The sequence below is a fragment of the Arthrobacter sp. ZGTC131 genome (assembly GCF_002929275.1).
Taxonomy (GTDB): domain Bacteria; phylum Actinomycetota; class Actinomycetes; order Actinomycetales; family Micrococcaceae; genus Arthrobacter.
Genome location: NZ_PJIK01000001.1, coordinates 56,178 through 113,848, shown reverse-complemented (window position 1 = coordinate 113,848; position 57,671 = coordinate 56,178). Strand labels below are relative to the sequence as shown.

43 protein-coding genes and 4 tRNA genes (2 of these 47 cut by a window edge) are annotated in these 57,671 nt (G+C 66.4%); 30 read left to right on the top strand and 17 right to left on the bottom strand.

All coding sequences use genetic code 11. The annotated features are described in order from the left end of the window. The 5 genes in view from CXQ90_RS00510 to CXQ90_RS00490 are tightly spaced (at most 22 nt apart) and all read left to right on the top strand, a layout consistent with a single transcriptional unit that may run on beyond the window. Positions 1-612 carry the 3' portion of an NUDIX domain-containing protein gene (locus CXQ90_RS00510; RefSeq protein ID WP_104136836.1) on the top strand. It extends 108 nt beyond the left edge of the window, so the window shows 612 of its 720 coding nt (coding positions 109-720); its start codon lies beyond the left edge, outside the window; it ends in the stop codon at positions 610-612. Continuing rightward, a complete protein-coding gene (gene nadA / locus CXQ90_RS00505; protein ID WP_104136156.1) occupies positions 609-1,919 on the top strand; it encodes a quinolinate synthase NadA in 1,311 nt (436 codons plus the stop codon). Before CXQ90_RS00510 ends, nadA begins: the two co-directional genes overlap by 4 nt. Before the next feature lie 22 nt (positions 1,920-1,941). Beyond that, the gene (nadB, locus tag CXQ90_RS00500; protein WP_104136834.1) at positions 1,942-3,663 is read left to right on the top strand and encodes an L-aspartate oxidase; all 1,722 of its coding nucleotides are present in this window, start codon (positions 1,942-1,944) and stop codon (positions 3,661-3,663) included. After that, a complete protein-coding gene (nadC, locus tag CXQ90_RS00495; RefSeq protein ID WP_104136155.1) occupies positions 3,656-4,528 on the top strand; it encodes a carboxylating nicotinate-nucleotide diphosphorylase in 873 nt (290 codons plus the stop codon). The genes nadB and nadC overlap by 8 nt, the downstream gene beginning before the upstream one ends. Positions 4,529-4,535: 7 nt before the next feature. Further along, positions 4,536-5,699, top strand: coding sequence for a cysteine desulfurase family protein (locus tag CXQ90_RS00490; protein WP_104136153.1), 1,164 nt, complete (start codon positions 4,536-4,538; stop codon positions 5,697-5,699). Between the two features lie 21 nt (positions 5,700-5,720). On the opposite strand, the gene CXQ90_RS00485 is transcribed toward CXQ90_RS00490, so the two are convergent. From CXQ90_RS00485 to CXQ90_RS00475, 3 genes are read right to left on the bottom strand one after another with little or no spacing between them, the layout of a single operon-like run. Then, a complete protein-coding gene (locus tag CXQ90_RS00485) occupies positions 5,721-6,248 on the bottom strand; it encodes a GtrA family protein (RefSeq protein WP_104136151.1) in 528 nt (175 codons plus the stop codon). A gap of 34 nt (positions 6,249-6,282) precedes the next feature. Next, a complete protein-coding gene (locus CXQ90_RS00480; protein WP_104136149.1) occupies positions 6,283-7,152 on the bottom strand; it encodes a fumarylacetoacetate hydrolase family protein in 870 nt (289 codons plus the stop codon). Positions 7,153-7,198: 46 nt separating this feature from the next. Then, positions 7,199-7,861, bottom strand: a complete 663-nt coding sequence (locus CXQ90_RS00475) for a DUF1684 domain-containing protein (protein ID WP_104136147.1) — start codon at positions 7,859-7,861, stop codon at positions 7,199-7,201. A 103-nt stretch (positions 7,862-7,964) separates the two neighbouring features. Here CXQ90_RS00475 and CXQ90_RS00470 point away from each other — a divergent pair, with 103 nt between their 5' ends. Continuing rightward, a complete protein-coding gene (locus CXQ90_RS00470; protein WP_104136146.1) occupies positions 7,965-8,753 on the top strand; it encodes a hypothetical protein in 789 nt (262 codons plus the stop codon). A gap of 73 nt (positions 8,754-8,826) precedes the next feature. Further along, positions 8,827-9,633 (top strand): transglutaminase family protein, encoded by an 807-nt coding sequence (locus tag CXQ90_RS00465; RefSeq protein WP_104136144.1) that lies wholly within the window; start codon positions 8,827-8,829, stop codon positions 9,631-9,633. 56 nt (positions 9,634-9,689) lie between these two features. Here the strand turns inward: CXQ90_RS00465 and CXQ90_RS00460 are convergent, their stop codons facing one another. The 9 genes from CXQ90_RS00460 to bcp form a co-directional block, all read right to left on the bottom strand. Continuing rightward, positions 9,690-10,157 (bottom strand): MarR family winged helix-turn-helix transcriptional regulator, encoded by a 468-nt coding sequence (locus tag CXQ90_RS00460; protein ID WP_104136143.1) that lies wholly within the window; start codon positions 10,155-10,157, stop codon positions 9,690-9,692. Next, positions 10,157-11,305: an LLM class flavin-dependent oxidoreductase gene (locus CXQ90_RS00455; protein WP_104136141.1), complete on the bottom strand. Its 1,149-nt coding sequence runs from the start codon at positions 11,303-11,305 to the stop codon at positions 10,157-10,159. The genes CXQ90_RS00460 and CXQ90_RS00455 overlap by 1 nt, the downstream gene beginning before the upstream one ends. 199 nt (positions 11,306-11,504) lie before the next feature. Continuing rightward, the gene (locus CXQ90_RS00450; protein ID WP_219816627.1) at positions 11,505-17,564 is read right to left on the bottom strand and encodes an Ig-like domain-containing protein; all 6,060 of its coding nucleotides are present in this window, start codon (positions 17,562-17,564) and stop codon (positions 11,505-11,507) included. Positions 17,565-17,668: 104 nt separating this feature from the next. Beyond that, complete coding sequence (locus CXQ90_RS00445; RefSeq protein ID WP_104136138.1) at positions 17,669-20,887, bottom strand: efflux RND transporter permease subunit; 3,219 nt, start codon at positions 20,885-20,887, stop codon at positions 17,669-17,671. Between the two features lie 69 nt (positions 20,888-20,956). After that, positions 20,957-22,462 (bottom strand): malate:quinone oxidoreductase, encoded by a 1,506-nt coding sequence (locus CXQ90_RS00440; protein WP_104136136.1) that lies wholly within the window; start codon positions 22,460-22,462, stop codon positions 20,957-20,959. Between the two features lie 79 nt (positions 22,463-22,541). Continuing rightward, on the bottom strand, positions 22,542-24,203 hold the full coding sequence (locus CXQ90_RS00435; protein ID WP_104136134.1) for an ABC transporter substrate-binding protein: 1,662 nt from the start codon (positions 24,201-24,203) through the stop codon (positions 22,542-22,544). Between the two features lie 232 nt (positions 24,204-24,435). Then, complete coding sequence (locus tag CXQ90_RS00430) at positions 24,436-25,107, bottom strand: fasciclin domain-containing protein (protein WP_104136133.1); 672 nt, start codon at positions 25,105-25,107, stop codon at positions 24,436-24,438. 260 nt (positions 25,108-25,367) lie between these two features. Then, a tRNA-Leu gene (locus tag CXQ90_RS00425) sits at positions 25,368-25,449 on the bottom strand. 144 nt (positions 25,450-25,593) lie between these two features. Continuing rightward, a complete protein-coding gene (gene bcp, locus CXQ90_RS00420) occupies positions 25,594-26,076 on the bottom strand; it encodes a thioredoxin-dependent thiol peroxidase (RefSeq protein ID WP_104136131.1) in 483 nt (160 codons plus the stop codon). 96 nt (positions 26,077-26,172) lie between these two features. Here bcp and CXQ90_RS00415 point away from each other — a divergent pair, with 96 nt between their 5' ends. Continuing rightward, on the top strand, positions 26,173-26,655 hold the full coding sequence (locus CXQ90_RS00415) for a MarR family winged helix-turn-helix transcriptional regulator (RefSeq protein WP_258064335.1): 483 nt from the start codon (positions 26,173-26,175) through the stop codon (positions 26,653-26,655). A 106-nt stretch (positions 26,656-26,761) separates the two neighbouring features. Continuing rightward, positions 26,762-27,304: a hypothetical protein gene (locus CXQ90_RS00410; protein WP_104136128.1), complete on the top strand. Its 543-nt coding sequence runs from the start codon at positions 26,762-26,764 to the stop codon at positions 27,302-27,304. A gap of 86 nt (positions 27,305-27,390) precedes the next feature. On the opposite strand, the gene CXQ90_RS00405 is transcribed toward CXQ90_RS00410, so the two are convergent. The 5 genes from CXQ90_RS00405 to CXQ90_RS00385 form a co-directional block, all read right to left on the bottom strand. Then, entirely contained in the window at positions 27,391-29,073 is a 1,683-nt protein-coding gene (locus tag CXQ90_RS00405) for a phosphodiester glycosidase family protein (RefSeq protein ID WP_104136127.1), read from the bottom strand. 256 nt (positions 29,074-29,329) lie between these two features. Beyond that, on the bottom strand, positions 29,330-29,665 hold the full coding sequence (locus CXQ90_RS00400) for a hypothetical protein (protein ID WP_104136125.1): 336 nt from the start codon (positions 29,663-29,665) through the stop codon (positions 29,330-29,332). Positions 29,666-29,878: 213 nt separating this feature from the next. Further along, positions 29,879-29,951 (bottom strand) — tRNA-Lys (locus tag CXQ90_RS00395). A gap of 117 nt (positions 29,952-30,068) precedes the next feature. After that, entirely contained in the window at positions 30,069-31,175 is a 1,107-nt protein-coding gene (locus CXQ90_RS00390) for a sorbosone dehydrogenase family protein (protein ID WP_104136124.1), read from the bottom strand. Positions 31,176-31,415: 240 nt separating this feature from the next. After that, the gene (locus CXQ90_RS00385; RefSeq protein ID WP_104136122.1) at positions 31,416-32,468 is read right to left on the bottom strand and encodes a hypothetical protein; all 1,053 of its coding nucleotides are present in this window, start codon (positions 32,466-32,468) and stop codon (positions 31,416-31,418) included. A 155-nt stretch (positions 32,469-32,623) separates the two neighbouring features. Here CXQ90_RS00385 and CXQ90_RS00380 point away from each other — a divergent pair, with 155 nt between their 5' ends. The 21 genes from CXQ90_RS00380 to CXQ90_RS00280 form a co-directional block, all read left to right on the top strand. Further along, a complete protein-coding gene (locus CXQ90_RS00380) occupies positions 32,624-33,544 on the top strand; it encodes a LysR family transcriptional regulator (protein ID WP_104136120.1) in 921 nt (306 codons plus the stop codon). Positions 33,545-33,690: 146 nt separating this feature from the next. Next, positions 33,691-35,412, top strand: coding sequence for a dihydroxy-acid dehydratase (gene ilvD / locus CXQ90_RS00375; protein WP_104136118.1), 1,722 nt, complete (start codon positions 33,691-33,693; stop codon positions 35,410-35,412). 387 nt (positions 35,413-35,799) lie between these two features. Next, positions 35,800-37,707: an acetolactate synthase large subunit gene (locus CXQ90_RS00370; protein WP_104136117.1), complete on the top strand. Its 1,908-nt coding sequence runs from the start codon at positions 35,800-35,802 to the stop codon at positions 37,705-37,707. Positions 37,708-37,709: 2 nt separating this feature from the next. Further along, a complete protein-coding gene (gene ilvN, locus CXQ90_RS00365) occupies positions 37,710-38,222 on the top strand; it encodes an acetolactate synthase small subunit (RefSeq protein ID WP_055796055.1) in 513 nt (170 codons plus the stop codon). An 85-nt stretch (positions 38,223-38,307) separates the two neighbouring features. Next, entirely contained in the window at positions 38,308-39,333 is a 1,026-nt protein-coding gene (ilvC, locus tag CXQ90_RS00360) for a ketol-acid reductoisomerase (RefSeq protein ID WP_078026640.1), read from the top strand. A gap of 141 nt (positions 39,334-39,474) precedes the next feature. Then, on the top strand, positions 39,475-41,064 hold the full coding sequence (gene serA / locus CXQ90_RS00355; protein WP_104136115.1) for a phosphoglycerate dehydrogenase: 1,590 nt from the start codon (positions 39,475-39,477) through the stop codon (positions 41,062-41,064). 202 nt (positions 41,065-41,266) lie between these two features. Next, on the top strand, positions 41,267-44,062 hold the full coding sequence (locus CXQ90_RS00350) for an ABC transporter permease (protein WP_104136113.1): 2,796 nt from the start codon (positions 41,267-41,269) through the stop codon (positions 44,060-44,062). Continuing rightward, entirely contained in the window at positions 44,059-44,814 is a 756-nt protein-coding gene (locus CXQ90_RS00345) for an ABC transporter ATP-binding protein (RefSeq protein WP_104136112.1), read from the top strand. The genes CXQ90_RS00350 and CXQ90_RS00345 overlap by 4 nt, the downstream gene beginning before the upstream one ends. Before the next feature lie 35 nt (positions 44,815-44,849). Then, positions 44,850-46,409, top strand: a complete 1,560-nt coding sequence (metG, locus tag CXQ90_RS00340) for a methionine--tRNA ligase (protein ID WP_104136110.1) — start codon at positions 44,850-44,852, stop codon at positions 46,407-46,409. Between the two features lie 400 nt (positions 46,410-46,809). Further along, the gene (locus tag CXQ90_RS22245) at positions 46,810-47,571 is read left to right on the top strand and encodes a hypothetical protein (protein ID WP_181038380.1); all 762 of its coding nucleotides are present in this window, start codon (positions 46,810-46,812) and stop codon (positions 47,569-47,571) included. 165 nt (positions 47,572-47,736) lie between these two features. Next, complete coding sequence (locus CXQ90_RS00330) at positions 47,737-48,501, top strand: class F sortase (RefSeq protein ID WP_258064240.1); 765 nt, start codon at positions 47,737-47,739, stop codon at positions 48,499-48,501. A gap of 85 nt (positions 48,502-48,586) precedes the next feature. Further along, complete coding sequence (locus CXQ90_RS00325) at positions 48,587-49,639, top strand: 3-isopropylmalate dehydrogenase (RefSeq protein WP_104136107.1); 1,053 nt, start codon at positions 48,587-48,589, stop codon at positions 49,637-49,639. A 100-nt stretch (positions 49,640-49,739) separates the two neighbouring features. Continuing rightward, on the top strand, positions 49,740-50,852 hold the full coding sequence (locus CXQ90_RS00320; protein ID WP_104136106.1) for a branched-chain amino acid aminotransferase: 1,113 nt from the start codon (positions 49,740-49,742) through the stop codon (positions 50,850-50,852). Between the two features lie 112 nt (positions 50,853-50,964). Continuing rightward, positions 50,965-51,762, top strand: a complete 798-nt coding sequence (locus CXQ90_RS00315; RefSeq protein WP_104136104.1) for an MBL fold metallo-hydrolase — start codon at positions 50,965-50,967, stop codon at positions 51,760-51,762. Between the two features lie 45 nt (positions 51,763-51,807). After that, positions 51,808-52,584, top strand: coding sequence for a fumarylacetoacetate hydrolase family protein (locus CXQ90_RS00310; RefSeq protein WP_104136103.1), 777 nt, complete (start codon positions 51,808-51,810; stop codon positions 52,582-52,584). A 115-nt stretch (positions 52,585-52,699) separates the two neighbouring features. Next, complete coding sequence (gltX, locus tag CXQ90_RS00305; protein ID WP_104136101.1) at positions 52,700-54,235, top strand: glutamate--tRNA ligase; 1,536 nt, start codon at positions 52,700-52,702, stop codon at positions 54,233-54,235. Beyond that, the gene (locus CXQ90_RS00300; RefSeq protein ID WP_104136100.1) at positions 54,235-54,993 is read left to right on the top strand and encodes an HAD family hydrolase; all 759 of its coding nucleotides are present in this window, start codon (positions 54,235-54,237) and stop codon (positions 54,991-54,993) included. The genes gltX and CXQ90_RS00300 overlap by 1 nt, the downstream gene beginning before the upstream one ends. A gap of 374 nt (positions 54,994-55,367) precedes the next feature. After that, positions 55,368-55,439: transfer RNA gene (locus tag CXQ90_RS00295), tRNA-Gln, on the top strand. Between the two features lie 128 nt (positions 55,440-55,567). Continuing rightward, a tRNA-Glu gene (locus CXQ90_RS00290) sits at positions 55,568-55,643 on the top strand. A gap of 100 nt (positions 55,644-55,743) precedes the next feature. After that, on the top strand, positions 55,744-57,525 hold the full coding sequence (locus tag CXQ90_RS00285) for a dynamin family protein (RefSeq protein WP_104136833.1): 1,782 nt from the start codon (positions 55,744-55,746) through the stop codon (positions 57,523-57,525). Continuing rightward, positions 57,522-57,671, top strand: partial view of a GTPase gene (locus CXQ90_RS00280; RefSeq protein WP_104136098.1) — the 5' end (the start) only. Its footprint extends 1,467 nt past the window's final position; only the first 150 of its 1,617 coding nucleotides appear in the window; its start codon is at positions 57,522-57,524; the stop codon falls past the right edge of the window. The genes CXQ90_RS00285 and CXQ90_RS00280 overlap by 4 nt, the downstream gene beginning before the upstream one ends.

The following is a 57,671-nucleotide window of genomic DNA, read 5'->3' as shown; positions in this document are numbered from 1 at the left end:
GGCCGTCCCACACTCTGGCTGCCGCTGGTCCGCCGGATCCGCGAGCCGTTCAAAGGCCTCTGGGCGCTCCCGGGCGGCCCGCTGACCCACTCGGAGTCGCTGCAGGACGCCGCCTCCCGGAACCTGCGGGAAACCACGGGCCTGGCCCCCAGCTACCTCGAACAGCTCTATGCCTTCGGCGGCCTGCACCGGTCGCCCACCCAGCGGGTGGTCTCGATTGTGTACTGGGCGCTGGTGCAGCCCACCGAGGCCGCGCTCGCCGACGAATCGGCGAACGTCCGGTGGTTCCGGGCGGACAAGGTGGGGGAGCTGGCCTTCGACCACAACGCGATCGTCGACTACGCGCTGTGGCGGCTCAGGAACAAGCTCGCCTACGGCTCGATCGCGTACCACCTGCTGGGCGAGTACTTCACGCTGGCCCAGGTCCGGGAAGTCTACGAAGCCGTCCTGGACACCCGGCTGGACCCGGCCAACTTCCGCCGCCAGGTCAAAGCCACACCGGAAATCGAAGAAACCGGTGAATACCTCCAGGGCGGCAAGCACCGCCCGCCACGCCTCTACCGATTTACCGGCCGTCCCGGCCTTGATCCAGATAACAGGAGTACCCCATGAGCAGCGTCAATACGGCAATTCAGCTGATCACGCGTGAACAGGCCGAGAAGGGCCGCGCCGCCGCTGCCGGCAGCACCTGCAGCCCGGCCCTGGCCAAGGGCCCCTGGGACTATGACCTCGCGGAAGCGCTGGCCGGCATCCCGGCGTACGGTCCTGGAGCCTCCAGCGCCGACGTTGCCCCGCCGTCCACGCCGCGCCAGGGCCAGCTCCCCGAGGAGTACAAGCTGGCCGGCGACGCCGAGCTCGACGCCCGGATCCGCGCCGCCAAGGCCACGCTCGGCGACCGCGCCGTGATTCTGGGCCATTTCTACCAGCGCGACGAAGTGGTGCAGTACGCCGATTTCGTCGGGGACTCCTTCCAGCTGGCCAACGCCGCCCTGACCCGCCCGGACGCCGAGGCGATCGTGTTCTGCGGCGTGCATTTCATGGCGGAAACCGCCGACACCCTCTCGACGCCGGAACAGGCCGTCATCCTGCCCAACCTGGCCGCCGGGTGCTCCATGGCGGACATGGCGGACGCGGATTCCGTGGAGGACTGCTGGGAGCAGCTGGAGGAAATCTTCGGCACCGAGCCCGACGCCGAGGGCCGGGTTCCGGTCATCCCCGTCACCTACATGAATTCTTCAGCCGCGCTGAAGGCCTTCTGCGGGCGGCACGGCGGCATCGTCTGCACCTCATCGAACGCCAAGACGGTCCTGGAATGGGCCTTCGAGCGCGGCCAGCGCGTCCTGTTCTTCCCGGACCAGCACCTGGGTCGCAACACGGCCAAGGCGCTGGGCGTCCCGCTGGAGCAGATGCCCATGTGGAACCCGCGCAAGGAACTCGGCGGGAACGACGAGCAGGCCCTGCTGGACTCCCAGGTGATCCTCTGGCACGGCTTCTGCTCGGTGCACAAGCGCTTCTCGGTGGCGCAGATCGAGAAGGCCCGTGCCGACTTCCCGGGCGTCCAGGTGATCGTGCACCCCGAATGCCCCATGGAAGTGGTGGACGCAGCGGACTCCGCCGGATCCACGGACTTCATCCAGAAGGCAATAGCCGCTGCGGAGGAGCCCACGGTGTTCGCGATCGGCACCGAGATCAACATGGTCAACCGCCTCGCGGCCCAGTATCCGCAGCACACCATCTTCTGCCTGGACCCCGTGATCTGCCCGTGCTCCACCATGTACCGGATCCATCCGGGCTACCTGGCCTGGGTGCTCGAGGAACTCGTAGCGGGCCGCGTGGTTAACCGCATCACCGTGGACGACGCCGTGCAGCAGGACGCCAGAACCGCCTTGGAGCGCATGCTGGCCGCAAAGCCGCAATGAGACCCGAAATGAGCCCCGCATGATGACCTCCAGCGGAACCGGGAGCCCCGGGCGGGCGCGGCTGATCGTCGTCGGCAGCGGCATCGCCGGCCTCTACGGTGCACTGCTCGCCGCGGACGCCGGCGCTGACGTGGTGCTGCTGACCAAGGGCGCGCTCGCGGACAGCAACACGTACTATGCCCAGGGCGGCATTTCGGCGGTTTTGGACGAGCCGGCGCCGGGGGACACCGTGGCCGCGCACATCGCCGATACTCTCCAGGCCGGGGCCGGCCACTGCAACCCGGACGCTGTCCGGGTGCTGTGCACCGAAGCGCGCCGGGACATCGCCGGACTTGGGCGCTTCGGCGTGCGTTTTGACCTGGACGACGACGGCGATCCCGCCTTGGGGCTCGAAGCCGCCCACTCGGCGCCGCGCATCCTGCACGCCGGCGGCGATGCCACCGGCGCGGGGATAGCAAATGCCCTCATCTGCGCCGTGCTGTCGGCCCAGGCGTCCGGACGGATCCGGCTGCTGGGCCATGCGCGTGTCACTGCGCTGGTCCAGTCCGGACGGCGCGTGACGGGAGTTGAATGTTTCCATGACGGCCAGCCGAAGACGATGCAGGCCGACGCTGTCCTGCTGGCCACCGGCGGAGCGGGACAGTTGTTTGCCCAGACCACCAACCCGTCCGTCGCCACCGCCGACGGACTGGCCCTGGCGTGGCGCGCCGGAGCGGCGGTTGCGGATCTTGAGTTCTTCCAGTTCCACCCCACCTGCATGGTCCGCACGGTCGGGGCCGCCGAGGCAGCCGAGGCGGAAGCCAACCAGGACCCGCTGCTGATCTCCGAGGCGGTCCGCGGCGAGGGTGCAATCCTCGTGGATGCGGAGGGCCGCCGGTTCATGCAGGACTACCACGCGGACGCCGAACTCGCCCCGCGGGACGTCGTCTCGCGCAGCGTTGCCCTGCACCTCGCTGCACTCGGCAATCCCACCGGCCACGTCTACCTCGACGCCCGCGTCATCGAGGCCGCGAAAGGTCCGGGATTCCTGGAGAAGCGCTTCCCGACGATCACGCGGCGCACCCGGGAGGCCGGCATCGACTGGACGCGGGAACTGGTTCCCGTGGCGCCGGCCGCGCACTACTGGATGGGCGGTGTGTCCACCGACCTGCACGGCCGCACCACCGTGCCCGGGCTCTTCGCCGCCGGCGAGGTGGCATGCACCGGGGTTCAGGGCGCCAACCGCTTGGCCAGCAATTCCCTGCTGGAGGGACTGGTCTTCGGGCGGCGGGCTGTTGAGGCTTTCCTTGCCGAGCAGCGTGAGTCTTCGGCTGACGGTGGTTGCGTCGGGGCGTCGCCTGACGGCGATTTTCCTGCTTGGGAGTTCGAGGCTGCACCTGCTCCTGGGCCTTTCGAGGCTTCCTTTGCCCGGCCTGGGGCGTTTTCGCGGGGAGAGCTGCGGCGGCTGATGACGGCGAACGCCGGGGTGCTTCGCACCGGTGGGCAGCTGCGCGAGGCGGGGGCCGCGCTTGCGGCGTGGGCCGCCGTCGTACGTCCCCACAACGTGCCGGACGCCGAGGACCCGCGGGAGCACGAGGACGCCAACCTGTTGCTGGCTGCCCAGTTGCTGGTACACGCCGCCAGGGAGCGGAGGACCTCGCTCGGGGCGCACTACCGCGACGACGGCAGGCCGGAGGCCGCAACGGCCGAAGACATTGACAAACGTTACAGAATGACCCGGAAAGCGAGCCTCGTCCATGACTAGCCTGACCCTTCCCGCAGCACCCGTCCGGGAGATCCTGGAGCGGGCCTTCGCGGAGGATGCCCCCAGCGGTGACATCACCTCGCAGCTGCTCATTCCGGCCGAGGCCCGGGCCACCGCGGTGCTGAATGCCCGTGTTCCGGGAGTCTTCAGCGGTGGCACCGTGTTCAGGGACGCCATGCAGCTGATCGACCCGGACACCCAGGTGGAACTGCTCGTCGCCGACGGCCAGCCGTTCGACGCCGGGACCAAGCTCGCGCGGGTCAGCGGACGGGCGCGCAGCGTGCTGCTCGCCGAACGGGTGGGCCTCAACCTGGCGCAGCGGATGAGCGCCATTGCCACCCGGACCGCGGAGTTCGTGGCGCTGGTGGGCGGCACCAAGGCCCGGATCACGGACACCCGGAAGACCACGCCCGGCCTGCGCGTCCTCGAACGCTATGCGGTGCGGTGCGGCGGCGGAGCCAACCACCGGTACAGCCTTTCCGACGCCGTGCTGGCGAAGGACAACCACCTCGCCGTGATGACCGGGGGCGATCCGGGCAGGCTGACCGCGCTGCTGGCGGAAGCGAAGGCCCAGCTCGGGCACACCACGCACTTCGAAGTGGAAGTGGACAGCGCCGACCAGATCGAACCCGTCCTCGCCGCCGGGGTGGACACCATCATGCTGGACAACTTCACGCTCGAAGAACTGCGGGCCGGTGTCCGGCAGGTCGGCGGCCGGGCCGTGGTGGAGGCCAGCGGCAACGTCAACCTGGGAACCGTTGCGGACATTGCAGCCGCCGGGGTGGACGTCATCTCCATCGGAGCACTCACCCACAGCGTCACGGCACTGGACCTCGGCCTGGACGTCGAGCTGACGGTCAGCTGAGCCTGCCATGATCTTCCTCGACGCAGCTGCCACCACACCCGTCCGCCGCGAGGTGCTGGAGGCCATGTGGCCCTTCCTTACCGGTGAGTTCGGCAATCCGTCGAGCCACCATTCGCTGGGCGACGCCGCCGCCCGGGCGCTCGAGGAGGCGCGCAAATCGGTGGCGAAGGTGCTGGGCTGCCGCGCCGCGGAGGTGACGTTCACTTCGGGCGGCACGGAGGCTGACAACATGGCGGTCAAGGGAATCGCGCTGGCACGGCAGGCCGCGGACCCCGCGCTGAACCGCGTGGTGATCAGCGCCGTCGAACACCCGGCAGTGGAAGAGTCAGCGCGCTATCTCGAACGTTTTCACGGGTTCACGGTGGACGTGGCGCCCGTGGACACCTACGGTACGGTGACCGCCGGGGCACTGGCCGCGGTGCTCCGGCCCGAAACCGCGCTGGTCAGCATCATGTACGCCAACAACGAGGTGGGGACGGTCCAGCCGGTCGCGGCGCTCGCAGCCTTGACCCGGGCGCGTGGCATTCCCTTCCATACCGACGCCGTGCAGGCCGCCGGGTGGCTCCCGGTTGACGTGAAGGCGCTGGGCGTGGACGCCCTGAGCATTTCCGGGCACAAGCTCGGCGCGCCCAAAGGCTCCGGCGTGCTGTTCGTCCGCGGCCGGACGAAGGCGGAGCCCCTGGTGCACGGCGGCGGGCAGGAGCGCGGCCGGCGTTCCGGAACGGAGAATGTGGCGGGGGCCGTGGGCCTTGCCGCCGCGCTCACGCTGGCGCACGCCGGCCAGGCCGCGCTCGCGGAACGGGTCACGGGGTTGCGGGACAAATTCATCAGCGCCGTGCTGGACCGTGTTCCCGGCGCCGTGCTGACAGGCCATCCGTCCGAACGGCTGCCGTCCGTGGCATCGTTCTGCTTCCCCGGAACCAGCGGCGAGTCGGTGCTCCTGGAGCTGGAACGCCAAGGCGTGGTCTGCTCCAGCGGTTCGGCCTGCGCTGCCGGATCGGATGCGCCGTCGCCCGTGCTCGTGGCCCTGGGGATCCCGGCCGAGGTTGCCCAGACGGCGGTCCGGTTCAGTTTTGATTCCTCGGTGACCGCAGCGGACCTGGAGACCGCCGCCGCCGCGGTGACGGCCGCCGTCGGAAGCGTGCGGAACCTGGGCCACGTTCCCAACTAGGTAGCAGCGTTCGGTGCGCGACTAGCGGTGCCGGGCGCGCCGGAAGATCCAGTGCCGGAGCAGCGTGAACCGGACCGCGGTGGCGAGGAACCCGGACAGCGTGGTGGTCAGTAGTTCGTCGGCCACGCTGGCGTCCGGCCGGAGCCAGTGGAGTATGCCGAGGCTGCCGCCGGTGATGACCAGGGCCACGAGGATCAGGACCAGGCCGTTGAGATGGTCCCGGCCCGCCCTGCGCTGATCGGTGATCTTGAACGTGAGCCGCCGGTTGAGCGCCGTGTTCATGACGGACGTGATGACCAGCGCGGCGGCATTGGCAAGCTGCGGCCCGAGCCACGGCCGGAGCAGCGCGTAGAGCGCCAGCGAGGTGGCCGTGCACACGATGCCCACTCCGGTGAACCGGATGAGCTGGCGGATGACCGGAAAGCGCAGAATCCCGCGGTGGTGCCGGGTGGCGGGGAATCTCGCGCTGGCTGGTGCGGAGGCCGCCGGGGAGTCCGTCTGTTGCGTCCGCTGTGTGGGCTCGGCAACGGGCGCGGCGGGCGATTCCATTGCCCCAGCCTTTCACATGCGGGGTCGGATCCAGCTACGGCGCCGCCGCGACCGGATTGGTGAGTTCGCCGATTCCGCCCACGCGGCACGTGACAGTGTCCCCCGGCCGTAGGGGTGCCGTGGCCGCCGGGAAGCCCGTGAGGACCAGGTCTCCGGGGTGCAGGGTCATGAACGTGCTCAGGTAGACCAGGATCTCGTCCACCTTCCAGCCCAGGTCCGCCGTGCTCGCAGTGGCCAGTTCGGAACCGTTGTGGACGACGCCAATGGGCAGGTCGGCGTCATCCAGGCCGGTGACGATCCAGGGGCCGGCAGGCGTAAACGTGTCCTGGCTCTTGGCGCTCAGCCACAGTTCGTCCGACTTCTGCAGGTCCCGGGCCGTGACATCGTTGGCGATCGTGTAGCCCAGCACCGCGGTCCGTGCGTCGTCGAGGGTCAGGCGCCTCGCAGTCCGGCCGACGACGACGGCCAGTTCCGCTTCCGGCTCCACCAGCCCGACGTCGGCAGTCAGTTCGATCGCATCGCCGGGGCCGATGACGCTGGTGGCGGCCTTGTGGAATGCCTGCGCGGGCAGGTCGCGGCCGGCCTGTCCCGTGTTGTGGGCCATGCCGAGGACGTTGGCCGGCGCGCTGGGGGCCAGGAACGTGAAGTCTTCCTGGCTCACGGTGCAGCCTGGTTCCCAGCCGCTGCGGGCCGCGCTGTTCGCGTTGGCGGGCGAGCCCGGAAACGGTGAGTCGACGACGGTCCAGAGCCGGCCGGCGTCGCTGCCGAAATCAGGCGCGCTGTTGGCGACGAAGAACTGCTCAGCGGTGGTGCTCGGCTTGGTGGCGGGGGAGAGCTCGGCGGCGGGGGAGAGCTCGGCGAGCGGGCGTACGCGGGCGATCCGCCGCGGGGCAACTGGGGTCATTCAGCCATCGTATGCGCCCGCCGGGAACGCTTGGGAAAGCGTGAGGTCAGTAGAGCTCGCCCACCGGGATTTCGACGGCCAGCCTGTTGGCGGGGCCGGCGAGCGGGCACGCCCAGGCCTCGTTGTAGGCGCACGACGGGTTGTAGGCGAAGTTGAAGTCGAGCACGAACTGGGCGTCGGGCCCGGAGCCGCGCACGCCGTGGAAGGCGCCCTTGATGGTATCCAGCAGGTACCGGCCTGCGCCGTAGCTGCCCCCGGGCTGGCCTGCCGTCGCGTCGCGGAACGGCACGAAGATTCCGCCGCCGTAGCCGTGGACTTTCCAGACAGCCAGCTGTCCCATCTCCGGCAGGTCGAATGTTCCGAGCCGGACGAACCTGACCAGCCCGTCCGTGCCGGTTTCGACGGTCATTTCGCGCCCCGCGCCTTCCTTGGTCAGGGGCACGTGGAAACGGTAGATGGGATCGTAGTCGGCCGTCTTGAGCCCGTAGAAGCTGGCCTTGGCCTCGGGGGTGAGGGCGGATGCCGGATGGGTGGCGAACATGCGGTCCCGTTCCTGGCGCCAGTAGGCATGGGCTTCGTCCGGGCTGTCGGCGGCGATTTTGCGGACGGTGTCATAGAGGGCAAATGTTCGCAGCCGCCAGTCCGCGATGTCGACGGCGGACATGCCCGCCAGGGTTTTCTCCGCCGTGTCCAGCTCATCATTGGCCATATCCCCCAGCCTAGCCCTCTTTCCGGTTCCGAAAGCCCGGGTCCGGATGCGAAACGCGGAGACGGTCAGCGGGGGATCACGGCGTCGCGGCTAGGCTGGAGGCATGACAGGGATCACTTCTTCCCGCGGGGCAATCATCGCCACCATCACGTTGCTGGCGGCGGGACTCATGGCCGGCTGCAGCAGCGAGGGCAAGGGTGCGCCGGCATGGACTGCCGAGCCCGGCACCAGCAGCCCGACGCCCGGCGCCACGGGCGGAACCTCAACTCCGTCAGCCACCGCTACCGGGCCGTCCGAATCGCCCGGGGCAACGGCGTCGGCATGGAAAGACTTTTCCGACTCCGCCAAGACGGTCAGCTTCGAATTACCGCAAGGCTGGATCGCACAGTCGGTGGATCCGGACAAGGGAACTCTGCCCGGCGCCGTGAAGGTCGAAGTCAAGGACGCGGAGGGGACTTACCTGGCCACGCTGCAGACCGGCCTGCCGGACGCCGTCGCGGGCACATGCGCCACCGCCGCCAGGAAGCCCTACGTTGTGGTCAGCAGCGTGCCGGTTGAGCTGCCCCATAGCGGCGGCGAAGGGACCATCGCCCCGCACGTGGTGTTCAGGGTCATCCAGGGCTACCGCTTCTTCGGCTCCTACGGGATCACCAACCTGGTGGGCGGCGCCGACTCCAAGGCGTGCCAGCTGCAGAACGTGGTCCGCGGACTCCCGGGCAAGGGGAACTACTCCTTCAGCGATGTGCGCTCGCTGAAGCCATTCGCACCGGACGAAAAAGTTGCGCCCGCGAAGGCCTTCGACACGTTGGACCAGGCTGCCGGCTACGTCAACAAGGGCTCCGAGTTCGCGAATGTCCAGCGGATGCTAATGTCTCTGGAGATCAAGAACTAGTCCCGCTGCCTCGGCACACCCCCCGGGTCCGCAGCCGTGACTGGCTGACGCTACCTCACACCCCGGAGTTACATTGGAACGCACTGTCGCTGCCCGCCTGGTCTTCAAGACCGTGGCCGATACGAAGGTGGCACTGGCCATTTCCGTGGCCAGGAACCGCGGCTACGCCTCCCTCGACGAGACTCTTTCGGTGACCGCCGCGGACGGCACGGTTCCGTTGACGGAGCTTTCCGACCACCACGGGGGCAGGTTCCACTACATGGAGTTTGCCGATCCCACAGAGGTCACCGTCGACTACACGGCCACAGTTGCCGGCTTTGCCGAGCCGGAGGAGGCTTCCCTCATGGAGCTCATCCGCTATGTCCGGCCGAGCCGCTACGCGGAATCCGACCGGCTGCTCCCCACGTCCTATGCGGAGTTCGGCGGGTTCCAGGGCGAGGAACTCCTGCAAGCGGTGCGCAACTGGGTATTCAATGAACTCCGCTACGTCAGCGGTTCTTCGCGCGGCATTGACGGCGCCGTGGAAACACTGTTGAACCGGCGAGGAGTGTGCCGGGACTATGCCCACCTGGCCATTTCCCTGCTGCGCGCAAAGAACGTTCCTGCACGGCTGGCCGCGGTGTACGCCCCGGGCCTGTCGCCGATGGACTTCCACGCCGTGGCCGAGGCCCACATCAATGGGGCCTGGCACGTGATCGACCCCACCGGCCTGGCACCGCGGGAGTCGATGGTGCGGATCACGGCCGGACGCGATTCCTCCGACACGGCGTTCCTGTCCACCGTTGGCGGCAGCCTGTCCCTCCGGGAGATGCGCGTCACCGCGGTGGTCAACGGTGAGCTGCCGGGCGAGGATCCCGACAAACTGACCGTGATTCACTAGCGGAAGGCGCGCCGGCGCGGCCACCGGCGGCCCGCCGCCAGAGGCGGTCAGCCCGCCTACCGCGGCGGAAGTGAAGTGCGCAGCTTCTCCGTCAGCCTCAGGAGCTCCCTCTGCTCCGCCGCTGTCAGCGCCGGGCCGACCAGTTCAGCTATGTCCCGGACGTGCTCGCGGCCTATCTGCTTTTGCAGCTCGGCGCCCGCGCCCGTCAGCTTCAGCAGTACCCCGCGGCCGTCGTTCGGCGCAGGCGACCGTTCCACCAGGCCGCGCTTCTCCAGCCGGTCAACCAGCCTGCTGAGGCTGGACTGGCTCAGGAGCACGTGGTCGTTGAGCTCATTCAGGCGCAGCCGTCCGGACGGGCACCGGGACAGAGTGAACAGGACGTCGTACTCGTTCACGGCCAGGTCCTTGAAGGCCGGTCCGGACTGCAGCCGGCGCATCACGGCAACCTGCGCCCGGAACAGTGACTCCCAGGTCTCGGCGGCCAGGCGCACCGGAGACGCCGCCGGTGCCGTCCGGGCGGTCATTACGCCTCCCGTGCGGCGGGAGCGGCGGAGGCTGCATCCTGACCGGATTGAGTGTCCGCGGCGGCGTTCTCCGCGGCGATCCTTGCCGCCACGCGCCCGGCGTGCGTGGGCGGATCCGGCACGTGGGCCGGCTTGAGCGCGGCATACTCCTTGCGCAGCACGGGCAGGACCTCTTCGCCAAACAGGTCCAGCTGCTCCAGGACGGTCTTCAGCGGCAGGCCTGCATGGTCGATGAGGAACAGCTGGCGCTGGTAGTCACCGAAGAATTCGCGGAACGAGAGCGTCTTTTCGATGACCTCCTGCGGGCTGCCGACCGTCAGCGGGGTCTGCGAGGTGAAGTCCTCGAGCGAGGGGCCGTGGCCGTAGACGGGGGCGTTGTCGAAGTAGGGGCGGAATTCCTTGACGGCATCCTGCGAGTTCTTGCGCATGAAGAACTGCCCGCCCAGGCCCACAATCGCCTGGTCCGCCTTGCCGTGCCCGTAGTGCTCGTAGCGCTCGCGGTACAGGCCGATCAGCTGCTGGTAGTGCTCCTTCGGCCAGAAGATGTTGTTCGCGAAGAAGCCGTCGCCGTAGTACGCCGCCACTTCCGCAATCTGCGGCGTACGGATGGAGCCGTGCCAGACGAAGGGGGCGACGCCGTCGAGCGGGCGCGGCGTGGAGGTGAAGTTCTGCAGCGGTGTGCGGAATTTCCCGGACCAGTTGACGGTGTCCTCGTCCCACAGACGGCGCAGCAGGCTGTAGTTCTCGATCGCCAGCTCGATCCCGTCCTGGATGTTCTTGCCGAACCAGGGGTAGACCGGAGCCGTGTTGCCGCGCCCCAGAACCAGGTCCACGCGGCCGTCGGCGAGGTGCTGCAGCATGGCAAAGTCCTCGGCGATCTTCACGGGATCGTTCGTGGTGATCAGCGTGGTGGCCGTGGAGAGCGTGATGCGCTCCGTCTGGGCGGCGATGTACGCCAGTGTGGTGGTCGGCGAGGAGGAGAAGAATGGGCGGTTGTGGTGCTCGCCGAGGGCGTAGACATCCATGCCGATTTCTTCGACCTTCTTGGCGATCGCCACCGACGCCTTGATGCGCTCGTGCTCGCTGGGTGTGCGGCCCGTGGTGGGGTCGGTGGTGATGTCGCTGACGCTGAATACGCCGATCTGCATGATGAGCCTTTCGTTTGCCGGGGTGTCCGTGCCTGTTACCACTATATGCGATTTACATGCATTTGCATCTATCGCTAGGTGTAACGTTCAGCGCGGGAGGTTATTCCCTCGCCAGCAGGATCGGAATCCCGTCACCCTGTTCGACATAAGCATCGGGATTTCTCGGGCTTTGGACTCCCCAGCGTCAGCGAGAGCTCCATCAGCAGGCCGGAACCCCCGAATCCACGGGTCCGTCAGTCGGGCGGATCCAGAGGTCGTTGATCACCTTGTACCAAACGTTGCTGGTGTTCCCGGTGGGACGGCCGGTCGCGCCGTCGTAGATGGTGTAGGCCGCACCGGTGGTCACGCACTGGACCTGCACCCGGGTGCCCTGCGCAACGAAAGTTCCGCCGCCCGCGGCGCAGTTCGCCGCCGTGTCCGGTGCGGATGTCCCGTTTGTGGGCCATTCGCAGGTACCTGGACTCGCCGTGCCGTTGTCCACCACGAGATACTTTGCCGGAGCTGTCCTTCCGGTTGCCGAGACGGCCGTGCGCTGGCCGAGGTCATCCACGACCGTAACGGTGATGGAGATCGACTGGTCGTACCCATTGCCGGTAGTGACCGATCCTCCTCCTGCGCCCAAGCTGCCTGACTTCCCGTCCGATGACTGGTACTCCAGTGCCACGACCTGGCGTCCGTTGTTGACCACGGCGCCGACGTCGAACCTTACTGTCGTGGTGACAGTAACGGGGTTAATGCTCGCCGCGTGCGGTTTGCCGTACGGCGTCACCTGGTTGGAGTTGCCGACAGGCCCTTCGTAGGTTGCGCCATCCATGCTGTTCACGGCGCGCACTCCGATGGTGTAGTTGCCGTTGTTGGGCACACCGGTCCGGATGACCTTGTCGGACGGCACGGCCATGAAGCTGCTTCCGTTGACCTGGTACTGGTAGCTCGGCGTCGCACCGTTGCCCGCGGCCGCACCAAAGGAAAGCTGCACGGCGTTATCGAGAGGATCGGCGCGGATGCCGGGGACGGCACCGGGCGTGCCGAAAGCACGGCGGGGGTCCGACGGGGGACTGGCCGCCGAAGTACCTGCCTTGTTTTTGGCCACCACGGTGAAGGTGTAATCCGTGGCCGAGTTGCCGACGGTCACAGGCAGGCTCAGCTGGCTGCCGGACACCGTGTTGCTCGCTACCGTGGATCCTCCCTGAATTGCGTTGACGGTGTACGTGTCGATGGAGGCGCCGTTGTTCGCCGCCGGAGCCCATGACACCATCATGATCGATTCCGATCCGCCCGAGGTGGACCGGGTGGTGCTGGGCTTGCCCGGGGCGCCCGGAACGCCGGCCGGAATGCCGCTGGCGGAGTAGGCGCTCCATTCCGAGGGGTCCGGCGCCTTGTTGGATGCCTGGATCCTGACCTGGTAGGGCGTCCCGTTCTGCAGGCCCACCCATCGGTAGGACGTTCCCGTGATGTTGCTTGCCCGGATGTTCCCGGCCGGAGGTGCCGGTGAGATCTCCAGGTTGTAGCTCTCCACCGGTGAGCCGTTGCTCTTCGGAGGTACCCAGTTCACCGTGAGGGACTTGTCGCCGAAAACCAGCGCTGGCGCAGCCGGGGTGTCCGGCTTCGCGTCGGGCCGGGCCGGGGCGGAACCAGGGGACGGTGCCGAGTCGCCCACTTCGTTCGTGGCTACCACGGTGAATGTGTATTCCACGTTGTTGGTCAGTCCGGTGAGCGTGCAGGTGGTGGCAGGGCACTGCTGCGAGAACCCTCCGCTGCCGCTGACCTTGTAGCCGGTGATCGCGGCCCCGTTGTTGGCGGGAGGCGACCAGTTGAGGACAACGGTGCGGTCACGCACCTCCCCGACCGTCGGCGTGGACGGAGCATCCGGTTTGTCCTTGACGGTGAGCCGGATGCGGCCGTCAATTTCGCGTTCCCCGTCCTGGGTTTTGTCCTGGACCCGGTAGCGGACCACCATGGTGCCCACGAACTTCTCGGAGGGCGTCACCACGACGACGTCGCCCTCCACAGCGGCCGTGCCCGTTCCAGTCTCGACGGCGGCGCTCAGGATTTTCAGTGGGGATTCCGGGAAGGGGTTAATGTCGTTGTCCAGCACCGGTACGCGCTCGGATTGCCCGGCCCGGGCGCTGGCGATGATGTCGTCGTTCGCTGCGGCGAGCGGACGCTTCGACGCGACCACGCGGACCTCCACGGCGCCTGCAACGGGTGCGCTGCGCCCGTCGGAGACGGTGACGCGCACGGTCAGCGTGCTCCCCTTGGCCGCGCCGCCTACGGTGGCCCTAAAGAGGCTGCCGTCCAGGGCCACCTTGATCCCGGCGGGCGGCGTCCCCTGCAGCGCAAAGGTGAGTTTGTCCTTGTCTGCTTCGTCGACGTCGGTAGCCACCTGGCGCAGGTCCAGGGTGGCTTCCTCGCCCACCGCGGCGTCCACGGTGCTCGAGGGGAAAGTCGGCGGATGGTTGCGGGCCTGATCGGGCAGGACCGTGATGCCGATGGTCAGTACCGCCGTCCGCCCGTCCGGATCGTCAACGCTCACGCCGTCGGTGACCTCGAGGGAAACTGCTGCGGGGCCTGCGTAGTCGTCGGCGGATGTGAACACGATGGTGGTGGCGTCCTTCACCAGCGGCGCTCCATTGGAAGCGACCGCCTGGACCTTGGAGTCCTGGGTGATGCGGGGGCTCTTGCCGGGACGGACGACCACCAGGTCCCGCAGGTTCATGGTCAGTTGCTGGCCGCTGACCACTTCCAACGGCGGGGTGCTCCGCAATGCGGGCCCCTGCCCTTCAAGGCCGGGTACCAGGATGAACGCCGTTGAGCTGAGCTTGTCAACGTCGGTGACGGTGTACGCGATGATCTGCGGCTGGCTTTCCAGCCGCACCGCGACCTTGCCGGGAGCCGAGATGCTGGCAGTGGGTGCCGCCTCCGGGAAGGTTATCTTCAGTTCGGCGGCCACGCCGTCCGGGTCTTCGTCGTTCTTCAGGACGGGAACTTCGACGACGGCCTTGCCGAGGGTCTCGGCGAACGTCACCCGGTCGTCCCGGGCGATCGGCGCCAACGTGGCGGCGTCGCTGCGCACCTGGACTTTGAGCGTTCCGACGGCGGTGCCACCGCGGCCGTCGCTGATCTCGTACCGGACAACGGCCGTGGCGGATCCGGAGGCCGGCGGGGCGGTGAGCTGCACGCGTCCGTCAACGACCCCGGCCTTCAGTTCCGGGGCGGCTTCCAGTCGGTTGGCTGCGAGGGTGAGATTGTCGCCGTCGGGGTCGGAGTCGTTGGCCAGCACGTCCACTGCCACGTGCCGCCCCGGGAGAACGGTGATGCTGTCCTCCACAGCCAAGGGACGCTGGTTGGAACCGAGCGCGGGTGCGATGCCCACGGACACGCGGGCGGTGGACCGTGCCCCGAACCGGTCCTCCACCACGTAGGAAAAGGTATCTTGTCCGGCGGCGTTCGTCGGTGCCGTGTACTCCACATAGTGGGCACCCACCACCGCTGTACCCTTGCGCGGTGCTTGCTCCAGCCCCACCAGGGTGACAGAGTCGCCGTCGGGATCAATGCCGTCCAAGGGGATGGCGATCCTCGTGGTGTTGCCGGCTACCACCCGGCCGGTGACATGCTGGGGCAGCGGCCTGGAGTTTGTGCCCTCGCCGCGGATGTGGATGGTCACCTGGGCCGAGTCTTCCTGCCCGTCCGGGCCGGCAACAGCGTAGATCGCGTGGACCGTTCCTCCTGCTGCGCCTGCCTTGAAGCGCAGCACGTCCCCGGATACGGCGAGGAGGCCTTGGGCGGGGCCGATTCCCTGCACCAGGACTGGCTTGAGCCTCAGCTTGGCGGCATTGGGGTGGGAGTCGTTGGCGAGGACGGCGATGGTGGCGACGTCGTTCGCCCGGACGGTGATTTCGTCCGGGGCCGCGACGGGCGGGAGCAGTTTGGCGGGCGCCGGAATGGGCAGGATGGTCACCTGCCCGGTTGCGCTGGCCACGCCGTTGGACATTGTGTAGGTCAGGCTGGTGGGGGCAGTCAGGCCACGGACGTCGGTTATGCGCAGGATTTGGTGATTGACGACGGCGACGGCTACTGCTGAGTTCCGGGGAAGCCCCACGGACTGGATGACGAGGACGCCTCCGTCTGGATCCGAGTCGTTGGCGAGCGCGTCCAGCAGCACCTCTCCGCCCACCGGCAGCAGCGCCAAGTCTGCGACGGCGACCGGATCACCCCGCTTGGCCCCGGCGGCATTGACGTCGATCCGCACGAGTCCCTCGGAGCTTTCCGGCCCGTTGGTCACCAGATACGTCACGTAGTACGTTCCGGGGTTGACCGCGCGGAACGTGAAGGTACCCGCCTGGTAGTCGGGGGTGATTGCCTGCTCGGGGGCGCCTGCCACGCGGGTCAAGCGAAGTCCTTCGCCGGTGGGGTCGCTGTCGTTCTTCAACGGAGAAACCAGAATGTCCTGCCCGGCGGTTCCCGAGACGTGGTCTGCGTTGGCTTTCGGCGGAAGGTCGCCTTTCGCGCGGACGTCCACGACCACCGTGCCCTCGACCTGGTCCCGCCCGTCGGAGACCGTGATCGCAACTTGCTTTTTGCCCAGGGCGGATCCCACGTCCTGAAACGTCAAAAGGCCGTCCGCCCGGGTACGCACTTGGTCGCGTTCGCCGGTAGGGCGGGCTCCCAGAAGCAGCAGGTCGTCCCCGTCGGGGTCGGTCCAGTCGGTGAGGACGTTCTGGGAGATGCTCTTGCCCTGCTCCAGGATGATGGTGGGCACACGTTTCTGTTTCGGCGGCTCGTTGCTGGCGGGGTCCTTGACAGTCAGGGTGACCTTGGCTCCGGCGGTGCCGCCGCGGCCGTCACTGGCCAGGTACTGGAACTGTGACGTTCCGGTCGCATTGTCCGGCACCTTCACTTGGAGGCCGGTTCCGTCGTAGACGGCCTGGACGCTGCCGACGGCGGGGTTGTCGCCCTGCAGCTGGACGGTGAGGACGTCCCCGTCCGGGTCCGAGTCGTTGTCCAGGACTGGCAGGAGCGTGGTCCGGCCGGGCCGCACTCCGAATTGGTCATCGGCGGCTGACGGCGGACGGTTCTCCTTGGTGCGGTCCGGGAGGGTCTCCACCGGGTTGTCGTCCGCGGCAGGGTCGTCCTGGGCCTCGGTCTTGTCCGGCGGAGGAATGATCTCGTCCCAGTTGGCGACAAGCCTCATGTTCTCAGTGACCAACCAGACATTGCCGGACGTGATGTCGTTAAGGACGACGACATCCCGGTTCACCCGAAAGACCAGGTTGGACCGGGCGCTTGCACCGGGGATGTCGGCGTTGCTGCTGTCGGCGGCGTTCGTGCATTCGCGCAGGTATTTGCCGGCCCCGGACCACGCTGCATAGACGCAGCCGTTGACATTAACCGGAGTGGCGGGGGTTCCGGAAGTTCCCAGCTCTACAGCCGTCGCGGCCGAACCGTCCAGGGGTTGTTTGATCAGGGCTTTTTTGGTGGCGATGGCGACAAAGTCCGAGGCAGGGCCACTTTGCTGCAGTTTGGCGTCCGCCGCGTCCGGCAACTGCGCCACCCGGCCGGCGGGAAGGTGAAGTGTTCCGGCTTCTGCGTCGAATAGAACTGGTTTGTCCCCGACGGCGGCGATCTGGACGTTTTCCTTGTTGCGGATCGGCTCGTATTGAACGGTGTTGCGGTCTTCCACTCCGCCGGCCCCATTCACCCGAAGGGAGGTCACCTCGCTGCGCGCCGGATCGACGGCGTGAACGACGTCGTCGGCTCCCACCGCTGCGACGATTCCTTGGGCGTTGCTCACGGCGGGCTCCTGAGCATCGAAGTCGATGGAGCCCAGCATGCTGCTTTGCGTCACCCAGAGACGGCCCGAGCCCGGATCAGCCAGGGCCACCGTTTTTTCCCCGAAAGCCGGGACCGCGCCTCCCGGAAGCTGCTGGGGTGGTTCAAGGGTGACGTCGGCGACCTTGACCCTGCCCAAGGAGGCATTGCCGCGGTCCGACACGAGCACACTGCTGCTGTGTTGGAGGACATCGAAGTCGGCACTGGCTGCCATGAGGCCGCCGTCCAGGGTTTTCGACTGGAAGTTCAGGTGGCCCACAAGGTTCATGTCGGAATTGGTGACCCACACACCGCCGTCGTTCAGGTCGATGTGCGCCGTGGTGAACCCTGGGTGAATAACTGCCGCTGCAATAAGCAGTCCGACCGCCGAAAACGTTGTTGCGGACGCCAGTGCCTGTTTTTTTGCGCGCGCCCATGAACGAAGCCGCATCCGTCCCCCAAGTCTCATGTTTTAAAAGCTGATGCTAAATATACGCGGGCCCGAGGGCAGTTCCGGACCTGAGCACGCGGCTGCGGGCATCGGCCCGCCGCGCGCTACTCGGGGGCGCCCGGTGCGGCCCGCCTGCCGGTGACTTTGGGAACCATGCCGGTGGTCCAGTCCGCGAACTCGTCGTCGACGTCGTCTGCCGGGGCAAAGCCGGGGCGTTCCTTCAGCTGCCGGAGCAGTGACCGCTTCTCTTTGCGCCCCTCCACCAGCCGGTACAGCACGGGGACAAGCACCAGGGTCAACGCGGTGGAGGACACCAGGCCGCCGACCACCACGATGGCCAGCGGCTGCGAAATGAACCCGCCGCCACCCGTCATGCCGAGGGCCATGGGCGTGAGGGCAAAGACCGTTGCCAGCGCCGTCATGAGGATGGGGCGGAGGCGCTGCCGTGCGCCGTGGGTGATGGCATCGGCCACACTCATGCCGGGCCTGCCCCCGCGCGGCTGGCGGTACTGGTTGATCAGGTCGATCAGCACGATCGCGTTGGTCACCACAATCCCCACGAGCATCAGCATGCCGATCAGGGACGGCAGTCCCAGCGGCACCTTGGTGATCAGCAGCAGGGCCACGGCACCCGTGGCCGCGAACGGCACCGAGACGAGGAGGATCAGCGGCTGGATGAGCGACTTGAAGGCGGCCACCATGATCACGTACACGATGGCGATGGCGGCGAGCAGCGCGAGTCCGAGCTGCCGGAAGGACTCAGCCTGCTGTGTGGTGGCCCCGCCGATCTGCGCGGTGACGCCGGCCGGAAGCTGAACGGACTTGAGGCGGTTCTGCACCTCGGTGCTGACGGCGCCCAGGTTGGCGCCCGACGGCGTGATGGAGACTTGCGCGGTCCGCTGGCCGTTGCTTGAGGTGATGGAAACGGGGACGTCCACTTGTTCGACGGCGGCTATCTTGCCCAGTGTTACGGCACCGGAGGCGGCTGGCAGCGGGATGCTGCGGACGGCCGCGACGCTGGTGAAGCGGGTCCCCTCACCGATCCGGACGGGAAAGTCGTCCGTGTCGATGCGCACGGTGCCCGCCGGAACGGGGCTGATGGTTGAGGCCAGCACGCCGGCCACCTGCTCTTCCGTCAGGCCGGCCGCCACCGCCTTGGCACGGTCCACTTTGATCTGCACCACGGGCTGGCTTGCCGCCAGGTTGGTGGTCACCTCGGTGCTTCCGGGGACCCCCGTCATGGCGCCGACCATCGCGTCGCTGGCCTTTGTGAGGTCGGCCGTGGTGGCGGCTTTGAGCGTGATGTCCACCGTGGACGAGGTTCCGAAGCCGCCCTGCTGGGACCCGGCGGAAATCTTGCCGGCGCCGCCGACCTTGGCCAGCTCCGTGCGGACAGTGTCCTGCAGTTTCGCCTGGTTGGCCTTCTCCTCCGTGACCACGGTGAAGGAGGAGTTGGAGGACCCCGTGGAGGTCAGGGCCGTAAAGCCCGCCTGCGCGTTGCCCGACGTCACCTGGACGTCCTTGATGCCGTCGATACCGAGCAGCACGTCCTCGAGTTTTTCCGCGGCCGCGCTGGTGTCTTCGAGGCTGGTGCCCGCCGGCAGTTCCTGTTTGACGGTCATGCTGTTTTCGCCGGACCGGCCCAGCAGGTCGGTGGCGAGCAGGGGCGTCATGGCCGCGGTTCCGCCCAGCACCAGGACGGCCGCAATCAACGTCACCACGGGGTGCTTCTGGGTCTTGGTGAGGACGGGGAGATATCCGCGCTGCAGCAGGCTGCGTTGCTCCGCCTCATGGGCCTTGGTTTCTATGGCGCGCGGTGATTCGGGGGCAGCTCCGGCGTCGCCCGCATCGGCGGGTGACTTGAGGAACCAGTACGCCAGGACGGGAACGATGGTCAGCGATACCAGGAGTGATGACAGCAGCGCAATGGTGACCGTCAGGGCGAAAGGGCGGAACAGTTCGCCCGCGAGGTCGCCAACGAACGCGATGGGCAGGAAGACGGCCACGGTGGTGAGCGTCGAGGCGGTGATGGCGCCGGCCACCTCCCGGATGGACGTCAGGATGGCGGTCAGCTTGGGCTCGCCGTAGCTGAGGTGCCGCTTGATGTTTTCGATCACCACGATCGAGTCATCCACTACCCGGCCGATCGCGATGGTGAGCGCGCCCAGCGTCAGGATGTTCAGTGAATATCCGGTGCCGGCGAGGCCGATGAAGGTGATCAGGAGCGACAGCGGGATGGAGACGGCGGTAACGAGGGTGGAGCGGACCGACATGAGGAAGACGAGGATGACTGCCACGGCAAAGCCCAGCCCGAGCAGGCCCTCGGTGGTGAGGTCCTTGATGGATTTCTCGATGAACGGCGCCTGGTCGAACACCGGCGTGAACTTCGCGTTGGAGCCGAGCTCGGCCTCGAGCTGCGCCAGCGAGTCCTTGACGGCGTGGGAGATGGCCACGGTGTCGCCCTCGGGCTTCTTGGTGACGGACACGGCCAGGGTTTCCTTGCCGTTGGTCCGCGTGATGGACGTCCGGGCGTCGTCCTTGATGCTGACGTCAGCCACCGAACCGATCGTGGCGCCGCCCTTCGCTCCGCTGAGAGGCAGGGCCTTCACAGCGGCGATAGAGTCCACCGGGCTGCCGATCTGCAGGGACAGGCTCTTGCCTTTGTCCTCGATCGTGCCGGCCGGGACAAGTTCGCCATTGTTGGTCAGGGCGTTCCGGACCGACTGGATGGTCGCGCCGCTGGCGGCCATCTTGGCCGGACTCGGCAGGACCAGGATGTGCTGGCTGGCTCCGCCGGTCACGTCGGCGCCGCGGACACCGTCGAGCTTTTGCAGCCGCGGGACGGTCAGCCGCTGGAGGTCGGTGTTCAGCTCGCTGAGCGACTTGTCGGAGGAAACGGCGAGGAAAACGATCGGAAAATCGCTGATGCTGCCGGCGATGGCCTGCGGCTGGACGTCCTCCGGAAGGGTCCGCTTCGCGTTGGAAATCGCGCGGTCGATCTGGTTCCGGGCGCGGTCCAGATTGGACCCGTACGTGAACACCATGCTGATCTGGGACACGCCGTTGCGCGAGGTGGACGTCGTCGATTCCAGCCCTTCGACGCCGTTCAAGGCCGTTTCCAGCGGGCGGCCGACCTGCTTGTCCACCACCTCGGGAGACGCCCCGGGCATCGACGTGATGACGGTGATCCGGGGAAACTCGATGGACGGAATGAGCTCCTGTTTAAGCGAGGACATGGTGATCACGCCGAACACCGAGGCAAAGATGGTGATCAGCGCGATCAGCGCACGGTTCCCGAGGGAAAGACTGGCCAACCGGAACATCGCTTGGTCTCCTGGTGGGTTGACGGACAATTGCCTGTGGTGGAGCCTGCCGCAACCCGGGGCAGGGTATTAGCGATTGACGGCCGGCGAGGCTTCCAGCTGGAGGGCCTTGGCAGTGGCCTTTTCAAGCTCCGACGCCAGCTCGGGATTGTCGTTGAGCTTGACGCCGTAGCCGGGCATCATTTCCTTGAGCTTGGACTGCCAGCCCTTGAAGTTCTTGGGGAAGGACTTCTTCAGCACCTCGATCATGATGGGCACGGCGGTGGAAGCGCCCGGCGACGCACCGAGCAGGGCGCCGATGGAGCCGTCGCGGGCGGCGATCACCTCGGTGCCGAACTGCAGGACACCGCCCTTCTTCGGATCCTTCTTGATGATCTGCACACGCTGTCCGGCGGTGATAAGTTCCCAGTCGCCGTCCTTGGCTTCGGGGTAGTACTCGCGCAGCGCCTCAACCTTGTCCCCGTGGCGCTTGGCCACTTCCTTGACCAGGTACGCCGTGAGGTCCATGTTGTCCTTGGCCACGGCCAGCATGGGAATGATGTTGCCGGGCCGGATGGACAGCGGGAGGTCGAGATAGCTGCTGGTCTTCAGGAAGTTCGTGGAGAAGCCGGCGTACGGGCCGAACAGGAGCGAGCGCTTGCCGCCGACGTAGCGGGTGTCCAGGTGCGGAACGGACATGGGCGGCGCGCCGACTGAGGCCTGGCCGTAGACCTTGGCGTTGTGCTGGGACGCGAGGGACGGGTCCGTGCACCGGAAGAACTGGCCTGAGACGGGGAAGCCGCCATATCCCTTGCTCTCCGGGATGCCGGAAGCCTGCAGCAGGCGGAGTGCGCCGCCGCCCGCCCCGACGAACACGAACTTGGCGCGGATGCTGCCGCGTTCCCCGGAAGCCGGGTGCTTGAGCGAAAGGTCCCAGCCGCCGTCGGACGCCCGCTTGACGTCGGTGACGTCGTGGCCGTAGTTGATCTCGACGCCGTTGTTGCCAAGGTAGGTGGTCAGCTCACGGGTCAGTGCCCCGAAATCGACGTCGGTTCCCTCGGCGGCGCGCGTCGCGGCGATGCGCTCCTTCGGGTCGCGGCCCTTGACGATGAGGGGGGCCCACTTGCCGATCTGGGCGAAATCCTCCGAGTACTCCATGCTGTGGAACAGCGGGTGCTGCTTCAACGCGTCATAGCGCGTCTTGAGGAAGTTGGAGTTGTCCTGCCCGATGACGAAACTCATGTGCGGGACCGTGTTGATGAAGCCCTTGGGCGATCCGATCAGGGAGTTGGTCACCAGGTGGGACCAGAACTGGCGGGACAGCTGGAACTGCTCGTTGATGTGCAGTGCCTTGGTGGGGTCCACCGAGCCGTCTTTGGCTGCGGGGGAGTAATTAAGCTCACACAGGGCGGCATGTCCTGTGCCGGCGTTGTTCCAAGGGCCCGAGCTTTCGAGGCCGGCTTCGTCGAGGCGCTCAAACAGGGAAACGGTCCAGTTGGGTTCGAGCTGCTTGATGAACGCACCCAGCGTGGCGCTCATGATGCCGCCGCCAATCAGGACGACGTCGGCATGTTGGGTCTTGGAAATGAAGGTCACAATCAGTCTCCGATAGCAGCGGCTCTGGCTGTCACAGAATATCCCTGCACCGCCCACTAACTGAAATTGGTCCCGCCCGTCAAGGCCTTAGCTGGACCTTGGTGAAAACTTCATTTAATACCGGCGAGGCGGGGTAGCTGATGACACGGTCGGACAGTGCCAGCGCCGAAATGGGGAACGCGACGGGAACGGCCGGAACGGTCTCGGCGATCTGCGCATTGATGGTCTGGTACTGCTCGGTGCGTTCCTGGCCGTCGGGAAGGCCGCGCGCCCGGTCGATCTTGGAGAAGACCTGGGCGTCCTGGTATCCGAACTCGCCGTTCTTCTCGCCGAACAGCGGCGCCAGGAAGTTGTCCGCGTCCGAGTAGGAGCCGTTCCAGCCGAGCAGGTGGAAGGCGTGGTCGCCGGGGGCCTGAACTTTCTGCAGGTAGCCGTCGGACCAGTCGACGGGGACCGGCCTGATGTTGAAGCCCACGGCCGTGAGCTGCCGGCTGATCTCGGCAAAGACCTTCTCGGGTGTGGGCAGATAGGGCCGGGTGACGTTCATGGGGTAGTAGAACTTGAGCGGCTGGCCCTTGTAGCCTGCCTCCGTCAGCAGTTCCTTGGCCTTGGCCGGGTCGTGGCCCAGGGCGGGCGCATTGTTGTTGAACCCGCTCAGCTTCGGCGGCACGAACTGCGAAGCCTGTGCTGTGTTGTCGATGAAGAAGCGCCGGATGAGGGTGTCTTTGTCGATGGCCAGCTCGACTGCCTGCCTGACCTTGAGGTCCGCCAGGACCGGAACCTCCTGGTTCATGCCCAGGTACATCACCGAAAACGGGTCACGCTGGATGATCTGCTTTCCGCGCTTGACTAGCTGGTCGAAGTTCCCCACCGTCACGGCGTCATAGCCATCGATCTTGCCGTCGAGCAGGGCCTGGAGCCGGGTCTGCGGATGGTCGTAAGTGACGAACCTGATGGTTCCGATCTGCCCCCTGTCGCCCCAGTAATCCTCATTGGTAACCAGCGTGACGCTCGTGCCGTCCCAGGCGGAGAAACGGTACGGTCCTGTCCCCACCGGGTGCGTGGCGTAAGCGGAGAGGACCTGGCCGCCACGGGTGAGGTTGAGGACGTCGGCCCGTCCGGCGGCCAGCGCCTTGGGGGAGGAGATGGCGAACGCCGGCAGCGTCAGGGCCTGAAGGAATCCCGTGAACCGTTCGGTGAGGTCGATCCGCACCAGCAACGGCGACAGCGCGGTGCAGGCCTTGAAGGCGGAGAGGCCTGCTTGATCTGCGTGTTCCTTGAATACACCCTTGAAGGTGGTGCCTGGAGCCTTTTTCCGGATCGCTTCGGAGAAGTTGAACCAGCGCTCGAAGTTGGAGCAGACGGCCTCGGCGTTGAACGGGGAACCGTCGTGGAAAGTGATACCGGAGCGCAGCGTAAAGGTGTAGGACCGGCCGTCCGCGGACGCAGTCCACTCGGTGGCGAGCAGGGGCGTCGGTTCGCCGGTGGTCTGGTTGACGCCGACGAGTCCTTCCAGGACCTGGCGGGTGACGCGCTGGGACTCGACGTCGTTTGCCAGGGCCGGGTCCAGGCCCAGGGGCTGGGAAGCGGTACCGAACGCGAAGCTGGCCGAGGGGCTGGTGGGCGTGGGGGTGGCGCTCACGGCCGCGGAGGAGGGCGCGGGGTCCGGCTCGCCGGTGCAGGAGGTGAGCGTCAAGCCCAGGAGAACGGCACCGGATTTTATGGCCGTACGGCGCGTCATACTGCTGGGCACTGAATTATCACCTCTGGGCTGCTGGACTGCTGGGCTGCGCGTGGGCGGATGCGGTCTGCTGGCCCCGACCCCATTCTAGTTGACCGGCACGCTCCCCTTGACGGACCGGGAAGTTCGGACACGGAAAAACCGTGGCCGGCACCTCACGGTGCGGACCACGGCTTCCCCTCCGCCGGGCGGAGTCCCAGTTCTCTCCTCCGGACGGGAATAGCAGCAGGGACTACTTGGGCATGAGCACCGAGTCGACCAGGTAAACGGTGGCGTTGGCCGTCTGGACGCCGCCGCAGATTACGTTGGCGCCGTCAGCCTTGAGTGCATCCTTGCTGCCGGTCACGGTCACCGAACCGCCCTGGACCGTCTTATGGGTGCCGACGATCTTGTCGGGAGTGATCTGGCCCGGGACAACGTGGTAGGTGAGGATCTTGCTCAGCAGGGCGTCGTCCTTCTTGAGGGTTTCGATCGTGGCGGCGTCGATCTTGGCGAAAGCGTCGTCGACCGGTGCGAAGACAGTGAACTCGCTGCCGTTCAGCGTGTCGACCAGGTCAACCTTGGGGTTGAGCTTGCCGGATACAGCGGCGGTGAGCGTCTTCAGGAGCGGGTTGTTCGAGGCGGCGACGGCCACCGGGTCTAGTGCCATGCCCGAGACCGAACCTGCACCGCTGGGGACCTTCTCCGCGTATCCGGCGCAGCCGGGACCAACGAGGTTGGCTGCGGGGTCCATGGCGGCCGCGGACGTTTCCGATGGCGACGGCGCCATGCTGGAGGCGGACGGCTCAGCTGCGGCGGAGGAGCCGGGAGCCGTCGTGGCCGAACCGCCGCAAGCGGTCAGGCTAAGCAGGGCTGCCGCGGCGACACCTGCAACGGTGAAAGTTGTGCGCTTGAATGACTGCATTTCGATTCTCCTTGTTCGTGCCGATCATTGCCTGCGGAGAACGGATTTCGTCCCCGACTATTGGCCCTATTCCGACTGTGGGCACCGACCCTAGGTTGGTGTCTCAATGGGTATTCGGCCGATGGGCGGCAACGGATGGGTGAACCTCAAGAAGTTTTTTCAGCGGGCTTGTTTTCGCTTCCGCCGCGCTGGAGGATTCGCTGCTTAAACGGCGGAATCCCGGGCCGACCGGCCCGGGATTCCGTACTGTTTTGCTGTTGTGCGCAAGGGGGGACTTGAACCCCCACGCCCGAAGGCACAGGAACCTAAATCCTGCGTGTCTGCCAATTTCACCACTCGCGCGCGGTTCCGCCTGGCGCCTTCTGCCCTGTTGTCAGCGGCAAAAAACGTACGACGGCGGATGCCAGCCTCCATTGTACCGTCAGCCGCGTAGACCTTCAGCAGGCCGGACCTTTAGCAGGCCGATTTTGGTCAGCCGCCCGTCAGTCAGCCGCCGGCTTCTGCCAGCTTGAGGTCCTTGCGCAGCTTCGCAACGTGTCCTGTCGCCCGGACGTTGTACTGGGCCACGGCGACCTTGCCTTCCGGGTCCACCACAACGGTCGATCGGATCAGGCCTTCGTAGGTGCGCCCGTAGTTCTTCTTCTCGCCCCATGCAGCGTACGCCTCGGCAACGGCGTGGCTTTCGTCGGACAGGAGCGGGAACGTCAGGCCTTCGGACTCAGCGAAGGCTGCCAGTTTACTGACGGGGTCGGGCGAGATTCCGAGTACGTCGTAGCCCGCGGACTGCAGCGAGGCGAGGCTGTCCCGGAAGTCGCACGCCTGTTTGGTGCACCCCGGGGTAGCGGCGGCAGGATAGAAGTAAATGATGGTGTTCCGGCCCCGGTAGTCGCCGAGGCTGACGTCCGCTCCGGCCGAGTCCTTCAAGGTAAACCCAGGTGCGGCGTCGCCCGGGATGAGTCTTTCAGCCAAAGTATTCTCCTTGTTTGCGTGCGGGACATTTAAGCTTAGTAAGGCTGGCGCACGGGCACTAATCAACACTTGGCTATACTTGTTCGTATGCCTGATATGGAACGCTGGCCCACTGGGCGCCTCTTGTCCACTGCGGCACGTCTCGTTGAGCACTCCTGGAACGAAAAGCTGGGTGCAATTGGCCTGACTCACGCCGGTGTGATTGCTATCGAGGTTCTCTACAACAACGGTCCCATGACGCAGGCGCAGCTGGCTCAGCTGGTGCGCGTCCAGGCCCAGACCATGGGCAAAACGCTCAGCCGGCTCGAAGCGCACGGGCACATTGTGCGCCAGCGCAGCACGTCCGACCGCCGCAGCCACGTCGTTTCGCTCACTGAGCGGGGCACCGAGGCGGTGGCTGCCGCAGCGGACATGGAGCGGTCCGTGCTCGCCGCAGCGTCCATCGATCCGGATGTCCTCCGGCAGGAACTCCAGGCAGTGGTCCGCGAGCTCGCCACCCGTTTTGCATCCCCCGAGACCACCGCCATCGTGGCGAGCGGCGACTCCGGGCTGGCCGTCGAGGCCCGCTCCTTCGACTGACCGAAGCAACGTTTCTCCGGACCCCCTTTCGCCCGGGTTGACGGCGCGTCTGGGGAGGGGCACACTAACCACATATTTGTGAGTCCTGGAGATGGGCGGATAAGGCATGCCTGAAGACCCAACCGCTGGCCGCGGCCCCACCTCCGGACGAAGCCGGAGCCCCCTCGTACGCCGCGTCATCCTCCCCGATTTCATTATCGTGTCGCTTGCTCCGATCGCTGAGAACGTGACCTACAAACTCGCTACCCAGGGCAGGCAGACATGGCTCTTTCCGGATCTGGGCTACATGCTCGGCGCCGGTCTTTTCATTGTCATCACCTTCTATGGCATCTGGATCCACCAGCGGGACGACCGGAAGCTTCCTCCGGCTGAGGCCATGCGGGACGCCATCGCTGCCACGGTGGTTCTTCTGTACCTCGTGCTGGTCTCGTGGGCGACCTTTTTCACGCCGGGTCCCAACCGGGCACTCCTCCCGGACCAGCTCCTTGCATCGCTGACGATTGTCACCGCCGTCGTCATGGCGTTTTACTTCATCTCCACTGCTGCGGCCAGCAAGTGGTCACCCAGGCCGCCGTGGGCCGGGGAGCCCGCCGAACAAGCGCAGGCTGAAACAGAAAACGAGCAGCGCAGCTCTCGACCGGGCATCTAGTCAACGGCGCCACCTGAACCTGTCAGGGACGCGAGGGGCGCCGGATATGGCCGACGACCCTCGCGTTCTTCATCTTCGCTGACGGTTCAATTCTTGCGGCGAGGAAGCACCAGAAGGGCGTCGCCGACGGGCCGTTGGCCGGCCGCGTCGGAAGGTGAGTTGACCACCTGGCCATTGACCACCATGGTGGTGGAGCCGCCGCCGTCCAGATTGATGGCGTCCACCATCCCCAGGGAGCGGGCCACGTCGGCTGATTCCGTAATGCTCAGTCCGAGCGCTGTCGTCTGGCGTCCGTCAGCGGTGACCAGAAGCGTGCGGCCCTGCGCATCGACGCCGGCGATGGTACGCGGGTTGCGCTTGTGGACCCAGCCGTAATAGAAGCTGTTGCCGTCGCCCTGGCGGACCATGCCGTCGCGTTTTACGGTGACGTTCTCGGCGCCGTCGGACACCAGCACAGGACCTCCGTTGACGACGTCCGTCGAGGAGCCTGCCTTCAGGCTCCTGCCGTCCTCGTTGAGGAGTCCTGCATCGATCTTCAGCCGCGCGCCGACCCGGGCCAGGTTACCGAGTTTCTGGGCGTCCGCACCGATGGCCTGCACGGTGCGTCCGCGGGCAGGAACCGGGACGCCCCGCGAGGTGTTGACGGCTGTGACCGTGCCGCGTTCATCCAGGACGACTTCCAGGCCAAGGCCAGCTGGTGTGGAAGGCCCGAAGTCTTGGGTAAAGGCGACGGTCTCATCGGGATCGGTGCAGGTGACGTCGTGGAGCGGCAGCGACGTGGGCGTGTCGTCGATGCCGCCGCAGTTGCGGATAAGCCCCGGAACCCGGTTAAGGCCGTCGAGACGCACTTGTCCGGTTTTTCCGATGGCGGAAAGAGTCCCGTTCCATCGCAACCGCTGCACTGTGGTTTGGTTCTTTTCACCGTCCATCACCAGCGACGGCCGGTCCCCGACAGGCTCGCTGAGGATCAGCCCGTCGCTGACGGCGGCGCCCGTCGGGTCACCCGGGGCGCCGGCTTTGGGGTCCAGCACGAAGTAGCCGCCGTTGGTGGCGGCCAGGGCTCCGGCGCCGACGGCCAGCTGGCTGGTGGTTTCCCTGTCCTGCAGGTTCGGACCGAAGCCGGAAGTGAGCTGGCCTTGGAACTGTTTCGGATCAATGGTGAGGACTTCCAGCTTCCAGGGGCCCCGGGACTGTGAGCTGGTCCCGGCGTCGCCGTCCCAGCCGGTGTAGAGAACGGACGATGCGTAGCCGGCGGCCTTTATCTGCTCGACGACGGCTGCACCGTCGGCCTTCGAAGCGAATTGTCCGGCACGGACCCGGTATCCCAGGTCGCCGCCAGCCCCGCGGAGCTGAGGGGACTGGACGTGTTCAACGCGGGCCTGGATACCCCCGGACTGAAGCTTGGCGGCCACGGCCCGGGCGCGGGTTTCGTCGGAAAGCGCGGAGGCTGGAGCGTCCGGATCGGGCGAGGCGGACGGGATAACGGCCTCGGCCGTCCACACCAGTGAGGGGTCTGCAGTTCCCCGGGTGATCGAGGTCCGGGTCAGCCCCGGAGCCAACTCGGTGACGGTCCGGACCTCGGGAAGGTCCGGCGCACCGAGTTGCAGTGTTTCGGCACGGTCTGCCGCACCCGGGGTTGCCGAGGACGCGGTTGCCGGGAGGGAAGGGGCTGCGGCGGTGGGGCCGGCCGGGGTGAGGAAAGCCGCGGGGAGGCCGAGGACCAGGGCTGCGATGGCAGCCCTGGTGAGGCGCCTGTGGGGGATTTTCATGCTGCGACCCTAGCCGCGAACAAACCCGCTGGACGGGTCCAAACGCCGGTGTTCAGGATGTCTTGGCGGAGTGTTCACAGGGCGTTTCCAGTCAGGGAGATCAGCCCCGTCGGGGGCTACCCGGACGGGGCTGATCACGGGACAGCGATGCATCCCGTGCTGGCGGCTGGCCGCTCCGCGTCACACCAACGTCGCAACGGGGGGGGTGGGGATCCGCGCCGTCGGAGGTTGCTTTCCGTGGGCGCCGCCGCGGTCCTTAGCTGCAGAACTCGGTGTACGTGCTGCCGGCCTGTTCGTAGTCGGCCTTCAGGGTGTTGAGCTTTTCGGCATCCGGGCTGTCCTTGACCGACTCGTCCGTGTAATCCAGGATCGCCCGCAGGGCCGGCTTCAGGTCCTCCGAGGACACGGCCTCAATCGGACGGATCTGGTTGGCTAGGCGCGTCATGCCGGTCTTGCCCAGGCTGTTCGTGGGGTTCGACACCACGATCTTGATCCGGTCGCAGGTTTCTGCGGTGGTCAGTTGGGGTGACGCGCAGGCCGAGGCGGAGAGGACGAATCCGGCGGCGAGCAGGGCGGTGGTGAGTTTCTTCATGGGTTCCCTCAGTAGTTGATGACGTTCGATTGTAAGCAGACGCTCATGAGCACCGGGTGCCGGCGGCATGCGCTCAACGGAGGTGGACTCGGGAACGTGCTGTACGGCGGTCGACGGTCTGGCGCGTAGGGTCTGGCGCATCGCGGCATTCGCGGGCAAAACGAAACCCCGCCTTCATGGCTTGTGGCCGATGAAGACGGGGTTTCTCACCTGTGCACCCCCCGGGACTTGAACCCGGAACCCATTGATTAAGAGTCAATTGCTCTGCCAATTGAGCTAGAGGTGCATCTGCTGTTTCGTTCAATCGTGGGCTTTTCTTTCCCTCGTTGATCTCCGCAACGACATGAAACTCTACACGAACTTTTGGCCTGTGTGAAATCGGGCCGGCAGGAGATCCCGCGCGCTATTTCGGAAGGCCTAAAATCAGCACGAAATCAGGGTTTTGGTTATTGCTCAGAGCCCACAACTCCCCGTTCGGGGCCAGCGAAACGCTCCGGATGCGGCCGTACTGCCGTGTGAAATAGCCCACAGGGGCGCCGGCGTTTTCGCCCCGGAGCGGAACGGCCCAGATTCGCTGGCCCCTGAGCGCGCCCAGATAGGCCGTGGTGCCCACGATCTCCAGGCCGCTGGGGGATGACTCGGCCGTCGACGGCCAGACAACCTTCGCATCGATGAATCCCTCACGGTGGGGTGCGCCGGTGACTTCCGGCCAGCCGTAGTTTCCTCCGGCCTGGATGAGGTTGAGTTCATCGTTGACATCAGGACCGAACTCGCTGGCCCACAGCCTGCCGTCGCTATCCCATGCGAGGCCCTGCACATTCCGGTGCCCGAGGCTGTAAACGGGATTCCCTGGGAACGGGTTGCCCGGCGCCGGCTCGCCGTCGCGGGTAAGTCGCAGGATCTTTCCGCCCAGCGCATTCCGGTCCTGGGGCTGCTCGCGTCGCTGCGAGTCACCCGTCCCGACATAGAGGAAGCCGTCCGGGCCGAAGCGGAGCCTGCCGCCGTTATGCGTGGACGCCTTCGGGATGCCGGAGAAGATAACTTCAGGGGCGCCCAACCTGAAGCCTGTTTCCGTTCCGGCTTCGTCAAGCCGCACGCGGGCGATCCGGTTGTCGTCGGCCGCGGTGAAGTAGACATAGAGGAGCCGGTCCGCCGCGAAGTCGGGCGATAAAGCCAGGCCCATCAGCCCGCCTTCGCCACCGGGCACCACGTCCGGGACCTGGCCGATGGTGCGGATTTGCCCGCCCTCCACGGATTTAAGGAGGGCGGTATCGCGTTCTGATATCACCGCGGACCCGTCCGGCAGGAACACCGTTGACCAGGGCAGTTGCAGGCCGTCAATCCTGGTTCGGACCACCGGTGCGGGGGGCTCGCTGGAGACGGTCCCGCCGGGGCTGGCCGATGCACTGCCGCCTGTCCCTGTCCCGCTGCCCGGGGTGCTTGAGGACGGCGTGCCGGTGTTGCCCGCGGTCGGTGCGGTGCCGCCGTCGCCGGTGCATCCGGCAAGCATGAGGGCCAAAGCCAAAGCCGCGACGGCGGCACGCGCGGGGGTCCCCGGGCGCAGCGAACCGGGTGCGCGGCCGCCGGGCACAGCAGAAGCCTGCGCGCCGGCTCGGCCTGCTCCGGTCCTTCTCACTCTCTCGCCGCCGTCACTCTTATTCCGCCGTCACTCTTATTCCGCTGTGGCGGTGCCCGTTATCACTGTCCCTCAAGCCTTCACTCCCTCTGACCGCCGGCAGCCGCAGCTTCCTCAGCGGCGTGACCTGCGCGGTGCGCGGAAGCCGGCAGCCTCAGCATGCGCCGCCGTCAGGAACCACACTTCGGCCCGGGCTTCCGCATAGCCGGAGCTGTCCTCGTCGTAGTAGGTCATTGAGCTGGCGTCGCCCTTGACTACGTAGCCATCCGGGCCGCTGCCGTCCGCCGCCGCTGCCGCTGAGCCCTCGCCGTAGGGCTGGCCCGGCTCCTGATCCGGAGCTGAGGCACCGCCCGGGCGTTGGGCCTCGTGGCCCGAAGGCGCGGCTTCATGGCTAGCGCCGGCTTCGGTGGCGGCGGAGGATTCGATCCGCTGCCGGGTTTCTGCCTCGGCATCGAACGCCTCGGCCGCAGCGGATTCAGCTCCCGGCAGGGTGGGGGCGTGCGGTTCCGTGTACTCGGCGTGGTGCAGAGGGGTGGCCGGCTGGGCCGCGGCCGGCGGCGCGCCGCCGGTTCGGGGCGCTGCAGCAGCCGCCGTGCCGCCCGCGTCGGACCACTGCGCGTCCCATTCCGCCTTGTCCTCGTCATCATCCCAGTCATCGACGTCTCCGCCCGCGGGGGAGTGGCCCGCAGCCGAGGACGGGCTTTCCCATGTGCCGGCTGCCGCGGGTGCCTGCCCCGTCGCCGAAGAACCGGATGCTCCGGCGGGCGGCTCTTCAGCCGAGGGGCGCGGCGTGGCGGCATCCCACGACTCGATGTCCGGCTCAAGGTCCTCAGGCTCGGGCCGGGCGGCCGCGGAGGAGCCCTGCCGTGCCGGAGCTTCGGCCGCTGCCGGGCCGGCGTCGGGCTCTGCAGTCCGGCCGGTGCCGGTGGCGAGACCGGTCGTGGTAGCGGCAGACGACGCTGCAGCGGCGGACGCGGCGTCGCCGGCCGCCTCCGGCCGCTCTGAAGCCGGCACGTCACGCTTGGTGCCCGGGGAAGCCGCGGGAGTTCCCTGGTCAGCGCGGGCCGAGTCCTGGGTTGCCGCCGTATTGCCCGAATTGCGGTTCAGCAGCCACCAAACGATGGCGATGATCAATACGATGACGATGACCCAGATAATCCACTCCATAGCAAAGCCCTTCTTTCCACGAGGCAAGGTTGCCGTTGCTTGACGGTACGTCGCTGTCAATATGGCTGTCTAGGTTTGTCATTGCCCCGACACCCCCCGATCTGTATGGATAAGGAGCAATCAACAGTCCTCCCTCCGTGGCGTAGCCTCGCTTCATGGACTTCAAGCGGCTCCGGATACTCAGGGAACTGGCCGACCGTGGATCGGTGGGGGCCACGGCCGAGGCGCTGGGCGTCACGCCTTCCGCCGTTTCGCAGCAGCTCAAGACGCTGCAGGACGAACTCGGCGTCGTGCTGATGGAGAAGTCCGGCCGGGGCGTGAGGCTCACGGAGGCCGGCTCGGCGATGGCGCGCGCGGCAGCGGAAGTCGCCGTCGCGATGGCCCGGGCGGAGGCAACGGTTGATACGTACCGCCGCGGCTGGCAGACCCGGGTCAAGGCAGCCTTCTTCCCCAGCGCCGCGGAGATGCTGCTGCCCGGGCTCCTGCACCGGGTAAAGGCGGTCGACGGGCTGCACTTCGAGGCGCATCTGGAGGATCCCATGGTGGCCGGATTCGCAAGCCTCGCCGCGGACTACGACATCGTCCTGGCCCACAGCGTCGACGGGCCGGACGTCTTTGCGCGGCGTGGCCTGGTGGTGGTCCCGCTGTTGAACGAACCGTTGGACGTGGCCGTTCCCGCAGGCCACGTCCTGGCAGCCAAGGCGAGCCTGACCGCCCAGGACGTTGTCGGTTTTCCCTGGATGGGCGTACCCGAAGGATTCCCTTTCGACACCGTCCTGCAGCAGATCGAAGTCCAGGCTGGCGCCACCGCCGTACGTGCCCAGCTCTTTGCCGACCTGCGCGTACTGGAGGCCCTCGTCAGCTCCGGCCACGGGCTGTCACTGCTCCCTCGATACACGTCACTGGGAAACCAGGGGCACGGCTTCGTCCTCCGTCCGCTGACGGGAGTAACCGCACGCCGCAGTATTGTGGCGCTGGCACGGCCGGAGGTGGCGGCGCGGTCCACTATCCAGCAGGTCCTGGGGATGCTGAGCGAGGAGGCCAGATCCCTGACGGACAGCCTGGAGCGGACGTGATCCCGGCCACGAAAGCGCGCCATCCGACTGCGGCATTCCATTATGTGAGACAAGAGTCCACTATCTGATCGAAATATTCCCGGATTTCCGCTTAACGGGCCGCCGCCGGTCGTTGGCTCCCTTGCCGGAGTCATAGACTTTGACCCATGAGTGAGGACACCCAGATAGCAACCGACAACAAGCCTGACATCAAACCCCGGAGCCGGGTTGTCACAGACGGCATCCATGCGGCTCCGGCGCGCGGGATGTTCCGGGCCGTCGGCATGGGTGATGACGACTTCGCCAAGCCGCAGATCGGCGTCGCGAGCTCCTGGAACGAAATCACCCCCTGCAACCTTTCCCTGAACCGGCTGGCCCAGGGCGCCAAGGAAGGCGTCCACGCCGGCGGCGGATTCCCCATGCAGTTCGGCACCATCTCCGTTTCGGACGGCATTTCCATGGGCCACGAGGGCATGCACTTTTCCCTGGTCTCCCGCGAAGTCATCGCCGACTCCGTGGAAACGGTGATGCAGGCCGAGCGCATTGACGGCTCCGTGCTGCTGGCCGGCTGCGACAAGTCCCTTCCGGGCATGCTCATGGCCGCGGCCCGCCTGGACCTTGCCAGCGTGTTCCTCTACGCGGGCTCGATCATGCCGGGCTGGGTCAAGCTCGAGGACGGCTCCGAAAAGGAAGTCACTCTGATTGACGCGTTCGAGGCTGTGGGCGCGTGCGCGGCAGGCAAGATGAGCCGCGAAGACCTGGACCGCATCGAAAAGGCCATCTGCCCGGGCGAAGGAGCCTGCGGCGGCATGTACACCGCCAACACCATGGCCTGCATCGGCGAGGCCCTGGGCATGTCCCTGCCCGGTTCGGCCGCTCCGCCGTCCGCTGACCGCCGTCGTGACGAGTTCGCCCGCAAGTCCGGCGAAGCGGTGGTCAACCTGCTCCGCCTCGGCATCACTGCCCGCGACATCATGACCAAGAAGGCCTTCGAGAACGCCATCGCCGTCACCATGGCATTCGGCGGCTCCACGAACGCCGTGCTGCACCTGCTGGCCATCGCCCGCGAGGCCGAGGTCGAGCTGACCCTCGATGACTTCAACCGCATTGGCGACAAGATCCCGCACCTCGGTGACCTCAAGCCTTTCGGCCGCTACGTGATGACCGACGTCGACAAGATCGGCGGCGTGCCGGTCATCATGAAGGCACTGCTCGACGCCGGACTGCTGCACGGCGACTGCCTCACCGTCACAGGCAAGACCCTTGCCGAGAACCTCGCGTCCATCAACCCGCCGGACCTCGACGGCAAGATCCTGCGCGCCCTGGACAACCCGATCCACAAGACCGGCGGCATCACCATCCTGCACGGTTCGATGGCTCCGGAAGGCGCCGTCGTGAAGAGCGCCGGCTTCGACGCCGACGTCTTCGAAGGGACTGCCCGCGTCTTCGAACGCGAGCAGGGCGCCCTGGACGCGCTGGACAACGGTGAAATCAAAGCCGGCGACGTCGTGGTGATCCGTTACGAAGGACCCAAGGGCGGCCCCGGCATGCGCGAGATGCTCGCGATCACCGGCGCCATCAAGGGCGCCGGCCTGGGCAAGGACGTGCTGCTGCTGACCGACGGCCGCTTCTCCGGCGGAACCACGGGCCTGTGCATCGGCCATGTCGCTCCCGAAGCCGTTGACGGCGGGCCTATCGCCTTCGTCAAGGACGGCGACCGGATCCGCGTGGACATCGCGGCCCGCAGCTTCGACCTGCTGGTGGACGACGCCGAACTCGAGTCCCGCAAGATCGGCTGGGAACCGCTGCCGGCCAAGTTCACCAAGGGTGTCCTGGCCAAGTACGCCAAGCTGGTGCACAGCGCCTCCACGGGCGCATACTGCGGGTGATGCCTTCCCTGACGGTGCGGCGCTGCCGCCGCACCGTCAGGGGCCCTCGGGATCACCCGTATTAAACCCTGCCGCCGGCGCGGCCGGGTCGTGATGGACTGATGAGGGCCAGTTCGTGGACAAAGATGTCCAAATGGTGAGATGGCCGGTCGCTTCGTTGACACGGTTCTCACCAGAGGGAAAACTGAACGCATGATCGCATTCGTTACCGTCGGCGCCGTCGTCGTCCTTACCAAGCGCGTGGCTCCATAGCCCGACTGGTAACGAACCGTCACGCGCAACCCCTCGAAGAGCCGCCAGGCTGAGGGGTTTTTTTATTTTCCAGCGTGGCAACGTTCAGCGTCACCCAGCACCGCCCCAATTCAAGATCGACTAAGGAAGAGTCCGATGAGCAAAGGATCGCCGATCAGCCCCTCGCTGATGGCTACTAAGTCCGCTGGAGCCCCCAAGGCTCCGGAACGCGCCGACCGGACGGCTGAAACCGCCGTCGGCGTCGACACTGCTGCAACCGCCTCTCCCGTACTTGGGCCGAACAACGTCGTACCCCCGACGGTGATGACCGGCTCGCAAGCAATTGTCCGTTCGCTCGAAGAACTCGGCGTCGACGATATTTTCGGTTTGCCCGGTGGCGCGATCCTGCCCACCTATGACCCTCTGATGGCCTCCAAAATGAACCACGTTCTGGTCCGTCACGAGCAGGGAGCCGGCCACGCCGCGCAAGGCTACGCCATGGTTACCGGGCGGGTGGGCGTCTGCATCGCCACCTCGGGCCCCGGTGCCACCAACCTCGTCACGGCCATCATGGATGCGCACATGGACTCCGTTCCGCTGGTTGCCATCACCGGCCAGGTTTCCAGCGGAGTGATCGGCACCGACGCATTCCAGGAAGCCGACATCGTGGGCATCACCATGCCTATCACCAAGCATTCATTCCTGGTGACGGACCCCAACGACATCCCCCACGTCATGGCCGAGGCGTTCCACCTCGCCTCGACGGGCCGGCCGGGACCCGTCCTCGTTGATGTTGCCAAGGACGCCCAGCAGGGACAAATGACGTTCTCCTGGCCCCCGAAGATCGACCTCCCCGGCTACCGCCCGGTGGTCCGCGGCCACAACAAGCAGGTCCGCGAGGCGGCCAAGCTGATCGCCGCCGCCAGCAAGCCCGTGCTGTACGTCGGCGGCGGTGTGGTCAAGGCGCATGCCGCGGCCGAGCTCCGTGAGCTGGCAGAAATCACCGGCGCGCCCGTGGTCACTACCCTGATGGCCCGCGGCGTCTTCCCGGACTCGCACCCGCAGCACGTCGGCATGCCGGGCATGCACGGCACGGTCTCCGCCGTGACCGCGCTGCAGCAGTCGGACCTCCTCATCACCCTCGGGGCCAGGTTTGATGACCGCGTCACCGGCATCCTGAAGACCTTCGCGCCCAACGCCAAGGTGATCCACGCCGACATCGACCCCGCCGAGATCTCCAAGAACCGCACGGCGGACGTTCCGATTGTCGGGTCGGTCAAGGAAATCATTCCGGAACTGACGGAAGCCGTCCGCACGCAGTTCGCTTCCGCGGGCACTCCGGACCTCACCAGCTGGTGGGCCTTCCTGAACAACCTGAAGGAAACGTATCCGCTGGGGTGGACCGAGCCCGAGGACGGACTCAGCGCACCGCAGCGTGTCATCGAGCGCATCGGCGCACTGACAGGCCCCGAAGGCATCTACGTCGCCGGCGTGGGCCAGCACCAGATGTGGGCCGCGCAGTTCATCAAGTACGAGCGCCCGCACGCCTGGCTGAACTCCGGCGGCGCCGGCACCATGGGCTACGCTGTGCCTGCCGCCATGGGCGCCAAGGTGGGGGAGCCGGACCGCGTGGTCTGGGCCATCGACGGTGACGGCTGCTTCCAGATGACCAACCAGGAACTGGCCACCTGCGCCATCAACAACATCCCCATCAAGGTCGCCGTCATCAACAACTCCTCGCTGGGCATGGTGCGGCAGTGGCAGACGCTCTTCTACGAAGGGCGCTACTCAAACACGGACCTCAACACCGGCCACGACACCGTCCGCATCCCGGACTTCGTCAAACTGGGCGAGGCCTACGGCTGCGCCTCCTTCCGCTGCGAACGCGATGAGGACATCGACGCCACTATCCAGAAGGCCCTGGAAATCAACGACCGCCCCGTGGTCATTGACTTCGTTGTCAGCCCCAACTCCATGGTGTGGCCGATGGTGCCCGCAGGGGTCAGCAACGACCAGATCCAGGTTGCCCGCAACATGACCCCGGAATGGGAAGAGGAGGACTGATCATGAGCCGCCATACACTGTCCGTTCTGGTCGAAGACAAGCCCGGTGTGCTGACCCGAGTGGCGAGCCTTTTCGCCCGCCGGGCCTTCAACATCAATTCCCTGGCCGTTGGCCCGACCGAAGTTCCGGGCATGTCCCGGATGACCGTCGTCGTCGACGCCGACGGTGACCTGATCGAACAGGTCACCAAGCAGTTGAACAAGCTGGTCAACGTGATCAAGATTGTTGAACTGACTTCCGAATCTTCCGTACAGCGCGACCACATCCTGGTCAAGGTACGTGCGGATGCCGCAACTCGTCTGCAGGTGACCCAGGCTGCAGACCTGTTCCGCGCTTCAGTGGTCGACGTCTCCACCGACTCCGTGGTTATTGAAGCAACAGGCCATCCCGAAAAGCTCACGGCACTGCTTTCAGTGTTGGAGCCCTTCGGTATCCGCGAAATTGTGCAGTCCGGCACCTTGGCCGTTGGACGGGGATCCCGCTCCATGAGTGACCGGGCGCTGCGCTCCGCTTAGGCATTGCCCAAGCAGCACGCTCCGCCCGTAACCGCAGCACCAGAGACACCTAACTACAAAGAATCCACTCAAAGGAGACACCCAAGTGACTGAAATGTTCTACGACGACGACGCCGACCTGTCGATCATCCAGGGTCGCAAGGTGGCCATTGTCGGCTACGGCTCCCAGGGCCACGCCCACGCGCTGAACCTGCGCGATTCCGGCGTCGAGGTTGCCATCGCCCTCAAGGAAGGCTCGAAGTCGATCGCCAAGGCCGAGGAAGCAGGCTTCACGGTCAAGAACGTTGCCGACGCCGCCGAATGGGCCGACGTCATCATGATCCTGGCACCGGACCAGCACCAGCGCTCGATCTACAACGACTCCATCAAGGACAAGCTGACCCCCGGCAAGGCCCTCGCCTTCGCCCACGGCTTCAATATCCGCTTCGGCTACATCCAGGCTCCGGAGGGCGTTGACGTCATCCTGATCGCTCCGAAGGCCCCGGGCCACACGGTACGCCGCGAGTTCGAAGCCGGGCGCGGCATCCCCGACATCATTGCCGTGGAGCAGGACGCCTCCGGTTCCGCCTGGGAACTCGCCAAGTCCTACGCCAAGGCCATTGGCGGCACCCGCGCCGGTGTCATCAAGACCACCTTCACCGAAGAGACCGAAACGGACCTCTTCGGCGAGCAGTCCGTCCTGTGCGGCGGTGTCTCCCAGCTGGTCCAGTACGGCTTCGAGACCCTGACCGAGGCCGGCTACCAGCCGCAGATCGCCTACTTCGAGGTGCTCCACGAGCTGAAGCTCATCGTTGACCTCATGTGGGAAGGTGGCATTGCCAAGCAGCGCTGGAGCGTTTCCGACACCGCGGAGTACGGCGACTACGTCTCCGGCCCGCGCGTCATCACCCCCGAGGTGAAGGAAAACATGAAGGCTGTCCTCGCCGACATCCAGAACGGCGCCTTCGCCAAGCGCTTCATTGAAGACCAGGACAACGGCGGCGCCGAGTTCAAGGAACTGCGTGCCAAGGCAGAGGCGCACCCGATCGAGGCCGTTGGCCGCGAGCTGCGCTCCCTGTTCTCCTGGCAGCAGCAGGACCAGGACTACGTTGAAGGCTCTGCAGCCCGCTAAGGCTGAGGCGTCCTAGACCACCGGCTAGGGGCCATCCAGAATGCGACAGTGAGGCCGGGTTCACACTTAACAATGTGAGCCCGGCCTTTCCGTCAGCCTAGACTTAATCCATCCCCAGGACTGCAACGCAGAGGATCAGCCGTGTCAAAACCCGTAGTACTGCTCGCCGAAGAACTTTCGCCCGCCACAATCGACGCCCTCGGCCCGGACTTCGAAATCCGCCAGACCGACGGTGCCGACCGATCCCAGCTGCTCTCTGCCATTGCGGACGTGGATGCCATCCTGGTCCGCTCCGCCACCAAGGTAGACGCCGAAGCCATTGCTGCTGCCAAGAACCTGAAGGTCATCGCCCGCGCCGGCGTGGGCCTCGACAACGTTGACATCAAAGCCGCCACGCAGGCCGGGGTCATGGTGGTCAACGCCCCGACCTCGAACATCGTCTCTGCCGCCGAACTCACCGTGGGCCACATCCTGAGCCTGGCCCGCCACATCCCGCAGGCCAGCGCCGCCCTCAAGGACGGCGAATGGAAGCGCTCCAAGTACACGGGCATCGAGCTGTTCGAGAAGAAGGTCGGCATCATCGGCCTGGGCCGCATCGGCGCCCTGGTGGCTGCACGCCTCCAGGGCTTCGACACCGAAATCCTGGCCTACGATCCCTACATCACCTCCGCCCGGGCCGCGCAGCTCGGCGTCAAGCTCGTGAGCCTGGACGAGCTGCTGGCCCACTCGGACTTCGTCACCATCCACATGCCCAAGACCCCGGAAACCGTCGGGATGCTCGGCGCCGACGCGTTCACCAAGATGAAGCCCACCGCCTACGTGATCAACGTCGCCCGCGGCGGCCTCGTTGACGAGGAAGCCCTCTACACCGCCCTTCAGGACGGCCAGATCGCCGGAGCTGCCGTGGACGTCTTCGTCCAGGAGCCCAGCACGGACCTGCCGTTCTTCAAACTGGACAACGTCGTGGTGACCCCGCACCTGGGTGCCTCCACGGACGAAGCCCAGGAAAAGGCCGGTGTGTCCGTGGCAAAATCCGTCCGGCTCGCCCTGGCCGGCGAACTGGTCCCCGACGCCGTGAACGTTGCCGGTGGCGTGATCGCCCCCGACGTCCGCCCGGGCATCCCGCTGATCGAGAAGCTAGGCCGGATCTTCACCGCCCTGACGCACGCGTCCCTGACCCAGATCGACGTCGAGGTCGCCGGTGAAATCGCCGCCCTGGACGTCAAAGTCCTGGAGTTGGCGGCCCTCAAGGGGATCTTCGCCGACGTCGTCACCGAACAGGTCTCCTACGTCAACGCCCCTGTGATTGCCGAGCAGCGCGGCATCAACACCCGCCTGATCACCACCCCCGAGGCCGAGGACTACCGCAACGTCCTGACCCTGCGCGGTGCGCTCAGCGACGGCTCGCAGATCTCCGTCGCCGGCACCCTGACGGGCCCCAAGCAGGTGCAGAAGCTGGTGGGCGTCAACGGCTACGACGTCGAAATCCCCATCAGCGAACACCTCGTGGTGGTTTCCTACGCGGACCGTCCCGGCGTGATCGGCACCATCGGGCACATCCTCGGCATGAACAACATCAACATCGGCGGCATGCAGGTGGCGCGGCAGGCTGAGGGCGGCCAGGTGCTTGCGCTGCTCACCATCGACAGCTCAGTCCCGCAGCAGGTGCTTGACGCCATCAAGGCCGGCATCGGCGCTGAAATGGTGCGTGAAGTGGACCTCGAAGACTAGGGTCCTTCCCAAGGTGAACTCCACGTCGCTCGGAGTCCACCTTGGACCAGTATGATTGGCCGGTCTGCGTACAATGGCTAGGTCCGAATTTGAGGATCTCGCCGGCAGGCCGGCTAATACTTTTTGCACGCCCGCAAGGGACACCCCCCACATCCACCGGTGATCGTGGCGTGCACACGCAATCCAGGTTTCAGGGAGCTCAATGAACGCCGTCCAGAGGTTCATCAGAAGCAAAGTGCTGCTGCTGACCGCTGCCATTTTGATCGTCGCTATGTGCCTGTCCGTCCTCGTCCAGAACCAGTCGCAGGCAGCGCTGAACCGGACAGTGGACGAGAACTCGCGCGGGCTCTATGACATCCTGGTCCAGGCCAAGGCCGGGTCCGGCGGTGCCCTGATGCAGCCGGAAATCGCCAACGGCCAGGGCGGCATCAGTTTCGATCAGCTGCAGGGGATCCGGGACCTGTCCGGCACCTCGGTGGCCGCGCCCATCAGCCTGGTCTCCCGCGTCACCCAGAACCTGGAAGCCCCCCGGCTGGAAGCGATGGATTACCTCGGCTTCAACGCAGGCCTCGTCGGCACGGCGACGGCGGGACAGCCCGGCGGCACCGACCCCAGCAAGTGGCCGGCCGCGCAGTCCGTGCTGAGCGAGACCCCTAAGAAGTACCGGCTGACCGCCAGCGCCACGAGCTCTGACGGCGCGTCCGAGAAGACCCTCTTCAAGTCGACAGCCGAAGGATCACTCGGCAAGGCCCGGCTCGTGGAAGAACAGGTCGACGGCGGCAAAAGCATCCGTATTGCCGGTCCCGAGGGGGAGACGGGCATCAAGTTCCCCGAGCCTGCCGGAGGCTCCGAGCACAACCTCTTCAACCTTTCCGTGGCCCTGCCCATGGCACCGGAGGTCACGGAGTCCGTGGTCGCCGTCGACCCCGTTTCCGAGCGCGCGCTGCTCGGGACCTCCGGAGACTTCCTGGCCCCGCTGGAGAAGGCACCGCCCGCGGATGCCCGCAGCGCCGAGGCCATCGGCCGCCATTTCGAAAGCCTCTTCACCAACGGCATCGGCATGGAGGAGCTTGAGGAGGGGCCGGACTTCCTGGGCGTCAAGCTCAAGTACTGGGCGCCGCTCATGACCCAGTACCAGCAGGCGAAGCGCAGCGGTGAGCTGACCGGGGATTCCCAGGCCATTCCGCTGATCGTCCGCTCCGGTACGTCCACTGACCTGAAATACTCCGTGAAGATCGAGGAAATCGACGACTCGGGGAATGTGGTCAAGGAGATCGGGACGGCGGACCGCTCCCTGGACAAGGACTACCTCCCGTTCGTGTCCAAGTCGCCCTTCGCGCTTTCCTGGCCCGGCTCCACGGACTACTCCGAACTGCTCGGCAACTCCGCGAACTTCAGCCGCGGGCTCTACAGCCCCGCGACGTGGAGCACCAACTTCGCGTCGGCCCCCAAGTACACCGACGGCTCCACCGCGGGCAACGGCGCCACGGACAAGACCGCAACGCCCGGTGATTGGGTCACGGTCAACCGCCTTCCGGAGAAGACTGCCGGCGGGGAGCCTGTGGACCAGACCCAGCGCAACCCCGTCGATGAGCGCTCCTACCGGGAGAACCTGGAAACGGGCAAGAAGCTGGCGACGCCCCTCGCCATGGTTTACGGCACGTTCGACCCCGCCGCCGTGCAGGAAGCGGCCGGGGACGTCAACCGGCTTCCGCTGGGGGGCTACGACCCGACGCCGATGACCCTGACCAAGGACGCCGAGGGCAAGGATGTTCCGGATGCCGCACTCAAGCCTTCTTTGAGCGCCACGGGGCTTGTCAGCCAGTCCGCCGGGGCCATCACGGATTACTACGGCCTGGCGGCTGCCCGCGGATACGAGAAGAACGCGTCAGTCATTGACGCCGTGCGCGTGCGCGCCAGCGCGGCCGGCAGCTGGAAGCAGGCACAGCCGGAGGTGGAGAGGCTCGCCAACGAGATCCGGGACATGGGCCTGGAAGCCACGGTTGTGGCCGGCTCTTCACGCGAGGACGCCAACATCTTCGTTCCCGGTTACTCCAAGGACGACGCCGGCAAGGAGTCTGCGCTGGGCACAGTCCGGCAGTCGTGGGTCAGGCAGGATGCCGCCGACGCCGTGACCGGCTCGCTGACCGCGACGAACCTCACTCTTCTCTTCCTGACTCTCTGCGGCGCCGCGCTGCTCACCGGCGCATCGACCGTGAGCTATATCCGGCAACGGCGCCGCGAGGCCGGAACCCTGCGGGCCATGGGGTGGACTCAGCGGCGTATCCGCTCGTGGGTGCTGGAGGAATTCGCCGTGGGCGCGGGGCTGCTCGCCGTCGCCGGGGTCGTCCTGAGCCTGCTGAGCTGGAACCTCGCCACCGTGATTGTTTCGGCATCCGTGCTGGTCCTCTATCTGGCGGCGGCATTTGTCGCCGCCCAGATGCTGCGCCACCGCGAGAAAGTCGACCAGGAACCACAGCACGACGAGCGGCTCATCGCCGTCGATTCGCCGCTGACCTTCGCCAACCGGCAGCTGAGCACCAACCGCTTCAACGCGATTTCCCTCGCCGTGGCGGTCGGCGTGTTCGGCGCCGCTGTGGGCGGACTGGTGGCCCTGCTGATCGACATCCCGCGGGCGGCCGGGGCCAGCGCGCTCAGCGGCCTTGCCGCCGCCAGCGTGGCCCTGCCAAGCATCGTCCTGGGCCTCTCCGGAGTTGCAGTAGGGCTCGTGCTGACACTCGTGACCGGCCGCTTCGAGCTGCAGGCCAAGCGCCAGTACCTCGGAACGCTGCAGGCCATGGGATGGAACCCCGACATGCTCGGCCAGGTCCGGTTCTTCGAAAATGCCCTGGTGGGTGCGGTTGCGGTTCCGCTGGGCGTGCTCGGTGCCCTCGGCGTCGGACTGCTCCTTGCCCCCTATGCCGCGCTCTGGGCCGCCGTGGCCGGGCTCGTGGCTGTACTTTGCTGGATTCCGATTGCAACGAAAGTGGTCCAATGACTAACGACCTGAACCTTCGCCGGGAGCGCGGGAATAACGATGGCGGGGGCTCGCTCCAGACGCGCGCCAACACCCTCGTCAAGGCCGCCGATCATGCTACCCCGCTCGAGCTGAGCAGTATCACCATCCGCTACGGCGGCGGAAAAGGCGGAGCCGACGCCGTGAGCGTGGTGGAGGGCTTCGACCTGACCCTCCACGCAGGTGAGATGCACTGCGTTGCGGGCCGGAGCGGCTCAGGCAAGACCAGCATCCTGACCGTCGGCGCGGGGCTTACCCTGCCGACGTCGGGCCGGGTGCTGTGGGAGGGCGAGTCCCTCGAAAGCATGGGCGACGACGAGATCGCCGACCGGCGGCGTGCCCTGATCGGCTACGTCGACCAAGGCGGAGCACTCATCGACGGAATGAGCGCCCTCGAAAATGTCCTCCTGCCGGCCGTCCCGGACGGCGAAGTGGACCAGCGGCGCGACATGGCCAAGGACCTGCTGGATCTCGTCGGCCTCGGCCGGCGGATGCGGCACCGCCCCGCACAGTTGTCCGGCGGTGAACGGCAGCGCGTCGCGATTGCCCGCGCCCTGATCCTCGGTACGCGCGTCCTGGTGGTTGACGAGCCCACCGCGAGCCTTGACCGGGCCTCAGCCAACCGCATCATCAGCATTCTGAAGGACACGACGTCCGATGGCATTGCGGTCCTGGTTGCGTCACATGACCACGAACTGGTCCGGCTGAGCGATACCCTGACCGAACTGATCTAGATTCATCCCTCCGCACCAAAGGTAATTTCCTGCCCGTGACTTCTTCAGAAAAGCGCCCGTTCTACATCACCACGGCCATCAGCTACCCCAACGGCGTGCCGCACATCGGCCACGCCTACGAGGTCATTGCCACCGATGCCATGGCGCGGTTCAAACGGCTGGACGGCCACGATGTCTTCTTCATGACCGGCACCGATGAGCACGGGCTGAAGATGCAGCAGTCGGCGGAGAAGGAAGGCCTGACGGCCAAGGAACTGGCGGACCGGAACTCCGCAGCATTTCAACAGATGGAGCAGGACCTGGGCATCTCCCACAACCGCTTCATCCGCACCACGGATCAGGACCACTACGCCGCGTGCCAGGAAATCTGGCGCCGGATGGAAGCCAACGGCGACATCTACCTGTCCAAGTACGAGGGCTGGTACTCCGTCCGCGACGAGGCCTACTACGTCGAAGACGACACCGTGGTCAAGGAGGACGGCGCCCGGTACACCAAGGAGTCGGACACCCCCGTGACCTGGACCGCCGAGGAGAGCTACTTCTTCCGGCTGTCCGCCTACCAGGACAAGCTGCTGGCACTGTATGAGTCGCAGCCTGAATTCGGTGCCCCGCAGTCCCGCTTCAACGAGGTCATTAGCTTCGTGCGGCGCGGCCTGGAGGACCTGTCCATCAGCCGCACCACGTTCGACTGGGGTGTGCCCGTTCCCGGGGACGAAAAGCACGTCATGTACGTGTGGGTCGACGCCCTGACGAATTACCTCACCGGTGCCGGGTACCCCGACGTCGACTCGGAATCGTTCAAGAAGTACTGGCCCGCCGACGTGCACGTCATCGGCAAGGACATCTCACGCTTCCACGCCATTTACTGGCCGGCGTTCCTGATGAGCGCGGGCCTCGAGCTGCCCAAGCGGGTCATGATCCACGGCTTCCTGCAGAACAACGGCGTCAAGATGTCCAAGTCGCTGGGCAACGTCGTGGCGCCGGCCGACTTCGTGGCCCAGTACGGCCTCGACCAGGTGCGGTTCTTCTTCCTCCGCGAGGTTCCCTTCGGCGCGGACGGCAGCTATAACCACGAAGCCATTGTGGGCCGGATGAACTCCGACCTGGCCAACAACTTCGGAAACCTCGCCCAGCGTTCACTGTCCATGGTCGCGAAGAACTGCGAAGGCCGCGTTCCCGTTCCCGGAGCGTTCACGGCAGAGGACACGGCTATCCTTGCCCAGGCCAACGCTCTCCTGGATCAGGCGCGCGCCGCGTTCGACAAGCAGGAGTTCAGCCGCGCGCTCGAGGCGATCTGGGGCGTGCTGGGGGACACCAACGCCTACTTCGCCGAGCAGGCCCCCTGGGTCCTGCGGAAGACCGACGTCGAACGCATGCAGACGGTGCTGTACGTCACGCTTGAGGTGCTGCGCATCGTGGCCATCCTTGCGCAGCCGGTGATGCCGGCGGCGACTGCCGCCCTGCTGGGGACGCTGGGCCAGCCGGAGGGCGACGCCCGCCAGTTCGCCGCGATCCAGACACCCATCGTTGCGGGGACCGAACTGCCGGCGCCCGCGCCGGTGTTCCCGAAATATGAGGAGCCAGCCGACTCCTGACCGAGCCTGGCCTGCGGCGGAATTCCGCCGCTACTCAAGTATTCCCAGTTCAAACGCTCCCCGCCTCCGGTTCCGCCGGCGCGGGGGGCGTTTTTCATTTGTCCGGACCTGGCTGCAGACCACTCTCCGAGTGGTCCCGGGCCATAAGCGAGTGCCGCCGCCCGGACAAGCGAGTGGCCCGGCGCCGGAACCAAGTGCACCGCGGAAAAACAAGGCGTACAAGCTACTCGGGACTCGCGCAAAGCCGCATCCTACGCTGAAAAGGCAAGCAGACTGACAACGACTTGGGAGTCTCCATCACCCTTGATCCCACCGTTTGACGTTCGAACAGTGGTCCCTTGAAAGGCGGAAAAATCCCATGGTCTGGTCGGTTTGAACCAGAAGTATGGAGGGACACGAAATGAGACGAACTATCGCGGCGGTGGGGCTTTTGGGTCTTGGACTCCTGGGCTCCACAATTCCGGCGGGTGCGGACCCCGGCAACGGGCAGGGCGATCCCGAAAAGGTCACTGTCTGCCACCACACCGGCTCTGAGAAGAATCCAACCATTGAGCTGGAAGTCAACGAGCACGCCCCCAACGGTGGTAACGGCAATGGCGGCGAAAACAATAACGGGGGTCAGAACGGCAACGCCGGCGGCAACGGCAACGGGGGTGAAAACGGCAACGCCGGTGGCAACGGAAACGGGGGGAACGGAAACGGCGTCGGCCAGGAGGGGGAATGCTACCCAGAGGAGCCGGGTGGCGGCAACGAGGAGCCGCCGGCCGAAGAACCGGGTGGTGGCAATGAGGAGCCGCCGGCCGAGGAGCCGGGTGGCAATGAGGAGCCGTCGGCCGAGGAGCCGGGTGGCAATGAGGAGCCGCCGGCCGAGGAACCCGGTGAAGAGCCGGTTGTGAAACCGGTAATCAAGCCGGCGGTTCCGGCGGCTAAGCCGGCAGTGAAGCCGGCCGCGGCTGCCCCGGCGGCCCGGCCCGCGGCGGCAGTCAGCGTGCCCGTTGCCGTTCCCGCGGCACCGAACGTTGGCTACAACCTCGAAACATCAGTAGGCAGGACGGATGCGGAAAGTCCGGTATGGCTGGGCGCCGCAACGGGCTTGTTCATGGGCTTCTCCGTGCTGGTCCTGTGGAGAAGGAGGGAGGCCGCCAACAAGGCTGAGGGCTGAGCAGCACCATGCCTGGCGGGTGCCGCGAGTCGGAACGCGGCACCCGCACCCGCCTGTTGCTGAGCCCGTTCTTGATCCGCCAGGTTGTTCATTCAAGGAGTTCATCGCATGGCCAGTCATCGCCGTCACCGATGGCCGCGAAGCTGGCGGCTGAGGTCAAATGCCGTGAGTTCCGCCGGCACGGATGCCGCCGGTAGGCGAGGCGCCGGCCCGGATGCCGCCGAAAAGCAGGCCGCCGGAGCGCGGGGGCGGCTGCTGCAATCTGCAGACCTGATTGTGCTGGCGATCTGCGGACTCGGGCTCCTGGCGGCCTGGCTTGTGTACGGCGCCGGTTCCGGCGGCCACCACGAAAGGCCCCGCGAGGAAGCATCAGCGGTAATAACCGCAGAGCAAGGCCAAGGCCTGCCGACGCCGACGGCAACAGCGCGGGCGACTGCTGCCGGAAGCACCGCTGCTCCGGTGGCCCCGGTGGCTCCGCCGCTGCCGGCCTACGCCCCCGAGCACATTTCATATCCCGCAGCGGACTTTGACGTCGTGGTGCATCCGCTGAAGCCGAGCAGCGGAGACACGAAGAGCCAGACCATCGTGCCGCCGGAGACGATGGACGCCTACTGGCTCACACCGTTCGGCAAGCTGGGTGCAGGGTCAACCAACACCACCTATGTCATCGGCCACAGCTGGGAAGGGGTGGACGCCCCCTTCAACCACCTGAGCACCGCCGCGGCTCCAGGTCAAAAGTTCACCGTGACAACGTCCGCCGGCGTCCTGACGTACAAAGTCGATTCGGTCACCACGTACACAAAGTCGTCGCTGAAGGACAGCGCCATCTGGTCGGTCGTGCCGAACCGCCTTGTCCTGATCAGCTGTTACACCGGCGACCTGTGGGGCAAGAACGTGACGGTCGTCGCATCGCCGGATCCGCGCCGGTAGCCGGCAGGGGACCGGACCGCAGAGCCGTGTTCGAATAATGAGACGGTTTGACCAGAATGTGGATGCTTTGGCTACGCTGAAAAACATGAGCGCATCCACCATCAATCTTGCTGTCATCCCGGGCGACGGCATTGGCCCCGAGGTCATCGCAGAAGCCCTTAAGGTCCTGGAAAAGGTTGTTGCCGCCGAAGGCGTCACCCTTGAGCAGACCCACTATAAGCTGGGTGCCCAGCACTGGCTGGAGACGGGCGAAACGCTCCCCGACGCAGTCCTCGAAGACCTGAGGACCCGCGACGCCATCCTCTTCGGCGCTGTCGGTGCGGCCCCGGGGGACACCCGCATTCCCTCCGGAATCATTGAGCGCGAGATGCTCCTCAAGCTGCGCTTCAGCCTCGACCACTTCGTCAACCTGCGCCCGTCCAGGCTCTTCGGCGGCGTCGGCAGCCCGCTGGCCGACCCGGGAACCATCGATTTCATTGTGGTCCGCGAAGGAACCGAGGGCCCCTACGTCGGTAACGGCGGGACCCTGCGCGGCGGAACGCCCCACGAAGTGGCCACGGAAGTATCGCTAAACACCGCCCACGGCGTGGAGCGCGTGGTCCGGGACGCATTCCGGCGCGCCAGTGAGCGGCCCCGCAAGAAGCTGACCCTCGTCCACAAGCACAACGTGCTCGTTTACGCGGGCCACCTGTGGAAGCGCACCGTCGAAGCTGTGGCGACAGAGTTCCCGGAGGTCACGCACGACTACCTGCACATCGACGCTGCCACCATCTTCATGGTCACGGATCCCGCCCGCTTCGACGTGATCGTCACGGACAACCTCTTCGGAGACATCCTCACGGACCTCGCAGCCGCGGTGACCGGCGGCATCGGGCTGGCAGCCTCGGGCAACATCAACATGGACCGGACTGCTCCCTCCATGTTTGAGCCGGTCCACGGCTCGGCGCCGGACATCGCGGGCCAGCAGAAGGCGGATCCCACGGCTGCCATCCTCTCCGCCGCGCTCCTGCTGGAGCACCTGGGCTACTCCGCTGCGGCCAGCAGGATCCAGTCCGCGGTGGTAGCCGACGTCGAAGGCCGCACCGGCGAATCGCGGAGCACCAGCGCCATCGGCGATGCCATCGCCGCGGCCGTTTAGCCCCTGCCAACGGGCGTAAGCTTGACCTGAATCACCAATTGCTGCCGTGGTCCGACGCTGAACCACCTTCAGATACCAGGCAGCCGACCGTGGAGGAACCATGACTCAGACTGCCCATGGCGTCGAATTCACCCAGCAGCCCTCGGCAACCCCGAAGTCAGCTGAGGAGCGTGCAGCCATCCTGGCGAACCCAGGATTCGGCAACCACTTCACCGACCACACCGCGATTGTTGACTACAGTGTCGACGCCAGCGGAAACGGCGGCTGGCACAGTGCGCGGATTGAAGCCTACGGCCCCATCATGCTGGATCCGTCGGCAGCGGTCCTGCATTACGGCCAGGAGATCTTCGAGGGCCTCAAGGCCTATCGCCACGCTGACGGCTCCATCTGGACCTTCCGGCCGGAGGCCAACGCCGCGCGCATGAACAAGTCCGCCCGCCGTCTGGCCCTCCCGGAGATTCCGGCGGAGTACTTCCTCGGCGCCATCCGCGAACTTGTCACCGCGGACAAGGAATGGGTCCCGTCCGGCGACGGCGAAGCCTTGTACCTGCGACCGTTCATGATCGCCACTGAGGCGTTCCTGGGCGTGCGCGCAGCCCGTGAAGTTTCCTTCCGGGTCATCGCATCCCCGGCCGGAAACTACTTCGGCGGCGAGCTCAAGCCGGTTTCCATCTGGATCTCGCGCGAGTACGCCCGGGCAGGGCGCGGCGGCACCGGCGCTGCGAAGTGCGGCGGCAATTACGCGGCATCGCTGATCGCCCAGCAGGAAGCCGAGTCCCACGGCTGCAAGCAGGTGCTCTTCCTGGACCAGTTCAACGACAACGCGGTTGAGGAACTGGGCGGCATGAACGTCTTCTTCGTGATGAAGGACGGCTCACTCGTCACTCCGGCACTGACCGGAACCATCCTGGAGGGCGTCACCCGCTCGTCGGTCATGCAGGTGGCGAGGGACATGGGCCGCGAGGTCACCGAACGCAAGATCACGCTGGATGAGTGGCGCGAGGGCGTTGCATCCGGCGAGATCGCCGAAGTCTTCGCCTGCGGCACCGCCGCGGTGATCACCCCCATCGGCGTGCTCAAAGACGCCACCGAGTTCATCGGTTCGGAGGATGCCAAGGCGGGCGAAACCACCATGGCCATCCGGGAGCAGCTCCTGGGAATCCAGACGGGCAAGGTCGCGGACACGCACGGCTGGCTGACCCGGCTGGCCTGACAATCCCTGATAAGTATGACGCCGGGTGGCCGGCGGTGCTGCTACGGCGGCCCGCCGGCCACCCGCCGTCGTACTGGAGGAGTGCTGTCAGCGGAAATGCAAGAATAAAAGTGTGAATCCGGACACCACGCCAGCCCTAACCGCCAGTAGCACGCTGACCAGGTACCGCCTGGCCCCCAACCCGGGGCCAATGAGCCTGGACGGCACTAACTCCTACGTCATCGCGGGGGCCGGTCATGCAGCCTCTGTTGTCGTAGACCCGGGGCCTGCCGACGAGCGGCACCTTCAGGAGCTCGCCGCCGCCCGCGCGGTGGAGCTCATCCTGATCACGCACCGGCATGCTGACCACACCGCGGGGGCTGCACGGCTGCACGAAATCACCGGAGCTCCCGTCCGCGCCGCCGATCCGGCCCACTGCCTTGCGGGGGAGCCGCTGCTTCCCGGCGAGACCATCGCGGCCGGAGGGACCGAGGTCCGGGTGGTGGCCACGCCTGGGCATACCTCCGATTCCGTCTGCTTCCACCTTCCCTTCGACGGCCCCGCCGGCTCGGTGCTCACCGGCGACACGATCCTGGGCCGCGGTACCACTGTGCTGGACCATCCGGACGGCCGGCTGAGCGACTATCTGTCCTCGCTGGACCGGCTGGAGCTGCTCGGGCCTGCCACTGTCCTGCCGGCCCACGGGCCGGTCCTTCCCGCCCTCGACGCGGTGGTCCGCGCCTACCGTGACCACCGGCTGGACCGGCTTACCCAGATCAGGGCGGCGCTCTCGGACCTCGGCGGGGACGCTGGCGTGACTGAGGTCACCAACGCTGTCTATTCCGACGTCGATCCCTCAGTCCGGCGCGCAGCCGAGAATTCCGTTGCTGCCCAGCTGGCATACCTGCGCATCCTTCGTGACCGGACCTGAGACGGTGCGGCAGGGCAGCCGGGCCGAGACTGTAGGCTGGGAACCATGCGTATTGCCCGGTTTGTAGTCGATTCTGATCCCCTCTACGGCATTGTTGAAGGCCAGCCCGGCAGTGAGGAAATCACTGTCATCAACGGCGACCCCTTCTTCAACGGTGTGGAGCGAACGCACATCCGCCACAAGCTGGAGGATGTCCGCCTGCTGGCGCCGATCATTCCCCGCAGCAAAGTGATCGGAGTGGGGCGGAACTTCGTCGAGCATGCCCGCGAACTGGGCAACGACGTGCCGCAGCAGCCGCTCCTGTTCCTGAAGCCGAACACCTCGGTGGTGGGCCCCAACGATCCCATCGTGCTGCCGGAGTTTTCCGACGAGGTCTCCTACGAGGCAGAGCTCTGCGTCGTCATCGGCCGCATCTGCAAGGACGTTCCCGAGGAACGCGTGGACGATGTCATTTTCGGCTACACCTGCGGCAACGACCTCACTGCCCGCGACGTCCAGAAAACCGACCTGCAATGGGCCCGCGCCAAGGGCTTCGACACCTCCGCCCCGCTGGGCCCATGGATCGAAACCGAACTGGACCCCGAGGACCTGTCCATCAAGGGCTGGCTCAACGGGGAGCTCCGCCAGGACGGCAGCACCAACCAGATGATCCGCGGTGTCCGGGAACTCGTCTCCATCGTCTCAAGCGCCTTCACACTCCTGCCCGGCGACGTCATCATGACGGGAACGCCGGCCGGTGTGGACCTGGTGCAGGCCGGGGACCGGTACGAGGTCGAGATCGAGGGCATCGGCCGCCTGTCGAACCCGGTGGTCCGCCGCTGACCATCGCGAGTATTCCGGACAGCCGCCACGTGGGATCCATGTAGCGGCTGTCCTGTTTCGCAGCCGGGTTCGGCCGCCAGCCCGGCATGACGCACGCGGTAAAGTTGGTGTCACTATGACTACTCCCTCTGCGCCCAACCCCGCCTCCAGCTCCGCCCCCCTTGAAATGAGCCGCGAAGTCACCGCCGAAACCCCGGTGCGTGTCAGGTTTTGCCCCTCGCCGACCGGTACCCCGCACGTCGGCCTGATCCGCACGGCCCTCTTCAACTGGGCCCATGCTCGGCACACCAACGGCACTTTCGTCTTCCGCATCGAGGACACGGATGCTGCCCGCGACTCGGAGGAAAGCTACCAGCAGCTGCTGGAGGCCCTGAAATGGCTCGGAATCACCTGGGAAGAGGGCGTGGAGGTTGGCGGGCCGCACGAACCGTACCGCCAGTCGCAGCGCCTGGACCTCTATAAGGACGTGGTCATCAAGCTGATCGACGCCGGCTACGCCTACGAGGCCTACTCCACACCGGAGGAAGTCGAGGCACGCCACCGCGCCGCCGGCCGGGACCCCAAGCTGGGCTATGACAACTTCGACCGGGATCTCTCGGCAGAACAGATTGCCGCGTTCAGGGCCGAGGGCCGCGAGCCGGTACTCCGCGTGCGGATGCCGGACGAGGACGTCACGTTCACGGACATGGTCCGCGGTGACATCACGTTCAAGGCCGGCAGCATTCCTGACTACGTCATTGTCCGTGCCGACGGGTCTCCGCTGTACACCCTGGTCAACCCCGTCGACGATGCGCTCATGGGCATCACGCACGTCCTCCGCGGCGAGGACCTGCTCTCCTCCACACCCCGCCAGGTGGTGCTGATCCGCGCGCTGATGGAGATCGGTGTGGCCAGCTACATGCCCGTCTTCGGTCACCTGCCTTACGTCATGGGCGAGGGGAACAAGAAGCTCTCCAAGCGCGACCCGCAGTCCAACCTCTTCCTGCTCCGCGACCGTGGCTTCATCCCCGAAGGCCTGCTGAACTACCTCTCCCTGCTGGGCTGGAGCCTGTCTGCCGACGAGGACATCTTCACGGTGGAGCAGCTCATCGAGCATTTTGACGTCAACGACGTCCTCGCCAACCCGGCCCGCTTCGACATCAAGAAGGCCGAGGCCATCAACGGCACGCACATCCGGATGCTTGAACCGGAAGATTTCCGGGCACGCCTCGTCCCGTACCTGCGCACCGCAGGATTCGTGGGCGAGACCCTCACCGCACGGCAGGAAGAGATCCTCGCCGAGGCAGCGCCGCTGATCCAGGAGCGCATCTCCCTGCTGGGCGAGGCTCCGGAGATGCTCGCCTTCCTGTTCAAGAGCGACGACGCCATCGACATCGCCGATGACGCACGCAAGGGCCTGCCCGCGAACCTGGCCGAGGTTCTGGACGCGGCCCTGGCCGCCCTCGAGCCCATCGAGGACTGGAACGCGGAGAACATCCAGACCGCCCTCAAGCAGGCGCTCGTTGAGGATCTTGGCATCAAGCCGCGGCTCGCGTTCGGACCCGTCCGCACCGCGATCTCTGGCCGCCGGATCTCCCCGCCGCTGTTTGAATCCATGGTGATCCTGGGCAAGGAATCGTCCATGGCGCGCCTGCGCGCCTTCCGCGGCTGATGACCCGTCCGGCCGCGGAAACCGCCGGCGCCGTCCACCGCCGGCCGCCCGGTGCCGTCAACGGCGTCCTGTTCGACATCGACGACACCCTGGTGGACCTTGCCTACGCCATGACCACGGCGCTGCGCGATGTCAGCGAACACCTCCTGCCCCGCCTGGACCAGGCGGGGTGGGAGAAGTTCGGCAGGATTTTCACGCACGAAACCACTCACTACTACGACCGCTACCTCGCCGGCGAACTGACCTTCAACGAGCAGCGACTTCTCCGCGGCCGGGCGGCGCTGGGCCACTTCGGCGTCGAACTGGGCGAAGGCGACGAAGCCCGGCACTGGCTCAGTTCGTACTCGCGCCTCCAGCCCAGCTACGTCAGGGCGTTCGAGGATGTTGTGCCGCTCTTGGACGCACTGGACTCGGCCGGCATTCCCTACGGGGCCGTGAGCAACAACGTCCACGACTACCAGCGAGTCAAGCTGGACAGTGCCGGACTGGAACGCATCGGCATCCTCGTGGGGACGGACACCGTGGGGGTGCCAAAGCCCGACCCCGCCATCTACCTGGAGGGTGTCCGGCTTCTTGGCAGTACCGCGGACACGACGCTTTACGTGGGGGACAACCGGCTGCTCGACGCCGAAGGCTCGACGGCGGCAGGCCTGCTGGGCGTCTGGCTGAACCGAAACGGCGAGCCGGACCCGGGTTTTGGAGGACGCGAGATCGGTTCCCTGCTGGAGCTGCAGGGGTGGGTGGCGCAGCCAGAGTAACGCGCGCCTTAGGTGGCCGAGCCGGCGCCGCGGCCGGGCTTGAGCGCATAGAACACCAGCGGCGCCACGAGGAGCAGCGGAAATTGTGATGCAGCTAACAGCGGGCACTGCTCGCAGATCGGACCGCAGCGAGGCGGGGGAGAAGGCGCTTGCTCGATGGAAAGCCGGCAAGCAGTTCCTCGAGAACCGCGGATTTACAAGAGTTTTCCTCGAATCGGGGCAGAGTGGGCGGTCAAATCTGCCCCGGTGGCCGGGACGCCAGCGGGCCGCCGGGGCCGATTTGTGCGACGCAAAAGTCTCGGGTAAAGTAATTACTCGTGCTGAGGCGCTGAGAGCGAAGGTTTGGACCTTTTCGACCGGCCCGAAAGTTCCATTGGGATATGGTGTAATTGGCAACACTACGGTTTCTGGTACCGTCATTCTAGGTTCGAGTCCTGGTATCCCAGCTCTGAAAATCCGCGGAACTCCGCTGATTATCGGGAGTTTCAAGTCAAGCTTTTCGATTTGAAACACGTGCTGAGTGTGTGAAACAATCACTTAGCTTGACCGGCTGAATTGCCGGTTGGAAGTACGCGGCCCCATCGTATAGCGGCCTAGTACGCCGCCCTCTCACGGCGGTAACGCGGGTTCGAATCCCGCTGGGGTCACCAATAAACCGGCTCCGGGCATCTGCCCGGGGCCGGTTTTTCTTTGTTCGACCGGCACGGCCTGCCTGAACCGCAGCAGATCGTGAACTGGCATGATGTTGCTGTGACCACCTCCAACGAGCCCCAGCCAGCAAACGGCCAGAAGCCAGAGGCGCAGTCCGCTGCCGCCGTCGCCCTCCTGGAGTCCGTTCGCCGGGATCTGTCCTCAGCTGCGCTGCCGCTGGAGCTTCCCGGCGTCGAGCGGGCCCGGCTCGACATCCGCAACTGCGTGGCGCAACTCGATGACTATATCCTTCCGCGGTACCGCAGCCTGGACGCTCCGCTGCTGGCCGTCGTCGGCGGCTCCACCGGGGCCGGCAAATCAACTCTCGTGAACGCGCTCGTAGGCCACCCCGTGACGCGGGCAGGAGCTATCCGGCCCACCACACGCCAGCCCATTCTGCTGCATCATCCCGCGGATGCCGCCTGGTTCGAGGACCAACGCGTCCTGCCGAGCCTTAGCCGGATCCGGGGGACTGTGGTTGGGGCCCCTGTGCCGGCCAACCAAGCCGGGCCCGCTCCCGACGCGGCGCCGATTTCTTCGCTGGTGCTGGTGGGGGATCCGGCCGTGCCGGAAGGGATCGCCCTGCTCGATGCACCGGACGTCGACTCCATCTCCGATGACAACCGGAAGCTCGCCGGCCAGCTCCTGGCGGCCGCCGATCTCTGGGTCTTTGTCACCACCGCCAACCGCTATGCGGACGCCGTTCCCTGGAAGCTGCTGCTCGACGCGGCATCGCGGGACATCATGGTGGCGGTCGTGCTCGACAGGGTCCCGCCCGCGGCGGAAGCTGAGGTGAGTGAAGACCTCCGTGCCATGCTGGCACGGGAAGGCCTTGGTGACGCAGGCCTCTTCGTCATTCCGGAGGTGGCCCTTGACAGGCTTGGCATGCTGCCGGCCGAGGCCACGCAGGCCCTTGGAACGTGGCTGCGGAACCTTGCCGCGGACGCCGCGGGGAGGGCGGACATCGCCCGGCGAACGCTCAACGGAACAGTCAAGGCGCTGAGCCACAGAGTCGAGCTCGTGGCCGACGCGTCGGAGGAGCAAAGGCGGGCCGCCGGGCTCCTCGGTGAGGATGCGCGGAGCGCCTACCTAGACGCCGTGGCCAGGATCCTCGATGCCACCAAGGACGGCGCCCTTTTGCGCGGCGAGGTGTTGGCCCGCTGGCAGGACTTCGTCGGGACCGGGGAATTCTTCCGGAGCCTGGAGCAGAACATCGGCCGCTTTCGGGACCGCGTCGGCGCCTTCTTCCGCGGCGAACCGACGCCGGCAATCCGGGTGGAAACGGCCATTGAAACGGGATTGCAGGCGGTTATCGTCGATGAAGCCGCGAACGCGGCGGAGGATGCGGACCAGCGCTGGCGCTCGGACCCCGCGGGCCGCCAGCTCCTGGGAACCGACGACCTTTCAGGAACCAGCCCCGGGTTTGACGATGCTGTGGCCGCGGAAATCCGCGCCTGGCAGGGAAGCCTCATGGAGCTCATCAGGACAGAGGGGCAGGGCAAGCGGGCGCAGGCCCGGTGGTTGTCCTTCGGCGTCAACGGACTCGGCGCCGCACTCATGATCGTGGTGTTCTCCATGACTGCCGGCCTCACAGGTCTGGAGATCGGAGTGGCAGGAGGCACCGCCGTCGTCGGCCAGAAGCTGCTGGAGGCGGTTTTCGGCGAAGACGCCGTGCGGCGCCTTGCGCGGACCGCGCGTGAAGACCTGCACATCCGATGCCAGAATCTGCTGCAGGCTGAGCAGCGGCGCTTCCTGGACCGGCTGGACCCGGACACGGGCGCCGGAGCCGAAGTCCTCACTGGACACGCCCTGGCGCTGAAGAAGCTGGCGGGCGCCGCATGAGCCGCCACGGCGGGGCCGGGGAAGCATCCCGGCTGCAGCGCCGCCTCGAGGCGCTCAATGACGCCCGCGAGCTTGCCGACGGTGTCCTGCCGGACAGCACCCTGGACGAGGTCCTCAAGGTGCTAGAGCGGGCCAGTTCGCGGCGG

Excerpts from the sequence above, each read along its gene's own strand:
- nadA (WP_104136156.1), top strand. The coding sequence starts at position 609 with ATGAGCAGCGTCAATACGGCAATTCAGCTGATCACGCGTGAACAGGCC.
- nadB (WP_104136834.1), top strand. The coding sequence starts at position 1,942 with ATGACCTCCAGCGGAACCGGGAGCCCCGGGCGGGCGCGGCTGATCGTC.
- nadC (WP_104136155.1), top strand. The coding sequence starts at position 3,656 with ATGACTAGCCTGACCCTTCCCGCAGCACCCGTCCGGGAGATCCTGGAG.
- CXQ90_RS00490 (WP_104136153.1), top strand. The coding sequence starts at position 4,536 with ATGATCTTCCTCGACGCAGCTGCCACCACACCCGTCCGCCGCGAGGTG.
- CXQ90_RS00485 (WP_104136151.1), bottom strand. The coding sequence starts at position 6,248 with ATGGAATCGCCCGCCGCGCCCGTTGCCGAGCCCACACAGCGGACGCAA.
- CXQ90_RS00480 (WP_104136149.1), bottom strand. The coding sequence starts at position 7,152 with ATGACCCCAGTTGCCCCGCGGCGGATCGCCCGCGTACGCCCGCTCGCC.
- CXQ90_RS00475 (WP_104136147.1), bottom strand. The coding sequence starts at position 7,861 with ATGGCCAATGATGAGCTGGACACGGCGGAGAAAACCCTGGCGGGCATG.
- CXQ90_RS00470 (WP_104136146.1), top strand. The coding sequence starts at position 7,965 with ATGACAGGGATCACTTCTTCCCGCGGGGCAATCATCGCCACCATCACG.
- CXQ90_RS00460 (WP_104136143.1), bottom strand. The coding sequence starts at position 10,157 with ATGACCGCCCGGACGGCACCGGCGGCGTCTCCGGTGCGCCTGGCCGCC.
- CXQ90_RS00455 (WP_104136141.1), bottom strand. The coding sequence starts at position 11,305 with ATGCAGATCGGCGTATTCAGCGTCAGCGACATCACCACCGACCCCACC.
- CXQ90_RS00450 (WP_219816627.1), bottom strand. The coding sequence starts at position 17,564 with ATGCGGCTTCGTTCATGGGCGCGCGCAAAAAAACAGGCACTGGCGTCC.
- CXQ90_RS00445 (WP_104136138.1), bottom strand. The coding sequence starts at position 20,887 with ATGTTCCGGTTGGCCAGTCTTTCCCTCGGGAACCGTGCGCTGATCGCG.
- CXQ90_RS00435 (WP_104136134.1), bottom strand. The coding sequence starts at position 24,203 with ATGACGCGCCGTACGGCCATAAAATCCGGTGCCGTTCTCCTGGGCTTG.
- CXQ90_RS00430 (WP_104136133.1), bottom strand. The coding sequence starts at position 25,107 with ATGCAGTCATTCAAGCGCACAACTTTCACCGTTGCAGGTGTCGCCGCG.
- CXQ90_RS00415 (WP_258064335.1), top strand. The coding sequence starts at position 26,173 with ATGGAACGCTGGCCCACTGGGCGCCTCTTGTCCACTGCGGCACGTCTC.
- CXQ90_RS00410 (WP_104136128.1), top strand. The coding sequence starts at position 26,762 with ATGCCTGAAGACCCAACCGCTGGCCGCGGCCCCACCTCCGGACGAAGC.
- CXQ90_RS00405 (WP_104136127.1), bottom strand. The coding sequence starts at position 29,073 with ATGAAAATCCCCCACAGGCGCCTCACCAGGGCTGCCATCGCAGCCCTG.
- CXQ90_RS00400 (WP_104136125.1), bottom strand. The coding sequence starts at position 29,665 with ATGAAGAAACTCACCACCGCCCTGCTCGCCGCCGGATTCGTCCTCTCC.
- CXQ90_RS00390 (WP_104136124.1), bottom strand. The coding sequence starts at position 31,175 with ATGCTTGCCGGATGCACCGGCGACGGCGGCACCGCACCGACCGCGGGC.
- CXQ90_RS00385 (WP_104136122.1), bottom strand. The coding sequence starts at position 32,468 with ATGGAGTGGATTATCTGGGTCATCGTCATCGTATTGATCATCGCCATC.
- CXQ90_RS00380 (WP_104136120.1), top strand. The coding sequence starts at position 32,624 with ATGGACTTCAAGCGGCTCCGGATACTCAGGGAACTGGCCGACCGTGGA.
- ilvD (WP_104136118.1), top strand. The coding sequence starts at position 33,691 with ATGAGTGAGGACACCCAGATAGCAACCGACAACAAGCCTGACATCAAA.
- CXQ90_RS00370 (WP_104136117.1), top strand. The coding sequence starts at position 35,800 with ATGAGCAAAGGATCGCCGATCAGCCCCTCGCTGATGGCTACTAAGTCC.
- ilvN (WP_055796055.1), top strand. The coding sequence starts at position 37,710 with ATGAGCCGCCATACACTGTCCGTTCTGGTCGAAGACAAGCCCGGTGTG.
- CXQ90_RS00350 (WP_104136113.1), top strand. The coding sequence starts at position 41,267 with ATGAACGCCGTCCAGAGGTTCATCAGAAGCAAAGTGCTGCTGCTGACC.
- CXQ90_RS00345 (WP_104136112.1), top strand. The coding sequence starts at position 44,059 with ATGACTAACGACCTGAACCTTCGCCGGGAGCGCGGGAATAACGATGGC.
- CXQ90_RS22245 (WP_181038380.1), top strand. The coding sequence starts at position 46,810 with ATGAGACGAACTATCGCGGCGGTGGGGCTTTTGGGTCTTGGACTCCTG.
- CXQ90_RS00325 (WP_104136107.1), top strand. The coding sequence starts at position 48,587 with ATGAGCGCATCCACCATCAATCTTGCTGTCATCCCGGGCGACGGCATT.
- CXQ90_RS00320 (WP_104136106.1), top strand. The coding sequence starts at position 49,740 with ATGACTCAGACTGCCCATGGCGTCGAATTCACCCAGCAGCCCTCGGCA.
- CXQ90_RS00310 (WP_104136103.1), top strand. The coding sequence starts at position 51,808 with ATGCGTATTGCCCGGTTTGTAGTCGATTCTGATCCCCTCTACGGCATT.
- gltX (WP_104136101.1), top strand. The coding sequence starts at position 52,700 with ATGACTACTCCCTCTGCGCCCAACCCCGCCTCCAGCTCCGCCCCCCTT.
- CXQ90_RS00300 (WP_104136100.1), top strand. The coding sequence starts at position 54,235 with ATGACCCGTCCGGCCGCGGAAACCGCCGGCGCCGTCCACCGCCGGCCG.